Consider the following 41,888-nt stretch of genomic DNA (forward strand, 5'->3'; position numbering starts at 1 on the left):
GACGTTCGAGCTGCGCGAGGGCGTGACCTTCCACGACGGCACCGAGTTCAACGCCGACGCCGTGGTCTACACCTTCGAGCGGCTTCTCGATGAATCGCAAGGTTTGCCGAGCGGCGGCCGCTTCCGCCCGATCATCGACACGGTGACGGCGACGGATGACTACACCGTCGAATTCGGCCTCAAGCAGGTCTACCCGGCCTTCCCGGCGCTCGTCGCCATGATGCATGCCGGTATCGTCAGCCCGACGGCCGGCGAGGAAGGCACGCTGGAGACCGCCGGCATCGGCACCGGGCCCTTCATGCTGGAAGAGTGGGCGAGCGGCGAATACGTGCTGCAATCGGCTTACGACGAGTACTGGGGCGACCCCGCCGAGGTCGAGGAGATCCGCTGGATCTGGTCGAGCGAGCCCTCCGTCGCCTCCATGGCGCTGCAATCGGGCGATGCCGACGTCGTCAACGCGCCCTCGCCGATCTTCGCCCAGCAGATCGAGGCCAACCCCGAGCTTGAGCTGAACAGCGGCGCCTCCAGCCGCGTGTTCTGGGCCGCCCTGACCACCACGATCGAGCCCTTCGACAGCCTCGAGGTGCGCCAGGCCGTCAACTACGCCACCGACCGCGAGGCGCTGGTGCAGGCGCTGCTCTACGGCTACGGCTCGCCGGCCAATTCGCCGCTCGGCGAGGCGGTCTTCGGCTACGACGACACGCTCGAGCCCTACACCTACGACGTGGAGCGGGCGAAGGAGCTTCTGGCCGAGGCCGGCTACGAGGATGGCGTCGAGGTGAACCTCTTCGTGCAGGACCAGGAAGCGCCGATCGCGCAGGCCCTGCAGGCCATGTGGGCCGAGGCGGGGATCGATCTGGAAATCACGCGTCTGGAGACGGGCGTGATGTCCGACGTCATGTTCGCGGGGCCCGAAGAGAAGGCCGAGCAGGACGTCGACATGATCATCGCGTCGTTCTCGTCGGCCACGCTCGATGCCGATACGCAGCTGCGCGCGCTCTATCACACCGACAGCTTCAGCCCGACGGACGCCAATGTCGGCTTCTACTCCAACCCGGAGCTGGATGCGCTGATGGACGAGGCGGCCTCCAACGGCGACACCGAAAGCCGGATCGCCCAGTACCTCGAGATCCAGAACATCATCAACGAGGATGCGCCGCACGTGCTGCTCTACAAGCCGGTCGACCTCTTCGCCACGGCGACGGACATCGAGGGCATCTGGGTGCGCCCGGGCGGCCTGCTGGTGGCGACCGACGTGAGCGTGACCGAGTAATCCTCGCCACCTGAGAGACCCCCGGGGGCGGGTGCCGCCCCCGGGGATACTGTTTTTCCCGGTGCCGCGTGACGGCAGGAGCCGCCTCCCTTGAAAGCCTACTTCCTGCGCAAGATCCTCGGCCTGCCGCTGATCCTTCTTGGCGTGTCGCTGATCGTCTTCCTTGCCGTCCGGGCGCTTCCCGGCGACCCGGCCCGCCTGATGGCCGGCCCCGACGCGCCCGAGGCGGTGCTCGTCGACGTGCGCGCCCGGCTCGGGCTCGATCAGCCGGTGATCGTGCAATACGGCCTCTTCCTGAAGAACGCGGTGCAGGGCGATCTCGGCAATTCGCTGCGCTCCAAGCAGCCGGTGGTGCAGGAGATCGCCAAGCGCTTCCCCAACACGCTCGCCCTCGCCATCGTGGCCTATGTCTTCGCCATCGTGGTGGGCATCTCCGCCGGCGTGCTCTCGGCGGCCTATCGCGGGCGATGGCCCGATCAGATCGTGATGGTGGCCGCGATCCTTGCCGCCTCGCTCGCCAATTTCTGGCTGGCGCTGATGGGGATGAACTACTTCTCCGTTCAGCTCGGCTGGCTGCCGCTGATGGGGATGGGCACGTGGAAGCACTATGTGCTGCCCGCACTCACACTGGCCCTGCTGCCGACGGCGATCATCGCAAGGATGACGCGCTCGTCGATGATCGAGGTGCTGGGGCAGGATTACGTCCGCACCGCCCGCGCCAAGGGCGTGGACGAGCCGCATGTCTACCGCAACCACGCGCTGCGCAACGCGCTCATCCCCATCGTCACCATCGTGGGGCTGAACTTCGGCGCGGTGGTCTCGGGCGCGGTGGTGGCGGAGACCGTCTTCAACTGGCCCGGCATCGGGCGGCTTCTCGTCGATAGCGTGCGCTACCGCGATTACCCGGTGATCCAGGGCGTGACCCTGCTGACGGTCGCCAGCGTCGTGGTGGTGAACCTGTTGGCCGACCTGATGATCATGCTGATCAATCCGCGCGTGAGGGTGAGCTGATGGCCAATGTCTCCCGTCCCCAGGCTGCCGATGGCACCGACGCGCCGGTGAACGCCCCGCTCTCCCCGGTGGCGGAGCCCGCCTTCGTGCCGGTCCGCCCCGGTATCTCGTGGCGGTGGTGGCGCAAGCGGCCCAACCTGCTGGTCGGCGCCGTGCTGGTGGCGCTGATCGTGCTGGCCGCGATCTTCGCCCCGCTCATCGCGCCGCAGGGCCCCTATGAGCAGGACCTTCTGGCAACGCTGCGGCCGCCCTCGGCCGCGCATTGGTTCGGCACCGACCAGTTCGGCCGCGACATCTTCGCCCGCGTCATCTTCGGCGCGCGCATCTCGCTCTTGGAAGCGGCGGTGGGCGTGGGGCTGGCGGTGGCGCTGGGCGTGCCGCTCGGCCTTCTCTCCGGCACGGCAGGCCGGCGGATGGATGCGGCGATCATGTGGGTGATGGACGTGCTCTTCGCCTTCCCGGCGGTGGTGCTGGCCATCCTCATCGTCTCGATCCTGGGCCCGAGCCTGATCAACCTGCTCATCGCCAACGCCATCTTCGCGGTGCCGGTCTATGCCCGCCTGACGCGCAACATCACGCTGTCGCTGCGCGAGATGGATTACGTCGAGGCCGCCATGGCGCTGGGCGCGAGCCGGCTGCGGCTGATGTTCGACCACATCCTGCGCAACGCGCTGGCGCCGATCATCGTGCAGTCGACGCTGACGGCGGGCACCGTGGTGCTCTCGGCGGCGAGCCTGTCCTTCCTCGGCCTCGGCGCGCAGCCGCCCCTGCCGGAATGGGGGGCGATGATGAGCGAGGGGCGCAACTTCATCGGCGTCAACGTCTACCTGTCGCTGTTCCCCGGGCTGGCGGTGATGGTCATGGTGCTGGGCTTCAACCTTCTCGGCGACGGCCTGCGCGACCTGCTCGACCCGCGCCCCTGAGCGCGGCTGCCTTCTGAAGAACCGGAGACCCGACCATGACCCCGCACCCCGCTCCGCCGGCCCACGATCTGCCCGCGCCGCTCTCGCCGGAGAAGAAGGCGTGGTTCACCGAGGCGCGGTTCGGCCTCTTCATCCACTGGGGCCTCTACGCGCTGCCCGCCCGCCACGAATGGGTGGCCAAGCGCGAAGAGATCGCCGCCGCCGACTACGCCCGCTATTTCGAGCGCTTCGATCCGCAAGGCTTCGACCCCGCCGCATGGGCGGCCGAGGCGAAGGCGGCGGGGATGGGCTACGTGGTCATCACGGCCAAGCACCACGAGGGCTTCTGCCTCTGGGACAGCGCGCTGACCGACTACAAGGCGACCAACACGCCCTTCGGCCGCGACGCGCTGGCCGAGATCGTCGCGGCCTTCCGGGCCAAGGGCATCCGCATCGGCCTCTATTACTCGCTGATCGACTGGCATCACCCCGATTTCACCATCGACCCGATCCACCCCGAGCGGGGCGCCCCCGATGCGGTGGCGCAGAACGCCTCCCGCGACATGGCGCGCTACCGCGCCTACATGCTGGGGCAGATCGAAGAGCTTCTGACGGGCTACGGGCCGATCGACATCATCTGGTTCGACTTCTCCTATCCGCATCGCGAGGAGAATGGCCTGCGCGGCAAGGGGCGCGAGGATTGGGGGTCTGAGGCGCTGATCGCCCATGTCCGCAAGCTCGCCCCCGACATCCTCATCAACAACCGGGTCGACCTGCCCGAGCTGGTGCCCGACGTGGTGACGCCCGAGCAATACGTGCCGAACGCCTGGCCCACGCGGGACGGCGAGCGCGTCACCTGGGAGGCCTGCCACACGCTCGCCGGGCCATGGGGCTATTCGCGAGAGGCGGGGCCGGGCAAGAGCGGCGAGCAATTGCTGCGCATCCTCGTCGACACGGTGTCGAAGGGCGGCAACCTGCTCATGAACGTCGGCCCCACGGCCCGCGGCGAGTTCGACGCCGCCTCGCGAGAGGCACTGGAGACCTACGCCCGGTGGATGGCGCTGCACGGCGAGGCGATCATCGGGGCCGGCGCGGCGGAGATCGGGCCGGTGCAGGATTGCCGGGTCACGCAGCGGGGCAACCTCCTCTACCTGCACGTGCTCGCCTGGCCCTTCCGCCACCTGCATCTGCCAGGGCTGGCCGGTAAGGTCGCCTATGCCGAGCTCATGGCCGATGGCTCCGAGATCAGGACGCTGGTCGCGACGCCCGACAACCACAATGACGACATGCAGATCGCGGCCACGGCGGGCGACCTTGTGCTGGAGCTGCCGGTCGCCCGGCCGGATGTCGTCATCCCCGTCATCAAGCTGGAGCTGACGTGACCCTCGCCCGGAACGCCGAGCCGGCCGAGGGCGCCCCCGCCCGCAGGGCGCCGCTGACCATCGCCTGCAGCCTGCCACCCGCCGAGGCGGCGATGGTGGAGCGCCACCCGGCGGTGACATGCCGCTCCGTCCCCGCCGCGGCGCCGTGGGAGGTGGCCGAGGACGCGGAGGTGCTCTTCACCCATCAGGCGCAATGGGGGGCCGCGGGCGGGCGCCCGGATGGGTGGCCGCATGGCCTGCGCTGGCTGCAGACCATGTCGGCCGGTGTCGAGCTGCTGCCCGACTGGGCCTTCGAGGTGCCGCTGGTGACGCGGGGGGTCGGCATCCAGTCGCAGAGCATCGCCGAATTCGTGATCGGCGCGGTCTTCGCCGTCGAGAAGGGCCTGCTCGATGCGCCCATGCGGGGGCCGGAGGACTGGCAGCGCAAGGCGCTGGGCTCCGTCGCGGGCAAGGTGTTGGGCATCGCCGGGCTGGGCGACATCGGCCTCGCCTGCGCGAGGCTGGGCCAGCGCGTCGGCATGAGCGTCGTCGGCCTGGCCCGCGCGCCCCGCGAAGTGCCGGGCATCGAGATGGCCGGCGATATGGCGGAGCTGGCGGCCCGGTCGGATCACCTCGTCCTGGCGTTGCCGCTGACGCCGGCGACCCGCGGGATGGTCGGCGCAGAGGTGCTCGCGGCGGCCAGGCCCGGCCTGCATCTCGTCAACGTCGCCCGCGGCGCGCTGCTCGACGAGGCCGCGCTGCTCGCGGCGCTGGATCGCGGCGCGCTGCGGGCGGCCACGCTGGATGCGACATGGCCCGAGCCGCCCGAGGCCGGGAGCCCGCTCTATGCGCACCCCGGCATCCGCCTGTCGCCGCACGTCTCCGGCGTGACGGATCGGGCGGAGCAGGCGCAGGCGGCGCGGATGACCGAGAACATCGACGCCTATCTCGCCGGCGAGCCCGTGCCCGGCATCGTCGACCCGGCACGGGGCTACTAGGCCGTGACAAGACAGGAGAGGGCCGGATCATGATCCAGCTGGAAATCTGCGTCGACGCGCCGGAGAGCCTGCGCGCCGCCACCCTCGCGGACCGGGTGGAGCTCTGCGCGGCCCTGCCGCTGGGCGGCCTCACGCCATCGCCGGGCCTGCTCGCCGTCGCCCGCGATGTCGGGGCGGAGGCACATGCCATGATCCGCGCCCGCCCCGGCGGCTTCCTCCATGACGCCGACGATCTCGCCGCTGCCCTTGCCGATATCGCGGCGATGCGCGCCGGCGGCGCTGCCGGCATCGTCATCGGCGCCTGTCACCCGGGTGGCACGCTGGATCTCGTGACGCTCGCGCGGCTGCGCGACGCGGCGGGCGGGCTTCCGGTGACGCTGCACCGGGTGATCGACTGCACGCCGGACCCCGTCGAGGCGACGGGGCAGGCGGCGGAGCTCGGCCTGACGCGCATCCTCACCTCCGGCGGAGCGCCCTCGGTCGGCGAGGGGCTGCCGGTCATCGCGGCGATGGTCGCGGAAGCCTCCGGCCGCATCGAGATCATGGCCGGCGGCGGCCTGCGCACGGCTGACATCGGGGCCCTGCAACGCATGGGTGTCTCCGCCGTCCACGCCTCCGCCGGCTCCGTCGATGTGGCGGAGAGCGGAGCAGAGCGGATCGGGATCGGCCCGCCTCGCCTCACCCGTCCGGATCGTGTGGCTGCGCTGCGCGAGGCGTTGGCGTTTTAGAGCAGTGGAATGAGAAACCTCGTGCCGGTGGTTCAATGCCGCCCCCGCACACCCACGGCTCGGTCATTGCCGCGGACTACGCAGGCCGCCGAGGCTACCTGAATCTCTGCGGTGAGAACGGATTCTGGGAGTTCTGCCGCCACCCGCCTCGAACCAAATCGCGCACCATCATGCCTGTCCGCGATCCGCTCGCCATGCCGATATGGCCATGGCCGAAGGCGTAGATGACATCCGGCGAGCGGCGCGATGTCCCGATGACCGGCAGGGAATCCGGCATCGATGGACGTCGGCCCATCCAGAGGGAGAGGTCGCTGTCGGCATAGGGGCCGGACAACCCGGGCAGCAGCTCGCGCGCCTGGCGGAGCAACAGCCTGGCGCGGCTGAAATCGGGCGGGGCATTGAGGCCGGCGAACTCGACAGTGCCGGCCAGCCGCAACCCGTGCTGCATCGGGGTCGCGACATATTTCGAGCTCGCATCCGTGATCGGCAGGGCGGGGACGGTTTCGGGCGCCTTGATCATGACGTGATAGCCGCGCTCGGTATCCAGCGGGATCCTGTCTCCGAGGCGGGCGGAGAGCTGGGTGGAGTAGGCCCCGCATGCCACGACCGCGTGCGTCGCGGCGGTGGGCCCGGCCGGAATGCACGCAGCATGACTTGCAGGACATCGTAGTCTTCGACTTCAACGAAGCATGCGAAGAGCATCCTGCACTCCGGCAGAGGTTCTTCAGGGTTGGGGAGTTTCCGCCGGCAGCATAGAGCGGTGAGGAGGGAATAGAGAGATGTGCAACTGCTCTACCAATGATCGGTGGCGCTAGAATGCAGCTCTCCGTTCGCACCGCAGCATTGGTCGAAACGGGCTCGAAGCGGAACATGCGGCATCGCAGCATAGCTCCGCTAAGAGCCGATTCTGTGGAAAACACCCCTTCGCGAGCGCAGAAATTCGGCGCCCGCGATTAGCGCAGGGGCCTTTCTGCTCAAGCCCTTCGTGGTTGCTGCGGTGCGGGAAGGATCTTCGCCAGTTTCCTGAGGTTCTGGGCGGTGGCGGCGAGCAGGAATTCGCCGTTCGCGCCGCAAGGTCCCCGTAGTCGGAGACTTCCGAGCCCGAGGATGCGCTTGAGGTGCGCGAACAGCATCTCGACCTTCTTCCCTAGCTTCATCACGGGACCTCGACCTCTGGTCCTATGCCAACGACGTCACCCTGGACTTCTCGCGGCCCGGAAAGCCGACCGACAACGGGTTCATCGAGGCGTTCAATTCGAAGCTCCGGGCAGAGTGTCTGGACGCGCACTGGTTCATGAGCCTTGCCGACGCCCGCGAAAAGCTCGAGGATTGGCGTAGGCACTACCACGAGGACCGACCCCACAGTGCGATCGGATACAAAGTCCCGATCGCCCTGCATTATCCCGGTGACGCAGCCAGCCCGTCATCGTGAGACGGCCGGAAAAATCTAACTTCCGGCGGTCCAAAGTTGGGGAGCGGAGCAACAACTCGCGGACTCTCCGAATGGTCCGAGGAGAGTCGGGGCTCAGGTCACTTACCACATAATCCAGCTCGTAGCTTCCCAATGCCGTTTCTTCCAAACGCATTAAAATTTTTGGACTATCCGACTTTCCCGAGGTAGCGACTGATCATTGTGCGTGTCGCAGCTCTGTGCCGATCCCTCCAGTCATCCGAGGCGATGTCGACAGAAAAGATCGTCGTCAGCGTATGCATGTTGGAGATATGAAATTGCGACAGCGCCACGAGCTGGATGTAGAGAACCAGCGGATCGATGCCTGGCTGGATCGAACCCTCTTTTTCACCCCGCTCCAGCAGGCCGCCGATCTGATCCAGAACCGGCGAGGACATCTCGCCAATGGCTTTTGATGCCTTCATGTGGCGGGCGCCTTCGATATTCTCGTTCGTGAGAAGACGAACCAGATCCGGCGTCTCCCTGAAATAGTCGTTGAGAAAATCAGATAGCTTCAGAAGCCCTTCGATGGGTGGCTCGTGAGCAAAATCTACCATCATCTCTCGTTCACGCAGACCTGCGAGGCTGCCTTCCAGTACAGCGAGGTATAGGCCGGATTTGCCACCGAAATGATGGTATATCATCCTGGGATTGACACGCGCCTGCTTGACGATGCGTTCGATCCTCGCCCCTGCAAATCCGTGAGAGACGAATTCATGATGGGCCGCAGCGAGTATGCGATCCTCGGTCGCGACCTCAGGTTTCCGGTTGGTTTTGGCGGTCTTCATTGGCATTGTCCTGCCCGTCTGCTCGGAGGTGAAAAACTCCCGCTCCGATCGGCTACATTTAACAAGGACCTTTGGCCCTCTACAGTGGAGAGGGCACCCCCGGTGTCGCCGCCTTGACCCTTGGTCAGACGGATCCTGGCATCTCATAGCCCGCTATGGAGGCAGAGGCAGTGGCGGCGACCGAGCGCTCGCTGCAGGTCATTTTGCCCGGGGTAGCGCGCGTAGCACGTCGCCCGACTCGCAGACGAAGCCAAAGCACTTTTTCACGTTCCAGATCGACGCTGCCGTGCAGAAGTCGGGCGAGGTCGTCGCGCAACAATCGGTCACCATGATGCAGCCGTAGCCCAGGAAGTTCGCATCCGTCAGCGTATGCAAGACGCATTGATCGGTGTTCACTCCGGCAAACAGCACCGTCCTAGTGCCCAGATTGCGCAGGATGGAATCGAGCGGCGTGTCCCAGAAGCCGCTGATCCGGTGCTTGTCGACCTCGTAATCCTCGGGCAGGGGCGCCAGTTCGTCGACCGTGGCGGCCGCCCAGCTATCCTTGGTGAGCACCTTGTGGCCGTTCGGCAGCTCTTCGGTGATGCCGGTGCCGGCGCCGGTGGGCTTGTAGAGATGGATCTGGTTGGGCGGCAGGTTGGCCGCGTCGGGGCGGACCCCCCAATTGACCCATATCACCGGCACACCAGCGGCACGCAGCGCGGGCAGCAGGGCTTGCAGCGGCTCGATAGGGGCGCGGTCGGGGGCGACGTCTCCGCCGATATGATCGACCCAGCCGCCGCTGGTGCAGAAGTCGTTCTGCATGTCGATGACGACGATGGCCGTGCGGTTGAGATCGCAGATCACCGATTGCGGTTGTGACAAGATCTCGATGCGGCGGGGGGCCGGTTCGCGCATGGACATGTCGACGGTGTCCGGCGTCGCTCTCCAGCGGAAGGTGCGGCCAATACCGAGCGCTTCGCCTTCTTCATCGGTGCTTGGATCGTCTTTCATCGGAAAACCTCCGTGGGCGGGTGTGTAATCTCACCCTGCGCCAGACGGGCGGGCTTGCCCATCGCTGCCCGGACTTTGACCCCATCATCTTTTATGACTGACCTAACGTGAGGCGATCGCTGAACATCCTCGCTCAAAAAGTAAACACTTACTTACCAAATGGGTCAATTTGCTCTATCCGTCCTTCGCAGGCCGCGAGAATCGGGTTTGGCTCGGGGCGACCCGGATGGCGAGAGCACCAAGTCGCATCACCCGGACGGGCGCACCTTGGATGTCATGAGAGGACAAGACATGCTGAACCGCCGAACATTCGTCTCCTTCGTCGCTCTGGTCGCGGCGCAACTTTCGTCTACCGCGGCCGTCGCACAGACCGAAACGCACAATGTCGGGGTGCTGATCCCCGGGTCCACCTCCGACAAGGGCTGGATGGAATCGGGCTATGACGGCCTCGTCGCCGCGCAGGCCGAGCATGGCGACCTGCTCAAGGTGCAGATGATCGAGAACATCAGCGACGCCGACATGGAGCAGGCGCTGACCCAGTTGGCGATGGCCAACGATCTGGTCATCGGCGTCGGCGGCCAGACGCAGCAGGCGGTGTTCAAGATCGCAGCGCGCTTCCCCGACACGAGCTTCTCGATCGTTGGCGGCAACGAGGGGCAGGAGGCTCCGAACGTCGCGGGCTACGACGTGAAACAGGCCGAGATCGCGTTCGTTGCCGGCGCCGCCGCTGCGCTGATGTCGGAAACCGGCGCCGTCTCCTATGTCGGCGGGGCGGAGATCCCTTCGATCGTCAACGCGGGCGAGGAGTTCGGTGCCGGTGCGCGCTACATCAATCCCGACATCCGGTATTTCGAAGCCTATACCGGGGACTTCGACGATGTCGCCGGCTCGAAGGAAGCCACGCTCGCCGCGATCAACCAGGGCGCGGATGTTCACTACCACATCCTGAATCTCGGCCTGCGCGGCATGGAGCAGGCCGCGGCCGAGAACGGCACCCACATCATCGGCAGCTATTCCGACTATTGCGGCGTCGATCCCCTTTACATCGCCTATTCGATCACCGGCGTTGGCTATCAGGTCGAATATGCCATTGATCAGCTCGTCGAGGGCACATGGGAGCCGGGCTACAAACCCTTCGGGCTCGCCATGGGCAGCGAGGCGTCGGACATGGTCGTCTGCAACAGCGATCCGGAGGTTGAGGCCGAACTCGAGGAGATCATGCAAAAGCTCCTCGCGGGTGACATTGAGACGCTGGAAGGCTGATATGCAGGCGGATAAGCCTCTTCATCCGCCCACGGATGCCGCGCCGCTCTTCGAGATGCGCGGCATCACGAAAGCGTTCGACGCCTTCAAGGCGCTGGACGGAATAGACCTGCGCCTGAATGCCGGCGAAATCCATTGCCTTCTGGGAGAGAACGGGGCGGGGAAATCGACCCTTTGCAACCTGATCTTCGGAGTGCTGCGGCCAACCGGGGGTCAGATGGAATGTCTGGGCGCTCCTTACCTACCCCTCGGGCCGCGGCAGGCGCTCGAGGGGGGCGTTGCCATGGTGCATCAGCATTTCTCGCTCGCCCCCGATCTGACGGCGCTCGACAACCTTCTGCTCGGGAGCACGCTGCGGCGGCTCGATCGCAGGGCGGCCCGCGCCCGGATCGAGGCCCTCGCGGCGAGCTATGGTCTGAAGCTGGACCTGACGCAGCGGGTGGGCGATCTGGCCGTTGGCGAGCGGCAGCGGCTCGAGATCGTGAAGGCGCTCGTTCGACGCCCCTGGATACTGGTCCTCGACGAACCGACTGCCGTGCTCCTGCCGGACGAGATTGGCGCCTTGCTGGAGACCTGCCGCCGTGTCGCCGATGAAGGGTGCGCCGTCATGCTGGTCACCCACAAGCTGGCCGAGATCCGCCAGGCGGCGGACCGCGTGACCGTCCTTCGGGCAGGGCGCTGTGTCGCGACGTCCCGTTCGCCCGCCCGGGACATGGACCGGATCGTCAGCGCCATGATCGGTCGCGACAAGCTGCCCGATGCCAGTCGGCGCCGCCGAAGGGCGGGCAAGAGGCGCGGTGCGGACGTGATGCAGGCCGACGGGCTGAGCTACCGCGACGCGATGGGCGCCCTGCGCCTCGATCGGGCAAGCTTCACCGTGAGCGCGGGCGAAGTCGTCGGTATCGCCGGGGTCGAGGGCAACGGCCAGACCGAGCTAGGCAATATCCTCGCGGGCGTGCTGCGCCCCAGCGGCGGGCGCTGGTTCGCCGGTAATCGCGAACTCACCCATGTGACGGCGCGCGATGCTACCCGTCAGGGGGTCGGGATCGTGCCGGAGGACCGGCACGGTGTCGCCATAGCCGACGGGATGAGCGTCGCCGACAACATTCTGAACAACCGGCTCGAAGCTTACAGTCGCTTCGGTTTGATGAACCGGACGCGGATGCGGCGCGACGCCGCCGGCCTCATGGATCGGTTCGACGTGCGCGCCTCAGGCCCCGGTATTGCAATCGGGGACCTTTCGGGAGGAAACCAGCAAAAGGCCGTTCTGGCGCGCGAACTGACCACGCCGGGGCTGAAGTTTCTCCTCGCTGCGCAGCCGACCCGTGGGCTCGACATCGGCGCGGTCAATTCCGTCTACGACATGATTCGCGAGGCATGCGAGGGGGGCGTCGGCGTCCTTCTGATCTCGTCGGAACTCGACGAGGTGCTCGCGGCCTCCGACCGCATCCTCGTCATCTACCGTGGCCGCATCGTCGCCCACCGCAAGGCCGACAGCACCGACCGCGAAGAGATCGGCGCGCTGATGGCGGGGAATGCCGCATGAATATCAGCGACGTCACTCGCGTTCCCGGCGCCGTGCAGGTGATGTCGGTGCTGGGGGCCTTCACCGTGGGTGCGCTGCTGATCCTCGCCACCGGGGCCTCCGTGTCGGCATCCGTTGGTGCCTTCATGCAGGGCGCATTCGGCAGCGGATATTCCCTATCCATCTCCATCAACCGCGCGGTCGTTTTCGCACTCGTCGCGCTGGGATTCATCATCGCGTCGCGGGCCGGGCTGACAAATGTGGGGGGCGAGGGCCAGATCGCGATGGGAGGCGTGGCCGCAACGGCCATCGCCCTTCACGGCGGGGCCGAACAGCTGATTTGGCCGCTGCCGTTCTTATATCCGATGGCTGCCGCCTGTCTGGCCGGCGCTCTTTGGGGGGGCATCGCGGGGGTCCTCAAGGCCAGGGCAGGCACGAACGAGGTCATCTCGACCCTGCTGTTGTCTTTCATCGCGATCTGGGTCGTCTATTGGACCGTGCAATCCCCCGCGCTGCTGCGACAGCCCGCGACGTCGGCGGCGACGCTGCCGGAATCCTCCAGCATTCCCCTGAGTACCCAGATTCCTTTGCTCACCGGGTCCTACGCGGCGCCCGTGACGGCGGGCGCGATCCTTGCCGTGATCCTCGCGGCGGCGACCTGGCTTCTGCTCGAGCGTTCGGTGTTCGGTTTCCGCCTGAGGCTTGTCGGAGAGAACCCCACCGCCGCGCTTCGCGCCGGGGTCGCCGTCGACCGCCACATGATTCTGGCGCTGGCCATTGCCGGCGCGTTCGGCGGGCTGGCCGGCGCGATCATGATCCAGGGCGAGCAATATGCGCTGAAGGCCGGGTTTAGCTCGAACTACGGCTTCGATGGTCTAGTCGTAGGCCTGCTGGCGCGCGGGCGGGTCTCGGGTGTGATCCTCGGGGCGCTGCTCTTCGGCTTTCTGCGCTCGGGCGGGATCATGATGGAGATGGTGGCCTCCGTCCCGACCGCGCTGGTTCAGATCGTTCAGGGGCTGATCGTCGTCTTCGTCGCGGGCGCGGCGTTCTGGCTGGAGGGCCGACGCCGATGACCTGGGACCTGATCGGATTGTTCCTCGGCTCGACCTTGCGGCTCTCCGCCCCGCTCGCCTTCGCCGCGCTCGGCGAGTACATCTCGGAGAAAGCCGGCGTTCTGAACATGAGCGTCGAAGGCATGATGCTGACAGGCGCTTTCGCCGGCGCCGTCGGGTCGTGGCTGACAGGAAGCCCTATGCTGGGGCTTCTCTTCGGGCTGATCGCCGTTCTACCCGTCGCCGCGCTGCAGGCGTTCCTGACGAACGTGATGCGGGCGAACCAGATCGTCACCGGCATCGGCATCAACATTCTGGTCATCGGGGCGACGACTCTCGGCTACCGGCTGCTCTTCGGTGCCCGGTCGCGCGAAGTGATCCCGGGCTGGGACAAGTGGGAGCCGTGGCCGCTCACCGAGCTCCCCGCAATCGGGCCTGCCTTCTCGCAGATCTGGCTCGTCTACATGATCCCTGTGGCAGGTGGTCTGATCTGGTGGGTGATGTATCGCAGCGGCCTCGGCATCGCGTTGCGCGCGGCAGGCGATGCCCCGCGTGCCGTCGCGAATTCCGGCGTGCCGGTGCGTTGGCTGCGGACGGGGGCGATCATCGCCACCGGCTTGCTCTCGGCTCTCGGCGGCGTCTTCCTGTCGATCGGCGACATCCATTCCTTCACCGAGGAAATGACCAGCGGTGCCGGCTACCTCGCGATTGCCGCGGTGATCTTCGGCAACTGGCAGATACTACGCACGATCCTCGCCTGCTTGCTCTTCGGGGCGGCCAATGCACTGCAGTTCCAGCTGCCCGCTCTCGGCTTCGATGCCCCTACGGCGCTGCTCACCATGTTGCCCTACCTCCTCGCGCTTCTGGCTGTCGCCGGGTTGGCGGGGCGGCAGAGGGCGCCAGCCTGTCTTGCGAAACCATGGTAGGGCCCATGTCAGCCACCGCGTCCGCCGACGAGGGCATCGTCTGCACGCCGGACCCTCTGGCGACGGAGGCCGGCCTGGCCGTGCTGAGGAAGGGCGGCACCGCCGCGGAGGCCGCAGTGGCCGCCGGAGCGGTCTTGACGGTCACCTGCCCCTATTTTTGCGGGCTTGGTGGAGACGGCGTCTGGATCGTCTCGGATCGTGAGGGCCTCCGGCGCTCGATCCTGGGGATCGGCCAAGCCGCAGCAGCGGTTCCTTGCGACCGCGGCCCCATCCCCAACCGTGGCGCTGGCTCGATGCTCACCACGGCCGGCCTCGTGCCGTCCTGGCAAGCCCTCCTGCGGCTTTCGGGCGACCGATGGACCGGCGGCTTGCCGCTCGGGGGCCTGCTGTCCGAAGCGAGGGACATTGCCGAGCAGGGCTTTCCGATCAGCGGATCGCACGCATTCTGGCTCGATTTCCGAAGTTCCGAGCGGGATCGTTGGCCGGGGTTCGCCGAGGTTTTCATGCCGGGGGGCCAGCCGCCCGAGGTCGGAACGTTGTTTCGGCAGGGTGCTCTGGCGCGGATACTTGGCCTGCTGATCGAGGAAGGCCTCGAGAGCTTCCGCACAGGATCTGTCGCGAGAGAGCTTGCGCTTGGTCTGCGCGAGGCCGGGTCGCCCATCGCCCTCTCGGATCTGGTCAAAACCGAGGCCCGATCCGAGGCGGCCCTGTCGCTCCGGTCGGGTGACTGGACCGTGTTCGCCCCGCCACCTCCCACGCAGGGGGCGACAACGCTGCTGATCCAGGCGTTGCTTGTTCGCTTGTGCGGGCCCAATCGACGCCCGGCAGATCCGACCATGCGAATGCACCTTCAGGTCGAAGCAGTCAAACAGGCCTTCCTGCATCGCTCCAAGCTGGGCGACCCGGACTTTTCCAACCAATCCAGGGCTATTCCATCTGGTCCTGCGATAGACAAAATGGCGGGCTGCATTTCCCCAGCTGTCGCGAACAATTGGCCGGCTACGCTGCAAACGGCAGACACCGCCTATCTTGCCGTCATCGATAACGAGGGTCGCTGCGTCAGTGGCTTGCAAAGCACCTACTTCGACTGGGGCTCGGGTATTCCGGTCGGCAATACCGGCATTCTATGGCATAACCGGGGAGCAGCGTTCAGCGGCGAAAGCAGCGATGCGAATGGCTTGAAAGCAGGCAAGCGGCCCTTCCACACCTTGACCCCGGGCCTTGCGGTACGAGGAAATGGAGAGACCATTCTTTTCGGAACGCAGGGGGCTGATGGGCAACCGCAGACCCTGACGGTCATTCTCGATCGGCTTCTATCAGATGGTGCGGAAATCGAGGAAGCTCTTGCGGAACCGCGCTTTTTATTGGGCCGAACGTTTTCCGATTCTCGTGACACGCTCAAAATCGAAGTAAATGCGGGTGTTGCGCTTCAAACGCGGCTGACAGCCATGAAGCACGAACTCACCCTTCTTTCACCTCTCAGCCCCTTGGCCGGTCAGGCGGGGGCGGTGCGCATGGGAGCCGGTGGCGAAAAGACGGCAAGTCATGACCCGAGGGGGAAGGGAACAGCTGGATCAACCCCGACCGATCGGAAAAGTGAACGATGAGTACTCAATTCCCGGAATGGTGGTGTCTATCTACACCATCAATGGCGTATTTTAGTGGAGTTTTCGGTCGTCTCAATTCTAGAGCGGAAAGGGGCGCAACTCTACAGATAGCGTTATTATATGAGTCTAGACAAATCTTAGAGTTTATCGCCCCGTCTCCGCCTATCTTTAGGTTGAATTTTGGGTTATATTTCATTTGTCTGAAGACGCGCGGCACGAAGCTGTCCTTGCCGCGGATATGCCGACGGGTCGTGTTCGATCCTAAGGTCCAGGCGTTAGGGCACGAGACTTTTTGTACGAGACCATCGGTCTCGTCGGTGTCTTGGAGCTGAGACGTGTCTGGAAGCCGCCTTCTGATTCTCGAAATGTCATTGCCCCTTTGGGCCAGGCCTCGCCCTCGGGTTGCCTCGCGCCTTTCCGGCAGCAGGGCGTCCCTTCGCGCGCTTTCCCAAAAGATCGTGGATGCCCGTTGGGCAATGATCTTCGGCAATCGGTTGAGTTCGGCAATGCGCCCGGCGCGCATCTGCCGCCAGCAAAGACGAGTAGCTGCCCGTATCAATGCCGGCGGCCGGTCAAGAGGCCGATGTTTCTCCTCCACTCACCTCATGACCCAGCGAAGGGGAGCATCGAGATGATGTCGAACGAGCACAAGTCGGGCGCATTGTCCGGGAATCAGGCCACGGCCTCTCGTGATGGCCAATTCGGCGCAAATACCGCCGCCTCTCCCCTCGTGATCGCCACGAACCTGCGGAATATGAGCCTGAAAGCTTGTCTCCTGCTCGGTCCGTCGGTCGCGGTGTTCGCTGCGTTGACCTCTCCGGCCCTGGCGGCCTGCTCCGTCACGACCGTGAGCGGCGTACCCACGGCAATTTGCACGGGGAATCTGTCGGGCGGCGCCACATTCCCGTCGTCCACCGTGCGCAGCCTGATCGTGAAGGATGTCACCGGCCAAGTGGGAAGCGATACCAGAAACAGGTCTCTATTCGGTCTGTTCGGCACGTCTGGGCCGCTCTCGCTGACCGTCGACCTTACACCCTCGATTGTCGTCGAAGCGCCCACGCCTCCCGCGCGCGCATTCTATGTCGAGGCCGAGGCCCGAACAGGCCGTCACGGTGCTGACGGCGCCCCGAGAGGCGAGAGCGGCGGGGTTGGCGGGGCAGCGCCGGCGGCGTCTGCCGACATAGCTGCAGGAACCGTTCGCGGTGGCCTCAATGCCGTGACCGTAACGAGTATCGGCGGCATGGGCGGCGGGGGCGGAGCCGGCTCCTCCGTGCTTGGCCGCGCACAGGGCGGCAACGGCGGCGCCGGGGGGGCAGGCGGCGCGGCCCACCTCACCATCCGGAACGGCACCTTTTCGGGGCCGCCGAGCAATGCGGACAGCACCGTTCTGAACGTCCTCAGCAGGGGCGGCTCCGGCGGTATCGGCGGGACGGCGAGGGGAGGGAATTCAGGCGGGGCTGACGCCGGCAACGGCGGTCATGGTGGCGCCGGGGGCCCTGCAGAGCTCGTCGTGAGGCAGGCGACGGTGACGGGGGGAAACATCGCTGGCCTGGCCTCGGCTGTCAGCAGCGGCGGAAACGGAGGCTTCGCCGGGGTCGCGGAAACCAGCGAGTTCGACACACGCAATGGAGGCGATGGCGGGAGCGGCGGCGCTGCGATGGATGCGCGGCTGAGCTTCGAATCCGGTGTGGCGGAGTTCTCGCAAGGTGGTGGCATCGCTTTGCTCTCGCAGTCGAACGGCGGTGAAGGAAGAGCTGGCGGAAGCGGCGCGGTCATCAACGGCGCCGGCGCGGCGGGCGGATCCGGGGGCAGTGGTGGCGTTGCGGGGCAGGCGAGCCTGTCCATCGGTCAGGTCCGCGTGAACGGCGGGCGCAGCGACGTTCCGGCGCCGATCGTTGTGGCCAGGTCGCTCGGCGGGGCTGGCGGCGCGGGCGGGGCTGCAAGCGCGCTCACGGGCTATGCGCGCGGCGGTCAGGGCGGGCACGGTGCCAGCGCGGGAGGCGCGGAGCTCACGCTGACCCAGTCGACGATCTACGGCTCGCGCACCACGCAGGGTCTGGGGGCCGTCGCGGCCCTGTCGCTCTCGGAGGGTGGAGCCGGCGGCGCCGGCGGCCGGGGCAATACCACCGGGACCAGCGGCACCCTGGGCGGCGTCGGCGGCGTGGGCGGGACAGGCGGCTCCGGCGGGCCGGCTACGCTGGAGGCGACGGACGTCAGCCTCACGACCGCCGGCATGGCCGTCGCCCTCGGCGCTCGCTCACTCGGCGGTCAGGGCGGCGATGGCGGGCAGGGCGATTTCGGCGTCGGACAAGCGCTCGGCGCCGCTGGCGGGGCCGGTGGCGACGGCGGGGCTGCGACGCTGAGCGTCGACGGCGGCACCATCGTGCGGAACGGTCTGAACGGGCGCGCGGCGCTGCAGAGCTGGTCGTCTGGCGGCGACGGCGGGCGGGGCGGAAACGCCAACTCGACGCTCGACGCCGGCGTGTCGCGGGCCGGGAGTGGCGGTCTGGGCGGTAATTCCGGCGACGCCCGCGTGGAGGCTCTGGGCGTCACCGTCACGGCCGATGCCGCGATGGGGATCGAGGCGCTCAGCTCGGCCGGCACCGGCGGTCGGGGCGGCGACGCAAGGGCCAGTGCCATCGGCGACGCAGCCGCGGGCGCGGGCGGGCAGGGCGGCTCCGCCGGCCAGGCAAGCATCGAGTTCACCGGTGAGCTCCACACGACCGGTGGCTTCTCGTACGGGCTGGTGGCGCGCAGCCTTGGCGGCGCCGGCGGTGCCGGCGGCAATGCCAATGCAGTGATCGGGGCGGGCACTGGCGGGGCGGGCGCCGGCAGCGGCCCCGGCGGGGGCGCGAGCGTCGAGGCCTCCGGCACAATCGTCACCGGCGGCCCGGATTCCACGGCGATCCTCGCTCAGTCGATCGGCGGCTTCTCCGGGAGTGCCGGAGGGGCCACGGGGATCGCCACCTATGGCGCCGGTTCGCAGAGCGCGGGCGACGGCGGGAAGGTCAACGTCATTGTTGCTGCGGGTGAAAACCAGATCGAGACGACCGGGCTTGCCTCCTATGGCATCAACGCCCAGTCGATCGGCGGGGGCGGCGGCACAGCCTCGAGCGCCTCGGGGATCGGCGCCCTCGGCGGCAACGGAAGTGCCGGAGGCGATGGCGGCCAGGTGACGGTCTCCGCCTGGGACGGCCTCATTCGGACGTCTGGCGACATGGCGCAGGGTGTGTCTGCGCAATCCATCGGGGGAGGCGGCGGCTCTGGCGGGGCGGCTTCCGGCATCGTGGCGCTGGGTGCCACGGGCGGCTCTGGCGGCTCTGGCGGGCAGGTCAGCGTCATAAGTGCCATCGATATCGAGACCGGAGGCCGCCTGGCCGTTGGCCTCAACGCGCAATCCATCGGCGGTGGCGGCGGCTCGGCGCAGCTGAGCGCCGGCGTCGGCGTGACCATCGGCGGCAACGGCGCGGCGGGCGGCAACGGCGGCGCGGTGGATGTGACGAACCAGCACAACGTGACCACGAGGGGCGCGGATGCGTCTGCCATCCTCGTGCAATCCATCGGCGGGGGCGGCGGAAACGGGGCGCAGGCCACGACCGGCGGCACGCTCTTCGGCCTCGCCCAGGGCGGGCAGGGCTCTGCCGGTGGCCATGGCGGGGCGGTGAGCTATGCCGAAGGCGAGGCGGCCCCCACCATCACGACGGCTGGCGCGCGGGCCTCGGGCATTGATGTCTCGTCGGTCGGTGGCGGCGGTGGCCGGGGCGGTGCGGCCGTCGCTGTGACGGCGGTCGATCTCGTGAACGTTTCGGTGGGCATCGGCGGCAATGGTGCCGCTGGCGGCGACGGCGGCACCGCAGCGGTCACGACAGCCGCGCAGGTCTCAACGTCGGGCGAGAGCGCTGTCGGCGTCAGCGCCGTCTCCGTCGGCGGCGGCGGCGGCAACGCCGGCCTGACGGTCAACGCCGCCACAGAAGCCCTCGTCAATGTCGGCGTCGCGGTCGGCGGCGCGGGCGGTGGCGGCGGCGCTGGCGGCGCTGTCTCTCTCATGGCCACGGGTGCGGTCAGCACCATTGGGGACCATTCCGATGGGGTGGTCGCCAGCAGCGTCGGCGGTGGCGGCGGATCGGGCGGGGTCGTCGTGAACGCGAACGCCGCCTCCGGTGTCGAAGTCGGCGTTTCGATAGGCGGGTCCGGCGGGGCAGGCGGGCACGGCGCCCCGGTCGATGCCACGGTGGGCGGCCTTGTCACGACGCTGGGAGATCATGCCGGCGCCGTACGTGCCGCGTCTATCGGCGGCGGCGGTGGCGACGGGGGCGTGACCGTTCAAGCCGGTGCCTTCGACATGGGCAGCGTCGACGTGACCGTCGGCGGAAATGGCGGTGCCTCGGGCCACGGCGCCGCGGTCTCGCTCTCCACCGGCGGAACCATCTCCACCGCCGGCGAAAACGCCGATGCGGTCACGGCCCGCAGCATCTCCTCTGGCGGCGGCTCCGGCGGAGCGACGCTCTCGGGCACGGCGCTGACCGGGGCCGATGTGCGTATCGGCGTCGGGGGCAATGGCGGCGCGGGCGGTGCGGCCGGGGCCGTCAGCGCCCAGACAGCGGGCGTCATCTCCACGGAAGGCGAGAACAGCACCGCGATCACCGTCGAGTCTATCGGCGGTGGCGGCGGCGATTCTGGCCTCACGGCCACCGGCGACGCGATTACGCTCGGGTCGATTTCGGTGACCGTCGGCGGGTCCGGCGGGAAGGGCGGAACGGCTGGCGACGTGACCCTTGAAAACACCGCGGCGGTGACGACGCTTGAGCATAATGCGGGCGCCATCCTCGCTAGAAGCGTCGGCGGGTCCGGCGGCACCGCGCAGGTGACCGGCGCGGCCGAGGCCATCACCATCGCGGCCGTCCCCATCACGGTCGGCGGCACGGGTGGCTCGGGCGGCACCGGCGGCGATGTCTCGGTGAAAACCGGCGGCGCGATATCCACCATGGGCGTACATTCTCCGGGGCTTCACGCCCTGAGCCAGGGCGGGTCCGGCGGCACGGGCGGAACGGTGTTCCAGGGCAGCATCACGATTGGCATTCCGGACGTGCCAGTGTCAGGGTCGATTGCCGTCAATGTCGGCGGCGCAGGTGGTGAGGGCGCGACGGCCGGCGCGGTCGAGGTCAGCAGCCTCGCAGGCGGCACCATCACCACCAACGATGTGGGCTCGCGCGGCATCTTCGCTCAGTCCATCGGCGGCAACGGCGGGGCGGGCGGTGCTGTCTATGCCGGCGAGCTCAATTTCTCTCCCGAGGCGAGCGCCGAGATCGGCGTGGCCGTCGGCGGTGCAGGTGGCTCTGGCGCCATTGCCGGGCCGGTAACGGTGTCGAACGCCGGCTCAATCGGCACCAACAGCGCGCAGTCGGATGGCATTCTCGCCCAGTCCATCGGTGGCAATGGCGGGGTCGGCGGCTCCGTCTTCACGCTGCGGGGCGGCCTTCAGGCTGGCAGTTCGCTCGACGCGCAGGTCGATATCGGCGGCCAGGGCGGCACGGGTGGCCACGCCGACGCGGTGACGGTCAGCAACAGCGGCGACCTGGTTGCGCGCGGCAACGACTCTCATGGCATCGATGCCCAGTCCATCGGTGGAGGCGGCGGCAGTGGCGGCAACGCCTTCAACGTCACGTTCAACCTCGCGGACATCCTCAAATACGGGAAGAAGAAGGACGGGGGCTCTGACGAGGGAGGAGGCTCTGGCGAGGAGGAATCGACTGAGGTCTCCTTCAGCGCCAGCGTCAATGTGGGCGGCGCCGGTGGCGCCGGCGGAGACGGTGATGCCGTCCAGATCGACAATACCGGGACGGTCATCACGCATGGCGCCAACGGCTTTGCGCTTACCGCGCAATCGGTTGGCGGCGGCGGCGGCCGGGCGGGCGGAGCCGGGGCCACGACCTTCGCCTTCCCGTCGCCCTGCAAACTCGCCGGCGTCATCACCGGCATCGGCTCTTCCCTGGCCTGCGATATTCAGTCGACCAAGGAGATCGTCAGCGGGACCTACGAGTTCGAGATTGAATACGACGTCACCGTCAATGTCGGCGGCGCTGGCGGCGCGGCAGGCAATGGCGCGTCGGTCCGCATAGGTAACGCCGGCACGATCCATACGACCGGCAGCCAGGGCGTCGGCATTCACGCCACGTCTATCGGCGGTGGCGGCGGCCATGGCGGCAGCGGCGAATACGAGCCCGAGCTCTTCGAGGGCCAGGACATTTTCAGTGACGTCGGAAAAATACTGCAGGATGGCTACGCCATCACGGCGATTGCCGAGGGCATCGACGTCGATGTCGACGTGCCCTTTGCCGAGCTTCCGTCTCTGGCCCACGAGTTGGAGATCGGCGTGGGCGGCGTCGCCGGCGCAGCCGGAGACGGCGGGCCGGTCACCGTGACGAACGACGGCACGATCGTGACCTCCGGAGACCAGGCGCATGCGATCTACACGCAGTCGATCGGCGGCGGTGGCGGCACCGGCGGGCAGGGGGTGAACGCAGCGGTCGGCCTCATCAACGTCGGCGGTCAGGGCTCGGGCGGCGGCCATGGCGGCGCCATCGATATTTCCAGCGCCGGCACGATCGTCACCACCGGGCTCGGCAGCGCGGGCATCTTGGCCCAATCGGTCGGCGGTGGCGGCGGAACGGCTGGCGACGTCGGCAATGTCTGGGGGTTCGCCTATGAGGACCACGACACGATCCACCGCACCGATCTGCTATTCGGCGACTATCTCCCGGGCGCTGGCGGCGATGGGGGCGACATTACGATCGACGTCTCAGGCGGCATCTCGACCACCGGCAACCTCGCGCATGGGATCATCGCGCAATCGATTGGCGGCAGCGGCGGCCTGGCGAGCGACGACGATGATGCCGATGACGAGAAGGAGGTCGATGTTGAGCGCCACGTCCAATTCGCCTCCAGCCGCGGCGATGTGGGCTCCTCCGGCGACGTGATCATCAGCTCTGTCGGCGGCACAATCACGACGACCGGCGACAGATCGCACGGCATCGTCGCCCAGTCTCAGATGGGCTCCGAAGGAGAAAACGGCGATGTGACGATAACGGCCGGAACGATCACCACCACGGGCGAGAGGTCGCGCGCCATCCTCGCCCTGGCCTATTCGAAGCACGATATCGATGATGATCTGGTCGAAGAGACTGACGAGGGGGCAGGTGAGGAGGACGACGAAGGCGACCGCCCGGACGACCTCGGCACCGTGGCCATCGAGGTGGACGAAGAGGCGGTGATCGCCACGCTGGGCTCCGAAGAGACCATCATGATCATGGGCGGCGGCGGCCAGAAGGGCAACGAGCCCAATACCATCGTCAACCACGGCATCGTCTCGAACCTGCTGCCCTCTGGCGAGGGCTATGCCATCCGCACGGATGGCGAGGCCGGGCTCAGGGTCACCAACACTGGCCTTATGCAGGGCCGCATCTCGCAGGAAAGCGGGGCGCGGGAGTCGATCGAGTTCATCAACACCGGCACGCTGGTGGCCGGCGATCTCCTGGCGCTCGGCGCGGAGGGGCATCTCGTCAACCATGGTGTTGTCGAGATGGGCGAGAGAGGCAGCCTTGATCGCATCCGCATCACCGGTGACGTCACGCAGACCGCGGACGCCCGGCTCATCATCGATGCGTCGCTCGGCGCCGGCGAGGCCGACATCATAGAGATTGACGGGGTCACCAAGCTCGGCGGCGTGCTTCAGATGCGTCCGGTGGGTCTGATCCCTCTGCAGGGCGAAGAGCAATCCGTTCAGATCATCCTAGGCGCCGAGCAGAATATCGACCCGGTCGACACCGCGGCCGTCGACTACACGACCGTCTACCAGCCGGTGGCCGGGCCCGACGATCTGATCCGGCTCGATTATCAGGTCGATTACCTGCCGGTTGACCGTGAACTGCAGGGCGATGAGCTGCGCTTCTCGCGCTACCTGATTGAGCTGATCGAAGAGCGGCGGACGTCTCTCGCGGCGGGTGGCGACGACCTGGCCTTTATCGATGGGCTGGCCTTCGACGTGCTCGAAGCGCCCACAGAGGCGGCCCTCGCCGAGCGCTATCGCGAGATGCTGCCGGGGAATCCCTTCGCCGGGGTCGCCGCGACCGACATTGCCGCCTTCCGCTTCTCCGACAGCCTCATGAGCTGCCCGGACCTGCAGGCTGGCACTCCCTCGGCCCAGAGCGACCTAAGCTGCCGCTGGCTGCGCCTGTCCGGCCAGACCGGCCGCCAGGAGGGCAGCGGCACGCTCTGGGGCTATGATGCGCAATCCTGGGGGCTCTCCGGCGGGCTCGAGATGGACATGGCGGCAGGCTGGACGCTTGCCGCCGCCGCGGCGGGCGAGCTCACCTCGACGGACGGCGCCGGTTTCAGCAGCGAGGGCGTCCGCTTCTCCGGCGGTGTCGCCGCCGCGCGTGAGTTCGACACGACGGCGCTCAGCTTCTCGCTTTCGGGCGGCTTCGAGACGGCCGAGCTCAGCCGTCGCGCCGCCATCCCCGGCGGCCATACCGGCGTCTCGGCCGAGACCGACCGGCAATGGCTGGCGGGCCATATGCGCGCCGGCACGCGGTTCGATATCACGCCCGGAGCATGGGTGACGCCGACCTTCGACATCGGCATCCAGCACCTCTCGCAGTCGGGCTACACGGAAGAGGGCGCCGGCGATTACGGCTTCGATGTGGGCGGGGTCTCTTCGACCACGCTGCAAATCAACCCCTTCATCAAGGGCGGCTTCCACGTCGCCCTCGGCGAGACACAGGGGGAGGTGACGCTGCGGGCCGGGGCCCTTGCCGTCTTCGGCGACGAGGCGATGACGGCGGAGGTTCGCTACGCGGGCCAGAACGGCACCGGCCCCTCGTTCACATTGACCGACGATATGACCCGCGTCTTCGCCGATGTCGGCGTCTCGGTCGATCTGGAGCTGAACGAGCGCACGACGCTGGGCCTCGCCGTCGATGCCTTCGCGAACGACGATTACCAGGATGTCAGCGCCTCGGCGCTGGTCTCGATCCGCTTCTGACCGGGCTGTGCCGGCGGCACGACAACACAACTCTGGAGTTCAACCATGACGGACCAAACAGGATGAACAGGCGAAAGCTCTCCGCCGCCCTGGTTGCGGCCCTGCCGATCGGCATGGGCGCCGGCACGGGGGCGCTCGCCCAGTCCACCGGGTTCCCGGGCGGAGCATCCTCATTGAGCGAGACCCATGGGGACTGGCTCGTCAGCTGCGATCTGCGCCAGGGCGAGGCGGACATCCAGCGGTTCTGCGTTCTCAGCCAGGAACAGGTCGACAGCGACGGGCAGCGTATCCTGATGGTCGAACTCGTCCCGCTCGCAGAAAGTCTCGGCGGGGTTGTGGCGCTGCCTTTCGGCCTCGACCTCGCGCATGGTGTCGGGGCGCAGATCGACGGCGCCGACTTCGGCGCCCCGCTGGCCTTCTCTACCTGTCTCGGCTCGGGCTGCCTTATCCCGCTCGACCTCGGCGGCGACGAGGTTGAGGCCATGATGAGCGGCGAGACCCTGACTCTCGCAACCCGGGTATTCGCTGGCGAGGAGCTGACCCTCACGGTCTCGCTCGCAGGCCTGGCCAGCGCACTCGCCCGCACAGACCACCTCCTCAATTGACGTTTGACCACGAAAGGGACACCACCTTGCGACACGATATCTTCAGCCTCTCCCGGCTCTCTCTCGCTGGCGCTCTGGCCGTCACGCTCACCTCGCCGCTTCATGCCGACGATGCGCTGCTCGAAGACGCGCTCTCCTTCGCGGGAGAGATCTTCTTTCTGGATTCCGACATTACCGGCCTGGTGATCGCCGGCATCCGCGACGGCGAGAGTGCCGTCTTCGGCTTCGGCGAGGTCGCGAAGGGCTCGGGCTTGGAGCCCAACGGCGACACGGCGATCGGCGTCGGCTCCCTCACCAAGACTTTCACAGGCCTCACGCTGGCCCAGATGGTCGCCGACGGCCGGGCCCAGCTGACCGAGCCGGCCGCGCCGCATGTGAGCCTCGCTGAACTGCCGCAGGGCGATGGTCGCCCGATCCGCCTGGTCGACCTCGCGACCCATTCCAGTGGCCTGGGCCGGGAGCTGGAGCCCGTCGAGGGGGTCGAGAAATACACCGACGCCTCCTTTGCGGAGAACCTCTCGACCGGCGAGCTCCACTTCGCCCCGGGGTCGGGCGCGCTTTATTCCAACGTCGGTTTCGACGTGCTCGGCATGGCGCTCTCTGACATCGGCGGCGCGCCTTACCCGGACGTTCTGCAGCAGGCGGTGCTCGAACCCATCGGCCTGTCAGCGACCGGCTACGACAGGCCTGCGGGCGAGAACGTCATGGCCGGCTACGACTGGGACGGCAACCCGATGGACGCGGGGGACCCGATCCCCAATCGGGCCGGCGCCTCCGGGCTTTATACGACCGCCAACGACATGATCCGCTACCTTGAGTGGAACCTCGATCGCTTCGGCGAAGAGGGGGCAGAGGCGCGCGCGCTCAGCCAATCGGCGCATCTCTTCCGCGACGGGCTCAGCCCCGTTCTCGCCCTCGACGAATCCGGCCACATGGATGCAATGGGCCTTGGCTGGGTCATCATGGTTCAGCAGGGCGACACCCCGCTGATCATCCAGAAGGCTGGCGGCACGAACGGCGTCTTCAGCTACCTCGCTTTCGCGCCGCATCGGGGCGTGGGGGTGTTCATGGCGATCAATCAGTTCAACTTCAGCGACAGCCTCGCAATGGCAGACGTGGTGAATGAGCTGGTGGCTACGCTGGCACCAAGGTGATTAGGCCTCTTGCCAGACGGCCGACATGTGGACGTCTGGCGCAAGATCCAGCCGAGCCTCCATGAGGAGCGTCAATGCATGGTCAATCGACCTGCCGGAAGACAGGCGCAGAACACCGCGGGCTCGGGAGAACCCGGTCGTGAACAGGACAGGGAAAAGACGGATGGGGCACATAATCAGCCTGAAACTGCGGCACGCAACGCGGGTTGCAACCTGCGGCATCGTACTGGCATCAACCGTCGGCGGCACGGCTACAGCCCAGGCCGACACGGCAGAAGACATTCGCGCCATCGCCCAGAGCCAGTTTGAGCAGCACAGCCTGAACTCACTCCTACTGGAAGTGCTCATCGACGGCGAGGTGATCCTGACCGAGGTGATGGGCAACGCCATGACAGGCGTTCCCGCAACCACCGAAGGCCGGTTCCGGAATGGCGCCGTCGCACTGACCTATGTTGGCGCCATAGCCCTGCTCCTTGCGGAAGAGGGTATAGTCGATCTGGACGAACCCATTTCGAAATGGATGCCAGCCCTGCCGGGCAGCGACACGGCGACGATCCGGATGTTGCTCAACATGACGGCGGGCTATCCGGATCACGTGGCCAACGATGAAGCGTTCGTCGAACCGTTTCTGGAAGACCCGTTCAGGACATGGACACCCGGCGACCTGATCGCCGTCAGCCTGTCGACACCGAGAATGTTCGCACCCGGCACCAACTGGGATTACTCGCACAGCGACTACGTTATCCTTGGCCAGGTGCTGGAGGCGGCGACCGGCCAGTCGATGTTCGAACTGATGGACGACTACATCCTTGGCCCGCTGGGTCTGACCGGTACCTTCGGCTTCGACACGGCCCAGATCCCGGCGCCCGCGATCCACGCCTTCACCGCCGAACGGGGCATCTGGGAGGACTCGACCTACTGGAATCCGTCCTGGAGCATGCCCTCGGGCGCAATCCAGGTCACCACGATCTCGGACATGGCGCAGAGCTTCGATGCGATTGTCGGCACCGATGGGTTTCTGACGCCCGACTCCCGCGCCCAGATGATCGACCCGGTGCTTATCGGCTTCGGCGCCCCCTTGGCCGGATGCCAGCGCTGCCACGAACTGACCGAGGCTTTCAGTTACGGTCTGGGCGTGAGGCTGCGGGGGGACTGGATCTTCCAGTCGCCGCGGTTCGGTGGCTATGCTTCGTCCGTGGGCAATTTGCCTGACGGACGCTCGGACGCCGGCCGGATCACTATCGCCGTGGCGGTCACCTACACCCGGGGATCTATCGACAACTGGGAAGAAACCCCCACGAACCTCGCTTTCCGAACGGTCCAGTTGATCGCGGAAGAAATCCATCCACAAAACCCGCCGCCGAAGTAGCGAGGCGCGGATCACCTCGACCTTTCCGCAGGCCGTTGTCGGGCCGGAGAGGGTGAGCCCCGCCATCAGTCGACGCGGCTGAAGAGTTCCATGCGCGGCGTCTCGTGCACCGCCTTCGGTGTTTCGCCTTGGGCGAGGCAATAGGCGGCCAGCGCCCCGACGCTTTCACCGATGTTCCACTCGACCGGTTGCAGGCGGTAGCAGCCATCTGTGATGTGGGTGGAGCCGCTGTTCTTGCAGGTGGGCAAGAAGTTCTGGACCCGCTCGGGGATCAGCGCGCCGAGGGGGATCTGGAACGGCCAGGTCGCGATCTCGACGCAATTGCGCGGCGTGGGGTGCAGGGGACCTCCTGGTCCGGTCGGGGGCCATTGGCCGCGGAAGCGAGATGGGCGTATCAAAGCGGTGGGAAACGAGCTGTTAGATCTGCTACTCAATCTGCTACCCGCCTTACGGTTCGGTTGTTGGGTACCTTCTGCAGAGTGAGATGTTAGGAGGCGTTGCGCCACGTTGGGCGGGAGTTCATCGGTTTCGGCTAGACGGTCTCGGGATCGAGGCATCCGGCAAAGGGCGCCCGTTTCCGTTCGGGGCAGCGCGGGAGAGCACCTTCTCCACGCAGGAGAAGGCGCGAGACGTGGCCTGCGATGATCGGCGCGGTCTGGTCGTTGCGGCCACGCTCAGTCGAGCGTGACAACGATCTTGGCGGCCGAGACCCCGGCCTTCTGCTGGTTCAGCGCGCCCTGCAGCGACTCCAGCCCGTAGCCCACGATCTGCGGTTTCGGCGCGGCCTTGTATCGGCCTTCTGCCAGAGCATCGGGCAGGACGTCCTAGTAGATGAAAGGACACACGGCATCGTCCTTCAGCGCGGTGCCGAAGATTTGGCCGACGGTGACGTCGTCGCGGAAGCCCTCGGGGGCCGCCAGGGTCGCCGCGATGGTGCGGCGTCCACCCGCACGCGCCACGACCTCGGCACAGTCCGCGATGCTGCCGGTGGCATGCAACGTCCCGACCAGGGTGCGACCTTGCAGGGCCGTCAGCAGATCCTGCACCAGGGTCGCACTGCCCAGTCAGAGGAAGCAATGATCCGCGGCGGAGATTTTGCAGAACTGCGTGCCTTCATGCTGGTCATGGAGACGCGAAATTTTCGCGAAGCGGCAGGTCGCCTCGGCGTCACGCCCTCTGCGCTCAGCCGGACTATCAAGCGGCTGGAGGAGAGGCTGGGCCAGCGGTTGCTGAACCGCACGACGCGCAGCGTCTCTCCCAGCAATGAGGGGCAGACGCTCTACGCCCGTCTCCTGCCTGCAGTCGCCAGCCTCGAGGACGCGGTGGATGATACGCTTGCCCGACGGGGCGATGCAGTCGGGACAATCCGCATCAATCTGCCAAGGCTGGCGGCGGAACTGCTCCTGATGCCGCGGCTGGCTGAGTTCTCGGCGCTCCATTCCGGCGTCCATCTCGACCTGGTGGTCGACGACTCCCTGTCCGACGTGACCGGAAAGGGGTTCGACGCGGGCATCCAGATGGGCGAGTTCCTGCAGAAGGACATGATCGCAGTTCGCCTCAGCCCGCCCTTCCGCACGGCCATCGTCGGAACGCCTGCCTATTTCGCCGCGCACGGGACGCCGCAGTCGCCGCGTGACCTAAAGCATCACCGCTGCATAAACTATCGCTGGGGAACGAGCCGACAGCTCTGGCGCTGGCCCTTTGACGGCCCCGACGGCCCCTTGTAGATCGACCTTGAGGGGCCGCTTTCGGTCAACGACACTGGTCTGATGAGGGACGCCGCGCTCTCCGGCCTCGGCCTTGTCTGTATCAACGAAGCGCTGGTGGCGGCACATATCGGAAAGGGCGATCTCGTCCGGATCCTCGATCCCTGGAGCAAGCTCTACGCCGGGTTCTTCCTCTACCATCCTAGCCGCCGCCAGACCCCGATGGCCTGCGCACGCTCATAACCTTCCTGACGCGCACTTGATCGTAGAGCCACCCCTCTCGTCCCGAGTGCGCTGCTCAGCGGATCTGGATACAGAGCGGGAGAGACTGTCGCAGCTCCCCCTGCTGCCCTTCCAGGCCCGATGCTGATCTCGAGCTGCGCCGCGGCGGCAGGTGGGCTTCTGCAAGCCGCCAGATCCGACCTGACGGATCTTGTGTCCCGACTTCAGGATGCGTTCGCCATTGCATGTGCCGTAAGCGTTGCATCTGACCCCTTGCAGCGACACTTTCCGCTACCGCATATTGCTTGTCTCTTGGCGCGTAGCGCCAAGATGGCTGCTCAGAGAAGATTGCTTTCTCAGCAAGATAGCCTCGGCAAGCACTGTCTATTCCACCGATAGATCGAGCAATTTCCTTCGCGAAGCTCCGGAGTCAGTGCATTTAAGGGCAGCAGCGCTCTTGCGCCTCCCCCGCGAACATCGTCGAGACTGCGCGGGAAGCAGTCACTGAGGGAGCGATCCCAGGACTGAAAGGGGGCGCTGAGCCGACGTTCGCTGCGGGCTGAACGCACGGCGAGGATGGGCGGGAAGCAGTCGTTCGCTGCTCTCTACACCAAGGTCGCGGTAGGGCGGACAGCGGACTTTCGCTGCAGCGTGCATGTACTCCGTCCTCTCTCAGCAAGCGGACATTCAGTGACCTATCAGGACCGACACCTGTCTTGTCGACTCGAAGGGCCGAGAGCGGCTCGATGTATGTGCGGCAGCGCGATCGCAGCATCCGGCTAGAGCAGCCGTGGCGCATTAACTCACCGCCCTGAGAGCACGGCAGAAAATACGATATGATTGCCAGTTCAGGTCCTCCGCGCCTGGTGCGCTTGCGCCAGAAAGGGGACCTGAATACCCAAATTCAACCTATAGACGCTCGCTAGGAACGAGGTGCCGGCGTGGCGCAGACGTCAGCTTCAATGCATCGCTGACCCGACTGTCCACCAAAACGGATCCCCCAAGGAGGGCATTGCAACAAGGGGAGCTCTTCAGATCAGGAATAAAGATCTCCAATTTCCCGTTCGACCAAGCGGAAGCGTTCCTTAACCTCTTCGCCCGCATAGAAAGCCAACATATCTTCCTTAGTGAGTGTCCCCTCGGCGAGAAACTTGATGAGGTAGCGCTGATTGAATTCGGCGAGGAGGACGCCCTTCTCAATTTGTGCGAGGATCTGCTTCATATTGTCGATGTTGGCGGTGACAAGGTGCTTCACCGACGCCATCTCGCGCGCATCTTTGATCAGCCGATTGACGATGATCTTGAGGACATCTGGGTCGAGCTCGAGCGTCTTTGCGTTGAGGGCGATGTCGCGCGCGAGCATGTAGGCGATCGCGAGGTTGCGATAATCACCCTTTTGGGAATCGATGATCGCGATCAGACCAATACCGGGCAGGAATTTCAGATCCTGCACCACAACCCGGATGCTATTGTCGACAAGCGAGGCGTCGAACACGATGATCCCAACCTGGCTGTCGCGGTTCGCCTGCGCTTCGAGGAGTTGGCTCCAAGCTGTGTCTGCTTTCTTCGTAAAGATGTCCTTGGTCTGGATGTCACCAAGGCGAATGCTTTTGTCGAACTTGCACTCGATCGCGATTCGTTTACCGCTATCACCGGCCAGATGGCAGACGATGTCGCCGGTTTTATTCCGACGGATCGCACCGGCACGATCGCCACTAAGCTCGATCCGGTCAGCGATCTTCTGGCGATCGAAAAACTCGGACAGGAAGTCGGCGATTTCAGTTTCAGCGAGCACGCCTTTGACTGCTGAGCGATAGAAAAGCTCCTTCTTCATATCGAAGATGAGCTTCAGACTTTCGAGCTCGGTGCCGAGCTCGTTGGCGGTTTTCGAAAGGAAGCTCGAGAGCCGGTCCTCCATTAGCGCCAAGACGCCGATGTAGAGAGCTTTGTGAAGCTGCTCGTCTCGGTCGGCTGAAGGAACCTTGTTGAAGAACTCGAACAGGATCTTGTTTTCGACTTCGAAGGCGCCAAACTGAACGCGAGAATTTCTTTGATCGAGGCCGACAAGTGGCATATCAGACCCGGCTGTAACGATAGTGACCCTTGATGGTCGACGCGAGGAAAGTTCCCTTCGATCCGGCCTGATCAAAAGCTAGGGCAATATGCGGCGGCACCTCATAATAATGATAACGGGTGTTGTTGAGAAACTCGACCTCAAGCAGTAGCTGATCTTCGTCGTAGCGGATTGCAGCGACGTTCGACGAGGTGAAAGGGGCGAAATCTTGCCAGGCCATATAGTTATTCCTTCTCAGGCAGGGTGGTGAGTGGGTGCTGCTGAAGCCAGGTCTCTACAAAATAGCGATAGTCCGCGGCAAAGTGCGTTTGCAGGTTCCAACCGCCCGGTGTCATCGAATCCTCGGGCGCAGCTTCGTCACAGATCAGTGGATCCTGGCTGTCGGGGCGACGATCGCGAGGCGGCGCCTGGATCATTGTCCGCATTGGGAGGCTTACCGCTTCACCGAGGATGATAGCCTCGCCGGTGCGCAGCACAGGCAACATGCTCGTTAAACCTTCGAGATTGTCAGAGAGCGCACTGGTCACATGTGAGCGGTCGGTGGCATTGCTTAACCGCATGGCAAAAAAGGTCCCGCATTGAGACAGGATCGTGGGATTGATCTCGGCCGGGCGCTGGCTGACGATCATCGCCCCGATCCCATATTTGCGCCCTTCCTTGACGATGCGTTGGGTCGCGATCGAGGCGGCGCTGCTTCCACTGTCGCCAAGATAGCTGTGCGCTTCTTCCATCACTACGAGCAGCGGGCGTTCGCGCCCGCCCTCCGAGAGGTTGCGCGCCCAGAAAAGACCATCGTAAAGGACGCGCAAAATGTTGCCGATGATGTCGTTAGTTACCGTTGAGGGAATGCCAGATAGATCGAGGATCGTGATCGGCTTGTCACTGCCGAGCCAGTGCTCGACCAGATCGGCGAGTGTCTTGGTCGTCGTACCATCGAGATCTGGGTGCCAATCGCCGGCCTTCAGCAGGAAGTCGTAGCGCGCGACGCGAAGCCGGGCGCCGAGCGCCTCAAGCGGCCCCCGAATGTTGAGGACGTCCGGGAGCCAATTGATCTTCTCCGGATCAGAGCCGACATTCTTGACCTTGCGAAAGCGCGGTGGAATCGCTGCATGCGGATCCCCCACTATCTTCTTGCCCGAAGGGTCGAGCTCATAGGCCCAGGTCGCCTGATCTGACGGGTTTGCGCCGCCGGCACTGAAATAGGTTCCGAACTCGCGGCAATAGAGGTCATACCAGAGCTTGTTGAGCGAGAAAGGCACAGGGCTATCGGCGGTTATGCTGGCTGGGTCGACACCGGCGATCGGTTGCGCTGAAAGGCTTGCGATCTTGGCCTGGAGGATCTGCTCGAGGATGATGTTGCGTGCTTTTCCATCAGGCGGAAGGCTTCCGAAAGTCACCCGCATGAGCTCCTCGAAGCTCAGCGCCCAGAACGGTATGCACAGTCGGTGCTCGTTAAGGCTGCGGGCATCCGGGGTGATCTTGAAGATGTTCGCGCGGTCGCCAAGTGCCTTGGCATATTCCCCGTGAAGGTCGAGGACGACGATCCGCGCGGAAGGAAAACGGCTCTGATCCGACAGGACGTTAAGCAGTCCGGCCACCGTGGTCGACTTGCCTGAGCCGGTGGTTCCGACCACAGCGCTGTGGCGGGTGACGAGCTTGTTAACGTCGACCAGCGCGTCGATCGATTCACTTCCCGCCACATGACCTACACGTACCAGATGGTTTTGCTTGTCCGATCGTCCATAGATGGCTTGGAGGTCGGCCTCGGAAACAAGATGAACTTCATCCTCGAAAGTGGGATATTGCGAAATTCCGCGTTGAAATCTACCAGTCCGATAACCTTCGCCGATCAGCTGGACCGTCATCCAGCGCAGCCCATTGGGCATGGCGATCGCCACCTTCTCCGGCACCGCACTGGCGCCTACCTGCGAGACGATCCCGTAGAGATCGACATAACCGATCGGGATTTTGACGAAACTGCCGATCTGGCCGATCTTGTGACCCTGGCCGTGGACAAAGCTCAAGCCTGAGAAGCGGTCCGAGGTCAAGGTCACGCTGACCGACGTGCCGCTGACGTCTTGAACCGTTCCGATGACGGTCGCCCGATCGACGAGATCAGGCCGCAACATCGCTCATTCCGTCACCGGAGAGGCCACGCAACAAAGTGCCGAGTGCTGCAAAATCTCCGAGCCGCAAGGTAACATTCTCGCCATCTCTCACGAGAATGGTGGGCGGCAGCAAGAGATCATCTGACCCGTCGGCAGTCCAACTGCCCAATGTGCGACCGATGATAGCTTTGTCGAAACCCAGCAGACTGAGATTAGGGGTCGACATCGCACACTGCCGGGCGAGCTTATAGGGACTTGCCTCAAGCTCGCCGAAAACACAGGCAAAAACGTGCGCAGTCGGATTGGCTTCAAGGCTGCGGCAGATCACGTCGTTGATATGCTCGTCAGCGAAGGAATAGCCGCAAATGAACAGCAGCGAAGATGGAGCGAGCAGGAAAGCTTTCAGGCGGTCGAGCATCGCTAGATAGGGCATCTTGCGGCTTTGGTCATATTTCAGGTGCGACGGGTAGATCAGATAACTCTGCTTGTCGTTTTTTTCATGAGTTCGAACAACGTCGGTTTCATTCTCAAGCCGCCAGTTTAGCGAGCCATGAATCTTCCAGAGCCGGGTCCACCGCGGAGGCAACAGGCCCTCATCCTCGACCGCACCCAAATCGAAGAATGCCTTTCGCGCACCGATGAAGCCGTCGAAATAGGGCGCAGAACTCTCCTCGAGCGCCTGCTCCATCAGTAGATCGTAGTTGGTAGTAAAGAGATGCACTGGACGCTCGCGGCGGATCGAACGACTCCAGATCGCGAGATTGTGGTAAGGGGTGTCCTCGGTCGGCAGCGAGCGAGTTACCTCTTGCGAGATGACACTGCAAACTTTAGTGTCAAGCTCTGTAAGTTCGGCCTGTGTAAGGCCGCGCACGTTCCCACTGCCAGCAACGCTCGCGAACACGCGAATGCGGCTGAGCAGCAGCTCAATATTACCACTGTCACCACCATCTTCTTTGACGATCTGGACGATTTTGTCCCAGCTTGTGGGATTTTTAGGGTCGCCACTCGAAAGGGTCTGAGCGATAACCTTCGTCAATCCGGCCACATCCCAGATCAGCGGGTCGGTAACGGCTATCCCATTCTCCTCGCGGTGGTTGACGCGGATCGACAGGGGGCAACCTGCACCAAGGAAGAATCCGATCGGCTTTCGGTTTTGCGAAAGGGCTTGCTGAACAAAGCTGATTTGACGAGCTGGATCATGTTTATGCATCTTGACCCCTTGCAGGCGTTCTCGTCCAAATCATCACACCCTGCCTTCCCTAGTCGAATATAACAACGCCCTTAAGACAGAAAGCATGTGTTCTTCGGTTTCTCAAATGAAATGTATGATGCTGCACCTGGGCGTCGTTGATGTTCTGGCTGAGGTGGTCAGCGGTGATGCTTGTTCCAAATTTTTTCTGCGCTAAGCCGTGAACGGCCGCTTCGGGGATGCCACGCTGCCGCATTGGCGAACTGATGACCGGCGGCAATGGGCCGAAAGAGGTGATCGTCGCTTCGTCCACGAGACGGCCGCCTAGGACCGAACGTGAGTTCGCGGTCCAGGTCATCAAACGCCAGTTCCGGGCCGGTCGCGACCGACCTGCCCGTCTCACTTAGACCTCCACCGCCTCGGCGATCGCGAGTGCATCCTCCAGTTCGACGCCAAGGTAACGCACCGTGCTGTCCATCTTCGTATGGCCTAGCAGGAGTTGCACTGCCCGGAGGTTGCCGGTTTTCCGGTAGATCTGCGCGACTTTCGTGCGTCGCATGGAATGGGTGCCATACGCGCTCGCCTCAAGGCCGATGGATGTCACCCAGTCTCGGACGAGGCGAGCATACTGACGCGTCGAGATGTGCCGCCGCTCATGAAACCGGCCGGGCCAGAGATGTTCCGATCCGACCATCAGTGGCGCTTCGAGCCATGCTCCGATTGCTTTCCGGGTCCCTTCGGTGATCTCGAAGCTAACCGGCCGCCGTGTCTTGCTCTGAACGATCGCGGCGCGGTGCTTGACCTGCCCCGCAGCATAGACATCAGCGACCTTGAGGCGCACCAAGTCGCAGCCACGCAACTTGCTATCGATGGCGAGGTTGAAGAGCGCCAGCTCGCGAGTCCGCTCCGCGATCTCGAGGCGGACTCGGATCGCCCAGACGTGCTTCGGTTGTAGTTGCCGCTTCTGGCCGACGATCCTCCCTTTGTACCAGGCGGGGCGGCAGGCGCGGATTGCTGGTAAGTTGGCGTTAGACATAACGGATCCTCCGATCCACCGCGCCCCGCCACATCCTCGACACTCAGTCGACGCCCCATCATAGCACCGATCTGCGGCGAAGGTCGGCTTCGAGCCCAAACCGGACGAGCTGCGGCCCGTCACAATCCAGTCTCGCACCGCAGATCGGACTGTGAGGTGACGCGCCGAGCGAGCCGGCGCGTCATGAAGGATGATCAGATCGACTGGCCGCCCGACACCTCGAGGCGCTGTGCGGTGACCCAGCGATTGTCGTCGCGCAGAAGGCTGGCGATCATCGGACCGATGTCGTCCGGCAGCCCGACGCGGCCGAGTGCGGTCATTCCCGCGAACTGAGCGTTCACCTCGGCGTTGTCGCGAACCAGCCCGCCACCGAAATCCGTTTCGATGGCGCCTGGCGCAACCGTGTTCACCGCGATGCCCCGCGGACCGAATTCCCGCGCCATATAGACCGTGAGCATCTCGACTGCCGCCTTGGCCGCCGAGTAGGCCGCGAAGCCGGGGAAGGAGACTCGCGTCAGGCCGGACGAGAAGTTCACGATCCGCCCGCCGTCTGCCAAGAGCGGCAGAAGGGCCTGAGCGAGGAAGAAGACGCCTTTCACATGGACCGCGAACAGGCCATCGAACTGCGCTTCGGTGGTCTCCTCGATCATGGCGAATTCGCCATGCCCGGCATTGTTGACGAGATGATCGAAGCTGTCGCGGCCCCAGATGTTGCGCAGCTCCGCGCGCAGGCTTTCGGCGAAGGCCGGAAAGCTTGCGGTATCGGCAACGTCGAGGGGCAGCGCCACGGCCCGGCGCCCCATCTCGCGGATAAGGGTCACGACCTCCTCTGCCTGCTCGACGTTCGACCGATAGGTGACGATGACGTCGCCGCCTCTTTCGGCGATGGCGAGAGCGGTGTTGCGACCGAGGCCGCGATTGGCACCGGTAACGAGAGCGATCTTGCTCATGAGACTGTCCTTTCAGGGTGTCATGGTGTCACTCTGAAGTAGAAGAGTGCCGGCGCTCGTGGTTGCCTGAACCTCGCCGCCTCTTGCCTGTTTCTATTTACCTCTTCCCGGAAGGGCCGGTCCCGGCCATAATATAGTGCATGACCTTTGCCCAAAGCAGTTCCCACCTTGCTCAGTTGCTCACCCATTGCCGCCGGTTCGCCGACGCCAATTCCGGGCCCGACGGTTCAGCGCCGACTCCGGCCCGCGGCCTGTCCGTGGTGCGCGCCTTGCGCCCGGGAGAGCTCATGGTGGCCGTCCAGAAGCCCGTGATCGCCATGCTGCTGCAGGGGAGAAAGCATGTGACCACGCTGGGCGCGAGCTTCGAATACGCACCGGGGGAGGCTATGGTCGTCGCGGCGGATGTCCCGACAGTCAGCCGGATTACCCGCGCCAGTATCGCAGCACCCTATTATGCGCTCGTACTCGAACTCGATCCCGCGATCCTGCGTGCGTTGCCACCGGCCGTCTCCCCCCGGTCGGGTGAAGCTCCGCCGGTGAGGGTGGAGCCGATCGACAGAGAGGTCATCGACGCCTCCCTTCGCCTTGCGCAGCTGCTGGATCGGCCCGAGGCCCTGTCAGTGCTTGCCGACGGCCTGCTACGTGAGCTGCATTACTGGCTTCTCATGGGGGTTCACGGCCCGGCAATCGCGGCGCTCGGGGTGCCGGACAGCCACGCGGGACGGATCGCGCGGGCGGTCGATATTCTGCGGCGGGAGTATGCCCGTCCCATCAGGGTCGAGGAACTCGCCGAGGCGGCCGCAATGAGTGAGCCCGCGTTCCACAAGCACTTCCGCGCCATCACAACCTTGTCGCCGCTCCAGTTCCAGAAGCAGCTTCGCCTGATCGAAGCGAGGCGGCTCCTGCTGGCAGAGGGCGCGAAGATCGCGCAGGCAGCCCACACGGTCGGCTACGCGAGCGTGACGCAGTTCACCCGGGAATACGGCCGTTTTTTCCATGCACCTCCTGGGCGGGACATCCGCATCGCAAACGCCGTCGTCTGAGTGCTCGACAAGCTCGCCTGCGCATGGGGCGAACGGCACCTTCGTCCCGCAATACTGCCCTCGGCGGGGTGGCCGTTGCTAGGCGAGGGCGCGGAAGTCCGCTCTCAGGATGCCGCACCGCGGCGCTCGCTCTTCATATGAATGTCGGCTAAGGGCCGTGAGCGACGTCCGCTGATGCCAGCCTGGTGGCTAACCCGCTGCGGCGCCGCAAGTCCGCTTCGAGCCCAGATCGACCACGTTGATGCTGGGTGCGTTCGCCGTCGCAGCATGGGCGCGCTCGTTGCGGCCGGCCCTGACCAGACATACTTGAGCATAAAACGCGCCGCAGTGCAGCTTTGCCAAAGCGGTCATTCAGGAAGGCACTTGAAAAACGATATTCTAGAACTCATATAAGTGCCCCAAGTTCTTTCGGCGGAAACGCCGTGTAGAAAACGTCATAGTCTTAAGTCGATAATTGCTGTTTTGCTTCTGGCGACCGGCATCCTCTACGCATTTGGAACTTTCGGCATTGGGCCGATGTCAATTATAGGAGGACTTGCCATGGGAACAGAAATCAACTCACTGATTGGAAGCTTTGGCATCGGATACTGCGCAAGCTACGTCTGCAACTTGACGTTTTCGCCGAAAGGGCTTGGTAAGTAGAATTCCCACCAGCTGGCTATGCCGCCCGCTGCTGCCTTTCGACCACCTTCACAGCGATCTTTGCTTTTCTCCTTGCTGTCGGTCACTCGACGACTCTACGCCAGCCTTGAAAGGCACTGTTTAGTCATGCTCCACGACTGGTGGACCAGCTACCGATACGTTGCCAGAAAACTACATGTTTGCAGGCGCTCCTTCAGAAGACTGTCTGGGCGAAATACACGGTCGGGTCTAGCGAGCGATAGACTCACACATCATACTGTCTGCGACGGTGCCCAATACAAAAAGAGCATAATGTGATCCAGACGTCGTTAGTCTCCGACCTCATCGGCCGCTTACTCTCTGCCAAGACACAAGCGTCCATGGTGTCCTTGCTCCGAAAGGAGGAGAGACCTCCCGTGACAAAGGCGCTGTCGGCGGATGTGAAGGCACATGTATTCGTGCTCACTAAGCACTTAGCTAAAAATCGACCGAGTGAGGCGATAGCGACCGCTATGGCGATGGTCTTTCTCGACCCAGATTGCGCGATTTCCTGTATGCGGCGCGAAGGCGTGCTCCGTGCCTCGCGATACGGATACCGAGGTTCCCTGATTGGCAGGGTCGCCAAGGCGGTACTCGGGGTCCCTGACGTTTTTAGAATTTCGCCAGATCGCATAGCATACCTAGAGTCAGTCAAGGCACTGTCGTGCCTCGCAGGAAACGCCCAAACTCTAAGAGAACAAATCGAGGCGACGGTGCGGGCGCGTCGATCGACGGTGCTGAAGACCGTCTTTGTATTGGTCAACTATCTTTTCTATCATGAATGGATTAACGACCACGATGCCAGTTCGCTAGATAGTAGGCGTTACTCTTCAGAAGAGTACGCGGAAGCAGCATCGTTCATATTGCATATCTATGCATCGATGTTCCCAGTTGATGGTATGTCCTTCGCGCATGTGGACACCGATGCCTTAGGAAAGAATGCGCTCGTCTACGAACGATTGTTGGTCGCCGCAATTCGGCTTGCGAAATTCAGGGATGCGGAGCAATTCATCGATGGGCTGCCATACCGTGCGGATCGCGAAGGAGGGGAGATCACGATCTCTTCAATTGATTCGGATGTCGAGCGTGCAGCGCGCCTTGGCTTCATACAGCAGCAGACCCAAGCTTTCATTCGGCAGTTCCATCTGCAGGAAGCAGATCAGCCAATCTCGATCCAAACGCTGATAGACACGGGATTTGGTAATGGCAGCTTCGACAATCTTCTTGATATTAAGGACCATCCCGTAAGACGTCTGATCATGATGATGCCTAAAGTCCCGGCAGTCTTCGATGCCTGTTTCGCAACCGATGAGCTGTTTCGAGATGAGATCCAGATGCTCCTGGAACTGGACGTCGACCACTTCGGTAAGTTCGATGACCTTGTCTTCCCCATCACAGACCAAATCTCATCGCTGGACGTTCTCAAGGTGCAGCGCTACTTCAAATTTATAAGTTGCGCGTACCAGCGTCGACTAGAAGACATCCAAGACCCAGTCGAGCGCGAAAAGTTGACCCTAACGTCGACACTCTTGGCTATTCCGCACGATGCGATGGTTGAGCACATGCGGCTCATCCTCGGCAACGAGGACAAGGCACGTGAAGTTATCGAGCTTTTGAAGATGGGTCCTAGAAATGGGTATCTCGATCTCCAGTATCGTCCATTCGTAGACATTGGTGACTTCTATATGATCGCCCCGCATGTGGTGGCGATCTCCAACCTCGTCCGCAACACCATTGTCGCCAACCGCCGCCGGTTGACCGCGATCGGCTCGAAGGACCTTATGGTTCACTCTGTCACCGGGGCGCTTCGCTCCGCAGGGTTCGAGGTCGAAAGCGACTTGAAAGCGAAGATCGCCGGACAGAAGTTGGAACTCGATATCGTCGCAAGACGCGATGACGCGCTCATACTTCTCGAATGCAAGAACGCTTATCATCCAGTGTCTGTCCATGAGATGCGGAACAGCTGGGAGCACATCCGCGGCGCCGCGAAGCAGCTCGACAAGCGCCGGGACATCTTCTTAGCCCCTTCGAACCAGTCGCAGCTATTCGAAAGGCTTAGTTGGCAAGTCAGCTCCAAGTGTACGGTTCACACCGGCATCGTTATTGCAAACCGGGTGTTCCACGGCGCAAGTCTAAATGGGCACCCGATACGGCAAGCACACGAACTGATTAATGTGCTGAAGAGCGGACGTATCACCGCGAGAAACGGGACGAAAGAGGAGAGCCTGTCATTCTGGCTCGGGCCCGATTTCCAAACCACCGATCTCACTAGATATCTTGGCCCGAAGTCTATCGCTTCCGACCAATTGGCCGTGCTTGATGCCCGATCCTGGCGCTACTCGATCGGATCCCGGGAGCTTGCCTTCTCTTCATACGTCCTCGACATGGTCAAGTTCGACAAGGAAATGCGGGAGCGGTACAAGTCCCAATGAAGAAAATCGTGCCAACGACGTAAGCGGTAGGCATTTCCTGCGTTGCTCTTAGCGTGGCCTGCTGCCGTCTCCCGTAATGAAAGGGAGGCTGAAAGTCCGCTTCCACGGAAAACTCGAGGCGCTATCGCGCCTGCAGCGAATGTCGGCTCCCCGCCCTGAGCCGACGTTTAGCCATGAATAAGATTGCAGCAGCGTAGCTCGGCAAAGCTGCCGTTCGCCGCCCTACAATTGCACCGCATTTCCGTGGCCGTCCTGACCGTCCCGGTGAACCCTCGCAATTGAGACGGCGAAAGCCGTTCGGCCCGCCGATCCCAATCGGACCTGATCTACATCCACCTATTCACCGCCAACACGATCTTGCCCTGGATGTGACCTGCGGCGGCGCGCTCATGAGCCTTGCGCGCGTCAGCGAGTGAATAGGTG

The 41,888-nt window shown here is 64.5% G+C and carries 29 protein-coding genes and 3 pseudogenes (1 of these 32 cut by a window edge); 19 read left to right on the forward strand and 13 right to left on the reverse strand.

Annotated features, from left to right (window positions below; all coding sequences use genetic code 11):
* The 6 genes from ACXN5S_RS10450 to ACXN5S_RS10475 form a co-directional block, all read left to right on the forward strand.
* Positions 1-1,273, forward strand: the 3' portion of a protein-coding gene (locus tag ACXN5S_RS10450) for an ABC transporter substrate-binding protein (RefSeq protein WP_458605371.1). It extends 272 nt beyond the left edge of the window; 1,273 of the gene's 1,545 nt are visible here — the last part of the coding sequence; its start codon lies off the left edge, out of view; its stop codon occupies positions 1,271-1,273.
* A gap of 90 nt (positions 1,274-1,363) precedes the next feature.
* A complete protein-coding gene (locus ACXN5S_RS10455; protein WP_458605372.1) occupies positions 1,364-2,284 on the forward strand; it encodes an ABC transporter permease in 921 nt (306 codons plus the stop codon).
* Entirely contained in the window at positions 2,284-3,207 is a 924-nt protein-coding gene (locus ACXN5S_RS10460) for an ABC transporter permease (RefSeq protein ID WP_458605373.1), read from the forward strand. The genes ACXN5S_RS10455 and ACXN5S_RS10460 overlap by 1 nt, the downstream gene beginning before the upstream one ends.
* Before the next feature lie 35 nt (positions 3,208-3,242).
* Positions 3,243-4,568, forward strand: coding sequence for an alpha-L-fucosidase (locus ACXN5S_RS10465; protein WP_458605374.1), 1,326 nt, complete (start codon positions 3,243-3,245; stop codon positions 4,566-4,568).
* Positions 4,565-5,545 (forward strand): NAD(P)-dependent oxidoreductase, encoded by a 981-nt coding sequence (locus ACXN5S_RS10470; RefSeq protein ID WP_458605375.1) that lies wholly within the window; start codon positions 4,565-4,567, stop codon positions 5,543-5,545. The genes ACXN5S_RS10465 and ACXN5S_RS10470 overlap by 4 nt, the downstream gene beginning before the upstream one ends.
* Before the next feature lie 29 nt (positions 5,546-5,574).
* Positions 5,575-6,273 carry a copper homeostasis protein CutC gene (locus tag ACXN5S_RS10475; protein ID WP_458605376.1) on the forward strand — a complete coding sequence of 233 codons (699 nt, stop codon included), beginning with the start codon at positions 5,575-5,577 and terminating at the stop codon, positions 6,271-6,273.
* Positions 6,274-6,367: 94 nt separating this feature from the next.
* Here ACXN5S_RS10475 and ACXN5S_RS10480 read toward each other — a convergent pair whose 3' ends face one another.
* A complete protein-coding gene (locus ACXN5S_RS10480) occupies positions 6,368-6,913 on the reverse strand; it encodes an NAD(P)/FAD-dependent oxidoreductase (protein ID WP_458605403.1) in 546 nt (181 codons plus the stop codon).
* Positions 6,914-7,247: 334 nt separating this feature from the next.
* Positions 7,248-7,418, reverse strand: a pseudogene (locus ACXN5S_RS10485) (IS5/IS1182 family transposase); the annotation flags it as partial.
* A gap of 11 nt (positions 7,419-7,429) precedes the next feature.
* Between ACXN5S_RS10485 and ACXN5S_RS10490 the strand changes: the two are divergent.
* Positions 7,430-7,705: pseudogene (locus ACXN5S_RS10490) on the forward strand (integrase core domain-containing protein); the annotation flags it as partial.
* A gap of 167 nt (positions 7,706-7,872) precedes the next feature.
* Here ACXN5S_RS10490 and ACXN5S_RS10495 read toward each other — a convergent pair.
* Both ACXN5S_RS10495 and ACXN5S_RS10500 read right to left on the reverse strand, forming a co-directional pair.
* Positions 7,873-8,511, reverse strand: coding sequence for a TetR family transcriptional regulator (locus tag ACXN5S_RS10495; RefSeq protein WP_458605377.1), 639 nt, complete (start codon positions 8,509-8,511; stop codon positions 7,873-7,875).
* A 198-nt stretch (positions 8,512-8,709) separates the two neighbouring features.
* Positions 8,710-9,504, reverse strand: coding sequence for a cysteine hydrolase family protein (locus ACXN5S_RS10500; protein WP_458605378.1), 795 nt, complete (start codon positions 9,502-9,504; stop codon positions 8,710-8,712).
* 291 nt (positions 9,505-9,795) lie between these two features.
* On the opposite strand from ACXN5S_RS10500, the gene ACXN5S_RS10505 reads away from it, so the two are divergent.
* The 9 genes from ACXN5S_RS10505 (at position 9,796) to ACXN5S_RS10545 (ending at position 28,045) form a co-directional block, all read left to right on the forward strand.
* Positions 9,796-10,767, forward strand: a complete 972-nt coding sequence (locus ACXN5S_RS10505) for a BMP family protein (protein WP_458605379.1) — start codon at positions 9,796-9,798, stop codon at positions 10,765-10,767.
* Between the two features lies 1 nt (position 10,768).
* Positions 10,769-12,313, forward strand: a complete 1,545-nt coding sequence (locus ACXN5S_RS10510) for an ABC transporter ATP-binding protein (RefSeq protein ID WP_458605380.1) — start codon at positions 10,769-10,771, stop codon at positions 12,311-12,313.
* Positions 12,310-13,365, forward strand: coding sequence for an ABC transporter permease (locus tag ACXN5S_RS10515; RefSeq protein WP_458605381.1), 1,056 nt, complete (start codon positions 12,310-12,312; stop codon positions 13,363-13,365). Before ACXN5S_RS10510 ends, ACXN5S_RS10515 begins: the two co-directional genes overlap by 4 nt.
* Complete coding sequence (locus ACXN5S_RS10520) at positions 13,362-14,270, forward strand: ABC transporter permease (RefSeq protein WP_458605382.1); 909 nt, start codon at positions 13,362-13,364, stop codon at positions 14,268-14,270. The genes ACXN5S_RS10515 and ACXN5S_RS10520 overlap by 4 nt, the downstream gene beginning before the upstream one ends.
* A gap of 5 nt (positions 14,271-14,275) precedes the next feature.
* Positions 14,276-15,877 (forward strand): gamma-glutamyltransferase, encoded by a 1,602-nt coding sequence (locus ACXN5S_RS10525; protein ID WP_458605383.1) that lies wholly within the window; start codon positions 14,276-14,278, stop codon positions 15,875-15,877.
* 1,216 nt (positions 15,878-17,093) lie between these two features.
* Positions 17,094-24,917, forward strand: a complete 7,824-nt coding sequence (locus tag ACXN5S_RS10530; protein WP_458605384.1) for a hypothetical protein — start codon at positions 17,094-17,096, stop codon at positions 24,915-24,917.
* 62 nt (positions 24,918-24,979) lie between these two features.
* Positions 24,980-25,522: an invasion associated locus B family protein gene (locus ACXN5S_RS10535; protein ID WP_458605385.1), complete on the forward strand. Its 543-nt coding sequence runs from the start codon at positions 24,980-24,982 to the stop codon at positions 25,520-25,522.
* A 26-nt stretch (positions 25,523-25,548) separates the two neighbouring features.
* A complete protein-coding gene (gene ampH, locus ACXN5S_RS10540) occupies positions 25,549-26,676 on the forward strand; it encodes a D-alanyl-D-alanine-carboxypeptidase/endopeptidase AmpH (protein WP_458605386.1) in 1,128 nt (375 codons plus the stop codon).
* A gap of 163 nt (positions 26,677-26,839) precedes the next feature.
* A complete protein-coding gene (locus ACXN5S_RS10545) occupies positions 26,840-28,045 on the forward strand; it encodes a serine hydrolase domain-containing protein (protein WP_458605387.1) in 1,206 nt (401 codons plus the stop codon).
* 65 nt (positions 28,046-28,110) lie between these two features.
* Here ACXN5S_RS10545 and ACXN5S_RS10550 read toward each other — a convergent pair whose 3' ends face one another.
* Positions 28,111-28,443, reverse strand: coding sequence for an FAD-dependent oxidoreductase (locus tag ACXN5S_RS10550; protein ID WP_458605388.1), 333 nt, complete (start codon positions 28,441-28,443; stop codon positions 28,111-28,113).
* Between the two features lie 426 nt (positions 28,444-28,869).
* The gene (locus ACXN5S_RS10555) at positions 28,870-29,091 is read right to left on the reverse strand and encodes a hypothetical protein (protein ID WP_458605389.1); all 222 of its coding nucleotides are present in this window, start codon (positions 29,089-29,091) and stop codon (positions 28,870-28,872) included.
* A gap of 30 nt (positions 29,092-29,121) precedes the next feature.
* Between ACXN5S_RS10555 and ACXN5S_RS10560 the strand changes: the two are divergent.
* Positions 29,122-29,994: pseudogene (locus tag ACXN5S_RS10560) on the forward strand (LysR substrate-binding domain-containing protein).
* Positions 29,995-31,009: 1,015 nt separating this feature from the next.
* Here the strand turns inward: ACXN5S_RS10560 and ACXN5S_RS10565 are convergent.
* From ACXN5S_RS10565 to ACXN5S_RS10595, 7 genes are all read right to left on the reverse strand, one after another.
* Complete coding sequence (locus tag ACXN5S_RS10565) at positions 31,010-32,047, reverse strand: hypothetical protein (RefSeq protein WP_458605390.1); 1,038 nt, start codon at positions 32,045-32,047, stop codon at positions 31,010-31,012.
* Between the two features lies 1 nt (position 32,048).
* The gene (locus tag ACXN5S_RS10570) at positions 32,049-32,267 is read right to left on the reverse strand and encodes a KTSC domain-containing protein (RefSeq protein ID WP_199252610.1); all 219 of its coding nucleotides are present in this window, start codon (positions 32,265-32,267) and stop codon (positions 32,049-32,051) included.
* 4 nt (positions 32,268-32,271) lie between these two features.
* On the reverse strand, positions 32,272-34,176 hold the full coding sequence (locus tag ACXN5S_RS10575; RefSeq protein WP_458605391.1) for an ATP-binding protein: 1,905 nt from the start codon (positions 34,174-34,176) through the stop codon (positions 32,272-32,274).
* Entirely contained in the window at positions 34,163-35,365 is a 1,203-nt protein-coding gene (locus tag ACXN5S_RS10580) for an SIR2 family NAD-dependent protein deacylase (protein ID WP_458605392.1), read from the reverse strand. The genes ACXN5S_RS10575 and ACXN5S_RS10580 overlap by 14 nt, the downstream gene beginning before the upstream one ends.
* Positions 35,366-35,414: 49 nt before the next feature.
* On the reverse strand, positions 35,415-35,657 hold the full coding sequence (locus ACXN5S_RS10585) for a hypothetical protein (RefSeq protein WP_458605393.1): 243 nt from the start codon (positions 35,655-35,657) through the stop codon (positions 35,415-35,417).
* Positions 35,658-35,747: 90 nt separating this feature from the next.
* Entirely contained in the window at positions 35,748-36,380 is a 633-nt protein-coding gene (locus tag ACXN5S_RS10590) for a tyrosine-type recombinase/integrase (protein ID WP_458605394.1), read from the reverse strand.
* Between the two features lie 194 nt (positions 36,381-36,574).
* Complete coding sequence (locus ACXN5S_RS10595) at positions 36,575-37,330, reverse strand: SDR family NAD(P)-dependent oxidoreductase (RefSeq protein WP_458605395.1); 756 nt, start codon at positions 37,328-37,330, stop codon at positions 36,575-36,577.
* A 140-nt stretch (positions 37,331-37,470) separates the two neighbouring features.
* On the opposite strand from ACXN5S_RS10595, the gene ACXN5S_RS10600 reads away from it, so the two are divergent.
* Together ACXN5S_RS10600 and ACXN5S_RS10605 are read left to right on the forward strand one after the other, a co-directional pair.
* On the forward strand, positions 37,471-38,373 hold the full coding sequence (locus ACXN5S_RS10600) for an AraC family transcriptional regulator (RefSeq protein WP_458605396.1): 903 nt from the start codon (positions 37,471-37,473) through the stop codon (positions 38,371-38,373).
* A gap of 1,037 nt (positions 38,374-39,410) precedes the next feature.
* Positions 39,411-41,465 (forward strand): hypothetical protein, encoded by a 2,055-nt coding sequence (locus ACXN5S_RS10605; protein ID WP_458605397.1) that lies wholly within the window; start codon positions 39,411-39,413, stop codon positions 41,463-41,465.
* The last annotated feature ends 423 nt before the right edge of the window (positions 41,466-41,888 follow it).

Source organism: Pseudoroseicyclus sp. H15, assembly GCF_054353345.1.

Bases quoted from the DNA above. Each gene is read 5' to 3' on its own strand.
- ACXN5S_RS10460 (WP_458605373.1), top strand. From the start codon at position 2,284: ATGGCCAATGTCTCCCGTCCCCAGGCTGCCGATGGCACCGACGCGCCG.
- ACXN5S_RS10465 (WP_458605374.1), top strand. From the start codon at position 3,243: ATGACCCCGCACCCCGCTCCGCCGGCCCACGATCTGCCCGCGCCGCTC.
- ACXN5S_RS10475 (WP_458605376.1), top strand. From the start codon at position 5,575: ATGATCCAGCTGGAAATCTGCGTCGACGCGCCGGAGAGCCTGCGCGCC.
- ACXN5S_RS10495 (WP_458605377.1), bottom strand. From the start codon at position 8,511: ATGAAGACCGCCAAAACCAACCGGAAACCTGAGGTCGCGACCGAGGAT.
- ACXN5S_RS10500 (WP_458605378.1), bottom strand. From the start codon at position 9,504: ATGAAAGACGATCCAAGCACCGATGAAGAAGGCGAAGCGCTCGGTATT.
- ACXN5S_RS10505 (WP_458605379.1), top strand. From the start codon at position 9,796: ATGCTGAACCGCCGAACATTCGTCTCCTTCGTCGCTCTGGTCGCGGCG.
- ACXN5S_RS10510 (WP_458605380.1), top strand. From the start codon at position 10,769: ATGCAGGCGGATAAGCCTCTTCATCCGCCCACGGATGCCGCGCCGCTC.
- ACXN5S_RS10515 (WP_458605381.1), top strand. From the start codon at position 12,310: ATGAATATCAGCGACGTCACTCGCGTTCCCGGCGCCGTGCAGGTGATG.
- ACXN5S_RS10520 (WP_458605382.1), top strand. From the start codon at position 13,362: ATGACCTGGGACCTGATCGGATTGTTCCTCGGCTCGACCTTGCGGCTC.
- ACXN5S_RS10525 (WP_458605383.1), top strand. From the start codon at position 14,276: ATGTCAGCCACCGCGTCCGCCGACGAGGGCATCGTCTGCACGCCGGAC.
- ACXN5S_RS10535 (WP_458605385.1), top strand. From the start codon at position 24,980: ATGAACAGGCGAAAGCTCTCCGCCGCCCTGGTTGCGGCCCTGCCGATC.
- ACXN5S_RS10545 (WP_458605387.1), top strand. From the start codon at position 26,840: ATGGGGCACATAATCAGCCTGAAACTGCGGCACGCAACGCGGGTTGCA.
- ACXN5S_RS10565 (WP_458605390.1), bottom strand. From the start codon at position 32,047: ATGCCACTTGTCGGCCTCGATCAAAGAAATTCTCGCGTTCAGTTTGGC.
- ACXN5S_RS10570 (WP_199252610.1), bottom strand. From the start codon at position 32,267: ATGGCCTGGCAAGATTTCGCCCCTTTCACCTCGTCGAACGTCGCTGCA.
- ACXN5S_RS10575 (WP_458605391.1), bottom strand. From the start codon at position 34,176: ATGTTGCGGCCTGATCTCGTCGATCGGGCGACCGTCATCGGAACGGTT.
- ACXN5S_RS10580 (WP_458605392.1), bottom strand. From the start codon at position 35,365: ATGCATAAACATGATCCAGCTCGTCAAATCAGCTTTGTTCAGCAAGCC.
- ACXN5S_RS10590 (WP_458605394.1), bottom strand. From the start codon at position 36,380: ATGTCTAACGCCAACTTACCAGCAATCCGCGCCTGCCGCCCCGCCTGG.
- ACXN5S_RS10595 (WP_458605395.1), bottom strand. From the start codon at position 37,330: ATGAGCAAGATCGCTCTCGTTACCGGTGCCAATCGCGGCCTCGGTCGC.
- ACXN5S_RS10600 (WP_458605396.1), top strand. From the start codon at position 37,471: ATGACCTTTGCCCAAAGCAGTTCCCACCTTGCTCAGTTGCTCACCCAT.